The organism is Xanthomonas sp. WCS2018Noco2-27 (assembly GCF_031843525.1).
Taxonomy (GTDB): Bacteria; Pseudomonadota; Gammaproteobacteria; order Xanthomonadales; family Xanthomonadaceae; genus Xanthomonas.
In genome coordinates this window covers 112,578-170,248 of the sequence record NZ_JAVTIK010000007.1, presented here as the reverse complement: position 1 = coordinate 170,248, position 57,671 = coordinate 112,578, and the positions used below count along the sequence as shown (strand labels likewise).

Here is a 57,671-nt window from a genome sequence, read left to right as displayed (position 1 = left end):
GCGCACAGACGCTGCATCAAAATGCCACCGGCAGACTCAGCACTCGATCACGTTCACGGCCAGGCCGCCGCGGCTGGTTTCCTTGTATTTGTCCTGCATGTCGCGGCCGGTGTCGCGCATGGTCTTGATGACCTTGTCCAGCGAGACCTTGTGCTTGCCGTCGCCGCGCATCGCCATACGGCTGGCGTTGATCGCCTTCACCGCGCCCATCGCATTGCGTTCGATGCACGGGATCTGCACCAAGCCACCGATCGGATCGCAGGTCAGGCCGAGGTTGTGTTCCATGCCGATTTCGGCGGCGTTTTCGATCTGGCCCGGGTTGCCGCCAAGTGCGGCAACCAGGCCGCCGGCTGCCATCGAACAGGCCACGCCCACTTCGCCCTGACAACCGACTTCGGCGCCGGAGATCGAGGCGTTTTCCTTGTACAGGATGCCGATGGCCGCGGCCGTGAGCAGGAAATCGAAGATGCGTTGTTCGGACGCGCCGGCACAAAAACGATCGAAATAATGCAACACCGAGGGAATGATGCCGGCCGCGCCATTGGTCGGCGCGGTGACCACGCGGCCGCCGGCTGCGTTCTCTTCGTTGACCGCGAGTGCGTACAGGTTGACCCAATCCAGCGTGGTCAGTGGGTCGCGCATGGCCGCTTCGGGTTTGGATGAGAGCTCGCGATACAGTGCCGGCGCGCGACGCGACACGTTTAATCCACCGGGCAACGTGCCTTCCTGGCGGATACCGCGCTCCACGCAGGACTGCATCGCCACCCACAGTTCGCGCAGGCCGGCGCGGATTTCGTCTTCGCTGCGCCAGCTCTTTTCGTTCTCGAACATCAGTGCGGCGATGCTCAGACCACTGCGTGCGCATTGGGCCAGCAGTTCGTCGCCGCTGAGAAACGGATACGGCAGCGGCGTTTCGTCGGCCACGATGCGGTCGTCGGCGGCGTCGTCCTGATTGACCACAAATCCGCCGCCCACCGAGTAGTAATCGCGGGTAGCGATCACGCCTTCATCGGCATCGTAGGCAGTGAAGCGCATGCCGTTGGTGTGGTACGGCAACTTCTGCCGCTTGTTCATCGGCAGGTCGCGCTTTTCGTCGAAGCCGATCTCGTGCTGCCCCATCAGTGTGATGCGCTTGCTGCTGCGGATACGATCGAGCGTAGCGGGGATGACGTCCGGGTCGATCAGGTTGGGGCGATGGCCTTCCAGCCCGAGCAGCAACGCCTTGTCGGTGCCGTGGCCGCGGCCGGTCAGCGCCAGCGAGCCGAACACCTCGGCGCGGATGCGCACTACATCCTGCAGGCGGCCGGCATCGAGCAACCAGCGATGCACGAAACGCTCGGCGGCGCGCATCGGCCCCACGGTGTGCGAGGAACTCGGACCGATGCCGATCTTGAACAGGTCGAACGTGCTGACAGCCATGCGTGCCGGAGAGGTGAGCGTAAAGGCGGCTATTCTAGTCGTTCGACGATTGCGGCACGGCTGCAGCGCAGCATGAGACCTGTTCGATGGCCCTGACCCTGTACCAGCGCGACGATTGCCACCTCTGCGACCAGGCGGTGGAAGTATTGGCGCAGGCGCGTGCCGGCGAGTTCAGCAGCGTGTTTATCGACGACGATGTGGCGCTTGAGGCCGCTTATGGCGCACGTGTGCCGGTGTTGCGCGACGTGCACGGACGCGAGCTGGACTGGCCGTTCGATGGCGCGCGGTTGCGAGAGTGGTTGAGCGCCGGTACACGCTGATGCGGCGTGTGCGCATGCGATACGCGCCAGCTTAGGGATTTGGAGCGGCTGAAAACGACTTCATGCCGGTCTGGTGCGGAGCTGCGGGTCTGCGACTTGGCTGCAGGGTCCTTGCCCGCCCACCCTCGCGGGACACGCTGCAAGTACGTCCTTGTAAGCTCTTACGCGGCATCCATGCCGCGTAAGGTCCCGCGACGGTGGGCGGGCAAGGACCCGTCGAGAGTGTCGGGGTGCATGGCTTTAAAAAAAGCCACCGACTCACTCTCTGGTGCGGTGTCCTTGCCGATTGCGGGACCGTGTGGCGGCATGGATGCCGCCACCGAGCCTTACACGGACGTACTCGCGGCCTGTCCCGCGAGTGGTGAGGGTACCGCTCGCGCGACCGACTCGGCGTTTGACCTGGGCTTTTGACTGCATCTAGCAAGACGCGGCTAACACACGATTCTTGTCGGCCGACCGTTCAAGGTGTCAGCCGCATTGATTCAGCGGCACCACTGATCCTCGCACGGCACACCATCGTGGTCGCCGTCCATTGCGGTATTCGGGCAATGCTGCAGTACGTAAGTAGCTTCGGCGCAGGAACTCATCTGTGTGCAACGCGTGCGCCCGCCACAGCTGTATTGCGCGGTGGGCGCAGACGCGGGAGCGGTTGCTACCGACGGCGTTGGCGACGACGTTTGCTCCAATGCCGGTGTCGGGGTGAACACATCGATCAAGTAATCGCGCTGCTGATAGGCAAACGCCCCGCAACCGAGCGCCAGCATCATGAGCAAGGCCTTGCCAAGCCCGATCTGCCCTTTTGCCGGCGGCGTGCGTGTCGTATTGCGTCGTGCAGGGGCGTTGTGTTTTGGCGCGTGCGTACCGGCACGCACGACCCGCACCGCGCGCGGACGACCATCCGGACCCGGCTCGGTTTCGAAAGAGACCACTTCGCCGATACGTGGCGCCTCGGCGCTGCGCGCAAACGCAGAAATGTGCGCGAACACGTCATCGCCCGGTTGAGCAGGGGTGATGAACCCGAAGCCGCGGTCGGTATTCCAGCGGGTCAACGTTCCATGTGTGCGCATTGGCGGCGTCCCTGAGTGGACGCCAAGTCTAGCTGCCGTGCGGTGTCATCCGGCATGCGGGCATAAAAAAGCGGCGGACCCGACGAGGTAGTCCGCCGCTCAGTGGCCGCGTCCGGTTGCGGCCTGTGGCCTTACTTCGCCTTCAACACGACCTTGGTGCTGATCGCGGTTTCGTTGGGGATGGTCTTGGTGTCGGCCCAGTCGCCACCGCCCACGCCGAAATCCAGCCGCTTCACCAATGCCTTGCCGGCCAGCACGGGCTGCGCGCCCGGTGTCCAGGTAAAGGTCAGCGTGACCGGCTTGCTGACGCCGCGCAGTTCCAGGGTGCCGTCGGCCGCGTACTGATTGCCGCCGAGCGCACGGAACTTGTCGGCGCGATAGCGCGCGGTGGCGAACTTGGCGACGTTGAAAAAGTCCGGGCCTTGCAGGGTCGAATCGCGATCGTTATTGCCGCTGATCGCGCTGGCCAGCGGGATGCGCACATCGAGCTTGGCGGCGGCCAGATTGGCCGGATCGAAACTCAGCGTGGTGTCGAAACCGGGGAATTTGCCGGTGAATACTTCGCCTTCGTACTTGCTGGCGAACACCAGCGACGAGCCGGGCGCCTGGACGTAGTCGGCGGCCAGCACCGGCGCGGTGGCGAAGGTGGCGACCAGCGACGCGGCGACCAGCAGGGGAGAGGCAAACAACTTGGACGACATGGGAAATCCTTAAGGTTTGGAGGACAGCCAGCCGCGCGGCAACATCCGCGCCAGGGTGGCATCACGCTGGAAAATGTGGTGGTACAGCGCAGCGCCGGCGTGTGCCAGCACCACAGCGATCAACAGCCAGAAGCCCCACTCGTGGATGGCATGGGAGATGGCGCGTAGCTGCTCGTCCGGGCCGCTGAGCTTGGGCACCGCGAACAGGCCGAACCAGCGGAACGGGCGCAAGCCGCTGCTGGAGTCGTACAACCAGCCAGAGAGCGGCATGGCGAAGATCATTGCGTACAGCAGCCAGTGGGTCAGCCCGGCGATCCGTTCCTGCCAGCGCGGGGTGCCCGCCACCGGCGGCGGCGCGCCTGCGTACAGACGCCAACCCAGCCGCGCGATCACCAGCGCCAGCACGGTCAGCCCCACCGATTTGTGCGCGGTATAGACCCAGAAGTATTTCGGTGTCTTGGGCAGCTCGCCCATGGTCAGGCCGACGATGCCCAGCACCAGAATCAGCAAGGCGATCAGCCAATGCAGGGTCTGGCTGACACCGCCCCAGCGCTCGTTGTTTTTCAGGCTCATGTTCCCGATTCCTGGCCGGCGGGCGCGTCAGTGGTGGCAGGTTCGGCTTGCGGTGGCGCTGCGTCGTCGTCGGCACGGCCTTCGCGCACGGCTTCGGCTTCGATGCGCAACTCCACGCTGTCGCCGATCATCGATTTCCACGCATCGATGCCGAACTCAGCCCGACTCAGCGTGGCGGTTGCCGAGAACCCGACAGTGCGGCGAAACGGCGGCAGCGGATGGCGTTTGAGTGCGTTGAGGGTAACGTCCAGGGTCACCGGGCGGGTGACGCCGTGCAGGGTCAGGTTGCCGGTGACCTTGGCGTGGTTCTCGCCGCTGGCCTCCACGCGCGTGGAGACGAAATGCGCGTCGGGAAAGCGCTCGGCGTCGAGTAGGTTACGTGCCAGGGTGGCCTCGTTCCACTTGGCATCGCCCAGGTCGGCGCGGTGCAGCGGCACAGTCACGTCCAGCCGCGCGGCTGCCCAGTCGTCAGGGTCGAACACCAGGGTGCCGCTACTGCCCGACACGGTGCCCAATGCCTTGGAAAAGCCGGCATGTTCGACCGCAAACAACACGCGGGTGTGCACCGGATCCAGCGCATAGCGCACCGGTGCGGCGGAGGCGGCCAGGCTGGTCAATGCCAGAGCGGGAAGGAGCAACAGGCGGGCGAGGGGTGTCATGGGCGGATTCTAGACACATCCCGGCGCTGCGCGCGCGGCTTGCGCTTGCAACGATCCATTGCGAGCATGCCGGCTGGACGTGGAAAGGATTCCCGCATGCGCGGTCTGTTATTGGGGTTGCTCGTTGCGTTGATGGCGTTTCCGGCCCTGGCCGAGGTACCGGCCATCCCGCGCTTTCGCATCGTGGGTGCCGCCGAAGGGCTGCCCTCGACCATGATTACCGCAATCGCACAGGATCGTGCGGGCTATCTGTGGATGACCACCACCGATGGCCTGGTTCGGTATGACGGCGCCGAGTTCAAGGTATGGCGTAACGATCCGACCGATCGCTACTCGCTGCGCAGCAATAACCTGCAGGCGATGTATATCGACGACCAGGATCGCATCTGGCTGGCGCTGGCGGGTGCCGGGTTGACAATGCTGAGCGCCGATCGCAACAAATTCATCGCCTATCTGCCCGACGACGTTCCCGCGCTGTCGTTGGGAGACATCTATGCCATTGCCGGCCGCGGCGATGAGATATGGCTCGGCATGTCGACCGGGAATGTCTTGCGCCTGGATGCAAAGGGAAATTTCAGCTCACTCGATCTGTCCAAGATGGAAGACCCACTAGACCCCAATCCGGTCTATGCCCTGGCCCTGGACGACCGTGAGCGCATGTGGATCGGGACGCTCGGCGGTTTGGCGTACTACGACGGGCTGGCCTTGCACCGCGTGCGACCGGATGGCGACGCCGGCGGCATCAATGCGCTGCAGTGGGTAGGGCAACGGCTGTGGAGCTCCTCGGACACCGGGTTGCGCTATATGGATTCCTCCGGCGGATGGCATACGCCCACCTGGGCCTCGATGTTTGCGACAGGCAATCGGGTCTGGACGGTGGCCGATGCCGGAGATGGCGAATTCTGGCTCGGCACCGAGCAGGGGTTATGGCACACCCGCGCCGGTCATCCACCGACGCCGGTCAACAACGGGGATGAACCGTTGGTCTCCAATCGTCATGTCACCACCATCTGGCGAAGTCCGCATGGAGGGATCTGGGTACCCCTGCATGGTCGTGGGCTTGCCTACCTGCGCGAAGACTGGCATCGGACGGCAGCTTTCAAGCAGGTCAACGATCAGGGCAAAGGCATCTCTTGCAGTCTTGCGTTGGCCAATCGCTCTGGTGGTCTGTGGCAATTCGACAGCAGTGGCAGGTTGCTGCGCTACGACACGTCGTCTGGTGCCTTGGTGCAGACCGGAATCCAGCATCCGGATTTGCGTGAGATGGCAATCACCTCCGCACTGGAAGACAGTCGCGGGCAGCTCTGGCTTGGTAACGGACGGCACGCACTGTCGCGTCTGGATCTGACCACTGGTGGGCTGACCCATTTCACCGGGGATGGACCCGACGAGGCGGTGTTCTGGATCGGGGAGCCGGGCGATGGCACCGTGTGGACAGCGTTCGAGCAAGTGATCCAGCGACGCGACCTCGTCAGCGGGCGCGTCCTGGAGACGATCTCCCCAAACGATCTGCATGGCCTGAAGGAGTTGCCGTACTACCAGATCAGCCTGGGGCCGGATGGGCGTGTGTGGATCAGCGGTACTGGCGGAGTGTATGCCTGGCATGCCGACACCCATCGATTCATGCTGGTGCCGGGGCTGGATGTCAACTTTATCCAGCGCTTTGTCGTCAAGGATCGCAATCGCATCTGGCTTTACCGCCCCGGTAGCATCGAGCACTGGGAGCAACGTAATGGTGTGTGGAAACGGGGAAGCCGCATTCGCGCTGCCGAAGGATTTCCCGCCATGGATGCCTACGGTCTTGAGCTGGATGCGCTTGGGCGTGTGTGGATGTCCGGCCCGCGTGGCCTATGGCGTATCGACCCCCGCACAACCCCTGCCAAAATCCGCAGTTTCAGTGCACGTGACGGGTTGACCAGCCAGGAGTTCAGTCGCCGCTGTCTGCTGATGTCCAACAACGGTGTGTTGGTGGGCGGGACCGCCGACGGATTCACGCTGCTGATCGATACCAATGCGCCAGACGTTCCCTCGTTTACCCCGCAGATGCGGCTGGAAGCGGTGAGTGTCCAGCAGGGCGATCGACGTCGCGCCTTGCCGATTGGCGGTGGTTTTTCGCTGGTACCGAGCGATCGTCAGTTGCGCATCAATATGCGGCTGCTGTCTTTCATCGACCCGATGGCGAACCGTTACCGCACGCGATTGAACGGCTTCGACACCGATTGGGTCGAGCATGGCGCCGCGGGCATGCGCGAATTTTCATCGTTGCCGCCGGGCAATTATGTGCTTGAGATGCAGGGTGTGGATCCGCTTGGCAATGCATCGCAGGTGCAATCGTTGCAGTTCTCGGTGCTGCCACCCTGGTGGCGCAGCGATATCGGTATTGCAGTGATCTGCATGCTCGGCCTGCTGCTCAGTGCACTGCTTGCCGCGGCCTACCGGCATCGCGTGCGCATGCGGGCGCAGTGGCAGCTTGCCCAGCATAAGCGCGAGTTGGCAGAGCAGGCGTCGTTGGCCAAGACACGCTTTCTGGCGACCTTGGGGCATGAGGTGCGCACGCCGATGACCGGTGTGCTGGGGATGAGCGAGCTGTTGTTGCAGACACCGCTGGATGCGCGCCAGCAGGGCTACGCCGGCGCGATCCAGTCGGCCGGCAAGCACTTGCTGCGACTGGTCAACGATGCCCTGGATCTGGCGCGGATCGAAGCCGGCAAGCTGCCGCTGGACAATCGCGATTTCGATCTGCGCCTGTTGATCGGGCAGGTGGTCGAACTGGTTCGTCCCAGTGCCGAGCAGAAGCAACTGGCGTTCGCGTGCGAACTGGATGACGCGCTGCCGCCGGCACTGCATGGCGATGCCAGCCGGGTGCAGCAGATTCTGCTCAATCTGCTGTTCAATGCGGTCAAGTTCACCGAGCGCGGCGGCGTGCAATTGCGCGTCTCGGCGTTGCCGCAGAGCCCGACGCAAGGCATCCGGGTGGAGGTGCGCGACACCGGGCCCGGCATGAGCGTCGAGCAGCGTGGGCGCCTGTTCCAGCGCTTCGAACAGGCCGAAGGCGCACTGACCCTGGCCCGGCATGGCGGCAGTGGGCTGGGCCTGGCGATCTGCCGTGAGCTTGCTGCGGCGATGGGCGGCGTGGTGAGCGTGGACAGCGAATTGGGGCAGGGCGCGTGCTTCATGGTGGAGCTGCCGCTGCGTTGGGTGGCGACGTTGCCTGCGGCGGCACCGGCTCCAGCACGCGCGGTCGCTGCCCGGGATCAGGCACCGCTGCAGTTGCTGCTGGTGGAAGACGACCCGACCGTGGCGCAGGTGATCGTGGGGTTGCTGCAGACGCGCGGGCACCAGGTCACCCATGTCTTGCATGGGTTGGCCGCCTTGGCCGAGGTAAGCACGCGTAGCTTCGACGCCGGATTATGCGATCTGGATCTGCCTGGCCTGGACGGTGCCGCGCTGGTGGCGCAACTGCGCGCGCGCGGGGTGCGCTTCCCGATCGTGGCGGTGACCGCGCGGGCCGACGCCGATGCCGAGCCGCAGGCGATGGCGGCTGGCTGCAATGGTTTCCTGCGCAAGCCGGTCACCGGTGAGCTGCTGGCGAACACGCTGGCAAGGGCGCTTGCTGACGCTGCCGACTCGCCGGACGACAGCGCCGCCGACTAGGGGCAAGTGTGCTGGAGCGGGTAAAGTGCAGTCCGGCCGGGGAGTGCGCGCGATCGCGCAAGTGGCCGCGACAAGGACGACCATGAAGACGCTAGTGCGGTGTTTGCTGGCATCCATGCTGCTGCTATTTGGCATGGATGCGGTTGCAGTCAATCAAATCGAGACGCCGCGGATGCGCCGGTTCGGGCCGGCCGAAGGTCTGCCTTCGCGCATGGTGCTGGCAATGGCGCAGGATCGGCAGGGCTATGTCTGGGCGGCGACCAGCGACGGCCTGGCGCGTCATGACGGTATCGGCCTGGAGGTGTGGCAGCACGACCCGCACAATGCCCGCTCGATTCCCGGCAACGAGGTGGAAACGCTGCTGGTCGACGATCGCGACCGGGTGTGGTTGGGCGTCAACGGCTCGTCACTGAGCATGCTGGATGCGGACCGTGCGGCATTCACGACTTTTCCGGACGTTGCGCAAGCCTGTGTCGGGCAGGTCTGGGCGCTGGCGCAGGCGCAGGGTGCGCTGTGGATCGGCAGCAGCGGCGGTGGCCTGTGCCGCCGTGAGGAAAATGGCCGCATCACCGTCTTCCGTGCCACGCCCGACGCAGTGGACGGGTTGCCCAGCGACACCATCATGAGCATGCTCACCGATGCGCGCGGCCGCTTGTGGATCGGTACCGCGGGCGGGTTGGTGATGCGCGACGGCGAGCGCTTCGTACGCGTCGCACCCGACCGCCTGAGCGCGACTGTCTTCAAGCTCAGCAAGGATCCGGACGGCACGCTGTGGGTGGGAAGCGGCAAAGGCCTGTACCGGGTGACACCGGCCGGCGTGTTCGAACCCGCACCCTGGGAAGGAGCTTCCAGCGTGCGTGCCGGCAGCGTGGTGCACGACGTGCATGGCGGTTACTGGGTGGGTGCGGCCGATGGGTTTTTTCGCGTTGCTCCGGGCGAGACCAAACTGCGCGTCATGGAGGGCGATCGGGGCAGCGGCTTTCTCACCGCCCACAGCGGCGTGCTCGATGTGATGCAGGACCGCCAGGGCGGGCTGTGGTTGGGGCTGATTTCGCAGGGGTTGGCCTATCTGCCGCCGGACTGGCGGCGCTTCTCCACGATCCTGCAGGCGCAGGGCAAGCCGCTGGAAAGTCTGTACCTGATGAACGCGGCCGCTGACGGCGACAGCTTCCTGGTGACGACCGGCGAAGGGGTGTATCGCGTCGGCGATCAAGGCGAGATCGTCCCTGTGCTGCATAGCGATGTCCTGGGAGGCGGCAGCGTGCAGTCGGTGCTGCCGGCCGGCGACGGCAGCCTGTGGGTGGCGCTGCAGAACGGCGTGACCCGCTATCAGCCCAAGACCGGAGAAAAACACCCACTGGCAATGCAGATCGACACCTCCGACGCGCATCGCGTGGAGCTGATGACGCCGGGCATCGATGGCGAGTTCTGGTTGTCGATCGTCGAAGGCGGCGTGCAGCGGCGTGCGGCCGATGGCCGCCTGCTGGCCACCTTTCGCTTCGGTACCGACCTCAGCGAAGTGGGTGACATGGTGCAACAACTGCTGGTCCGTCCGGATGGCTCGGCATGGGTGGCCGCCGGTGACGGGCTGTGGGTCTGGCAGGGCGAGCGCTTTCGCAAGGTGATCGGCGGCGCCGGCGCTGCGTCTGAAGTCTATGCGTTGGCGTTCGTGTCGCCGCGCGAGTTCTGGGCCGGGCGGCCTGGGGCTATGGAGCGCTACCGCTGGGATGGCCGGCAGGCACATCTGCTGGAGCGGGTGGGCCACGCGCAAGGCATGCCTTCCACCGAGATTCGCGGCCTGGCGCTGGGCGGCACCGACACCGTCTGGGCGACCACCTCGCGCGGTCTGTACGCCTACCGGCGCGGGCAGCCGCAGGTGCGCATGTTCGGGCAGCGCGACGGCCTGCCGGACAGCGAATTTTCGATGCGCCCACCGGTGACCGGCCCCAGCGGGCAGGTGTTGGCATTGACCACCAGCGGCATCGTGTTGTTCGACCCTGCGCAGCCATTCGCGCCGGCACCGGTGGCGCGGCTGGTGATCGAATCGGTGCAGGTCCGCCGCAACGATGCCGAGCGTCCGCAGCCGCTGCCGCACAAGGGGACGATCGTGCTGCAGGCACGCGATCGCGATCTGCGCATCAGCGCGCGGTTGTTGTCGTTCGTCGATCCTGCCTCGGCGCGCTATCGCTACCGTGTGGAGGGCTACGACGCGGGGTGGGTGGAGCAGGGCGCTACCGGCGAGCGCGTGATGTCGCGGCTGCCGCCCGGCGACTACCGCATCGACGTGCAGGCGCGTGCCGGCGACGGCGACTGGATCGCCGCACCGTCCCTGCACCTGCAGGTGCGTCCGCCGTGGTGGCTCAGTACGCCAGCGCAATTGGTTGCGGTGCTGCTGGGCGTGCTGCTGCTTTGCCTGGGTGTGTGGGGCTGGCGGCGACGCGTGCGGCGCCAGCAGGAGTGGGTGCTGGCGCAGCAGCGCCAGCAACTTGCCGAGCAGGCCTCGATCGCCAAATCGCACTTTCTGGCCACGCTGGGGCATGAGGTGCGCACGCCGATGACCGGCGTGCTGGGCATGAGCGAGCTGTTGCTGGCCACGCCGCTGGATGCGAAGCAGCGCAGCCATGTCGATGCGATCCGCAAGGCCGGCGCGCATCTGCTGCGGCTGGTCAACGATGCGCTGGATCTGGCACGGATCGAAGCGGGCAAACTGGAATTAGTGCAGCAACCGTTCGATCCATCGCAGCTGACCCAGGACCTGGCCGACTTTATGCAGCCCATCGTCGAGGCGCGCGGGCTGCGGTTTCATTACCGCAATCAGCTGCCCGCCAATCTGTCGGTGATGGGCGACGCCACGCGCGTGCGGCAGATCCTGATCAACCTGCTCGGCAATGCGATCAAGTTCGCCGAGCGCGGTGAAGTGGGGCTCTCCGTCAGCCGGCATGGCGACTGCCTGCGCTTCAAGGTGCGCGATTCCGGCCCGGGCATCGGGCCCGAGCAACAGAAGCATCTGTTTCAACGCTTCGAACAGGGCGAAGGCGCGCGTACCAGCTCGCGCTATGGCGGCAGTGGGTTGGGGCTGGCGATCTGCCAGGAGCTCACGGTGGCGATGAAGGGCCAGATCCGTGTCCGCAGCCGACTCGGCGTCGGGACCCAGTTCACTGTGGATCTGCCGCTGCCCATCGATCGGTCGGCCCCGCGCAGTGCTGCGGGCGAAACACGCACGCTGGCCGGCGCGCCGCTGCGCATCCTGCTGGTGGAAGACGATCCCACCGTGGCCGAAGTGATCAGCGGGCTGTTGATCGGGCGCGGCCATCGCGTGGTGCATGCCGCACACGGTCTGGCGGCATTGTCCGAAGCGGTCGATGGCGGATTCGATGTCGCGTTGCTGGACCTGGATCTGCCGGGCCTGGACGGCTTTGCGCTGGCCTCGCAACTGCGCCGGCTCGGTCACGGCTTCCCGTTGCTGGCGGTCACCGCACGCGCCGATGGCGATGCCGAACGCCAGGCACAGATCGCCGGTTTCGACGGATTCCTGCGCAAACCGGTGACAGCCGACATGTTGATCGAGGCGATTGCGGTGGCATGCGCAACGGCGCGCGCGCGCGATCAGTCCATGTCTATATCAGGCTGAGCTGGCGCACAGCGCTCACCGCGCACGGCCTGCCTCAGTGCCATGACGGAGATGGCACTAAAGCACTGGAGGTGGCCCGCATCGGGATGGGCATGCGGGCAGTGGGCCGCACATCGACGCTGCCTGGCAGCGCGCGCCACGGGTATGCCAACCCGGCCGCGCAAGCCTTGTGATCTGCCGGGCAACGACAGTTCGCCGAAGCTTGAGCCCATGGCCTTGCGGTGCAGTTGCCGCTGGCGATGCTGCAATCTGGCCAAATGACCATGGTGCCAATCCTGCGTGGGCTCGACACCCTATGCCGCTAGCCGCGGCGTTGCGATCGAATTGCTGGCGCTACCGGACTGGCTGCTTGAGGCCGCTTGGGCTTGCCCGCGTACCGCGCGGCCCGCACTATGCGGCGACTTGTCGTGAAACGTATCCAGTGCGCCTTTTTTTGTCTTTTCTCTATCGGTTATCGGTCTTGCTGCCGCTTGGCTTGTGCATCGGTGTGCCAACCGCATTGGCAGTACGCGCACCGGTGACTCCGGTGCCTACCCAGATCACGCTTGCGGATGGGCTACCGTCGGAGACCATCAGCGAACTCGCCGAAGACAAACAGGGCTATCTCTGGCTTGCCAGCGACGATGGTCTGGCCCGATTCGATGGGCGCAACTTCCGCATCTGGCGCATGGAAGAAGGGCTGCCCAGCAATGCGGTCTGGACGGTCTGCGTCAGCGCCGACAATCGGGTGTGGATGGGCTTCGAGAACGGCGGTGCCGGTTTCCTGGAGAACAAGACGCGCATTTTCACGCCGTTTGAGAGCCCGCAGTTTCCGGAGTTGCGCGAAATCACGGTGTGGGCATTGGCGCAGACCCCGAACGGCGACATCTGGCTGGGCACCGCAACCCATGGTCTGTATCGGCGGCGACCCGATGGCAGCGTGCAACGCTTCTCCTCTGTGCCGGGCGATGACACGAGCCTGCCGGCTGACAGCGTCATGGGGTTCGAGGTGGCGCCAGATGGAACGTTGTGGATTGGCACTCCCGGCGGGGTCGCACGCTGGAACGGCACGCGGCTCGAGCGTGTGGCGCTTCCCGGAAACTCCCAGACCGTCAACCGGCTGTACCTGGAGCGTAGCGGCGACACACTGTGGGTGTCGGATGTTACCGGCGATTTTTTCGGGGTGAAGGCCAATGGTCAGGTCCGTCCCCAGCCATGGCGCGACATCTCGCGCAAGCAACGCATCCTGGGCGTGCTGCTGCACGATCGCAGTGGGCGGTACTGGCTGGACGCCAATGGTGGCATCGGCTTGGCGATTACAGAGCAAAACATTCGTAACGTGCCGATCTACAGCTTTTCGGCACACGGCCTGGTCGAGCGGAACTGGATGTCCGCCTACGAAGACCGCGAAGGTGGACTGTGGTTTGCGGCGCTCGAAGGAGGGCTGTGGCACCTGCCTCCCCACTGGGACATGTTTGCCGTGCTGTCTCACCATAGCAACGCTCTGCAGTCGCCGGCCAATCCGTCCATCACGGCAACGACGCCGGCGGCCTCTGGCGGCATCTGGTTGACGGGCACAAAAGGCGTGCTGGAGTACCTCGACCCGGCAACCGGGAACCTGCGGCAAGAGCGGCCCAAGATCGGCAAATACGTTGCCGCGGACTACATGCTCGAAAGCCGGGCCGGCTACGTCTGGATTGGGGTCCACGACGAATTGGTGCGGTATGACCCGCGCTCGCGTCAGGTCAAACGCTGGCAGTTGGGTAGCAATGTCGATGCCGATGCGTCCCTGGAGCGGGCAGGCCGGATGGCCGAGGATGCGCAGGGGCGACTGTGGGTCACCGTTGTGCAGCAGGGGCTGCAGATCAGAAGCGAGGAAGGGCAATTGCTTCGGACCATCGTCGAAGGCAGTCATGGGCTGGAGGCGTTGACCATTCTCGACATCCGCGCGGGTCCGGATGGACAGATCTGGCTTGCCAACAATGCCGGGTTGCGGCGCTGGGATCCGGCTGCCGACCGTTTTGTGCCGGTGCGCGGCGCGCCAACGCTGCCAACGCAGGTCTTTCGTCTTGCTGAAGGCAACATCGTCTGGATCGGCTTGACGGGGCAGATACGGCGCTACCTCTGGGATGGTCGGCAGCTCAAGCATCTGGACACGGTGGGGAAAGATCAGGAATTCCCGATGGTGGCGCCGAACGGCTTGGTGGTCGATGCCAAAGGTGTGGCCTGGGTGTCGAGTCAGCGCGGCTTGATCCGTATCGATCCCGGCAGCAAGCTGGTGCGGGTGTATGGGGTACACGACGGGCTTCCAAGCCCGCAATTGCAGCCCAACACCCTGGTGCAGGCGACGGGCGGACAGATCGTTGCAGGTTCTCCCGACGGCCTGGTGGTCTTCGATCCCACTGCCATGCGCCCCAACACCCGCAGGCCGCCCTTGCTGATCGAGCGGGTTGGCTTGCGACGTGGCGAACGTGGGTTGGATGTCACCGGGCAGGAGCCGTTGAGGATGCAGGACGACGACCGCGACCTGCACATCGTGGCGCGTATGCCCACCTTTACCCACCCGGAATCGTCCAGCTACCGCTTCCGTCTGAGCGGCTACGACCCGGACTGGATCGACGTCGGTCCCAGCGGTGAACGTCTGTTCTCGCGGCTGCCGTCGGGGGACTACACCCTGGACGTGCAGGGGCGTACCGCCGATGGCATCTGGTCGGCGACCCAGACATTGAAGTTTCAGGTCCTGCCGCCGTGGTGGCGTAGCCCGTGGGGGCTGCTGCTGCTGGTCACCTTGGCGGTGTGCGTGGTGGTGGCAGCGGTGCTGTTGTATCGCCGGCGATTGCGCCGGTTGAATGCCTGGCAGTTGGCGGTGCACAAGCAGGAGTTGGCCGAGCAGGCGTCGCTGGCCAAGACCCGCTTTCTGGCCACGCTGGGGCATGAAGTGCGTACGCCGATGACCGGTGTGATGGGCATGAGCGAGCTGCTGCTCAAGACGCAACTGGATCACCGGCAACGCAGCTATACCGAATCCATCCGTCGTGCCGGTGCGCACCTGTTGCGGTTGGTCAACGATGCGCTGGACTTGGCGCGCATCGAATCCGGGCGCCTAGAGCTGGATCAGCAGCCGTTCTCGTTGCGTCAGCTGGTGGCCGAGGTCGAAGCGTTGATGGCGCCGCTCGCACAGGAGCGTGGGCTGCGTTTCAGCCTGGAAGTGGGCCTGCTCGGGGACATCACCGCCAGCGGCGACCCTACCCGGATTCGGCAGATTCTGCTCAATCTGCTCAGCAACGCGATCAAGTTCACCGAGCGCGGTGTGGTCGGTTTGAAGTTGACCACGCTGGGGTCGTATCAGGGCCTGCGGTTCGAAGTCGCCGATACCGGCCCGGGCATCAATGCCGACCAGAAAGCGCGGTTGTTCCAGCGGTTCGAGCAGGGCGATGGCGCAAAGACCACCTCGCGCTACGGCGGTAGCGGTCTGGGTCTTGCGATTTGCCAGGAGCTGGCCCTTGCGATGGGCGGGCATATCGAGGTGATCAGCCGGCTTGGCTCCGGTACGCGATTTGTCGTGGACCTGCCGCTGCGTTGGGTCACCTCCAACGCAGCGCTGAGCGGTGAGGTGACGCGTGCCAGCGCGGTGATCGCGCCGCAGCGCATCCTGCTGGTGGAAGACGACCCGACCATCGCCGAGGTCATCATCGGCCTGCTGCGCTCGCAGGGGCATTCAATGGTGCATGCACCGCACGGCCTGGCCGCATTGACCGAGGCCGCCGACAACACGTTCGACCTGGCGCTGCTGGACCTGGATCTGCCCGGCCTGGACGGGTTCGCACTCGCGCGGCAATTGCGCGTATTCGGTTACGAGATGCCGCTGATTGCGGTGACCGCACGTTCCGATGAAGCCGCCGAACCAACCGCCAAGGAAGCAGGCTTCGACAGTTTCCTGCGCAAGCCGCTGACCGGCGACATGCTGGCCGACACCATTGCCGATGCGTTGCGACGGGTCCGTCCGCGCGAAGACATCTAAAAAAACCGCCGCATCATTGGCGGCACCTGTGCCATGCGCGGCCCGCACGCCCCGCGTTTCAACGCGTCCGCGCGAAGCCGTTGCGCCGATTACTCGGCCACCGCTTCCACGTCCTTGGGATGCGGCCGTGTGTCGGCCAGCTGCCAGAAGATCAGCGTCGACGTCAGCGTGATGCCGCCCACGCACAGGAAGGTGGCATGCAGTGCCGCAGTGGCGCCGTGCGTATCGCCCAGGTGGGTGTTGAAGGCGGCCAACAGGCTGCCGGCGGCCGCCGCGCCGAAGCCGGTGGCCAACATCATCACCATCGACAACAGGCTATTGCCCGGGCTGGCCTGATCGCGATCCAGGTCGCGCAAGGTGACGGTATTCATGACGGTAAATTGCAGCGAATTGACGCCGCCGAAGCAGGCAAGTTGCAGCAGTCGCAACCACAGCGGTTGGCCCACATCGATCAGTGCGAAGCTGGCCATCGCCAGCCCCACCAGTACGGTATTGATCATTAAGGTGTTGCGATAGCCGAAGCGTCCGACCAGCTTTACCGCCGCGCGTTTTGCGGCCATGCCGGCCAGCGCCACCGGCACCATCATCAGCCCGGCGTTCATCGGGCTCATCTCCAGGCCCACCTGCAGCAGCAACGGAATCAAGAACGGCATCGAGCCACTGCCGACCCGCGCAAACAGGTTGCCCAGAATGCCGATGCGATAACTCGCCACCTTGAACAGCGCCAACGGAAACAGCGCGTTGCCGGTATTGCCGGCATGCAGCCAATAGCCGGCCAATGCCGCCAGCCCGCCGATCGCCAGCAACATCACAAACGCATGCCGCAGCCCGAGTTCGGAAATGCCATCCAGCGCCAGCGACAACGCCACCATGCCGACCGCGAGCATCAGATAGCCGACCAGATCGAAGCGCCTGCGTGCATCGCCGTAGTGGTCCGGCATGATCTTCAGTGCGGCGATAAAACCGATGACGCCGATCGGCAGGTTGATCAAAAACACCCAGTGCCAGGCCGCCACTTCCACCAGCCAACCGCCCAGTGTCGGGCCGATCAGCGGGCCGATCAGCGCGGGAATGGCGATAAAACTCATGGCGCGCAGGAAGTCCTCTCGCGCCACCGTCTTGAGCACCGCCAGCCGGCCCACCGGCAACAACATCGCACCGCCGATGCCTTGCACGATGCGCGCGCCCACCAGCTGCGGCAGCTGTTGCGCTGCCGCGCACAGCAACGAGCCCAGCGTGAACACGATGATTGCGGCCAGAAAGGTGCGCCGTGTTCCGATGCGATCCGCGATCCAGCCCGATGCCGGGATGAACATCGCCACCGCCAGCGCGTAGCTGAAAACCACCGACTGCATCTGTAGCGGACTCTCGTGCAGGCTGCGCGCCATCGACGGCAATGCCGTATTGACGATGGTCGCATCCAGCATCTGCATGAAGATCGCCAGCGATACCAGCCACAACAGCGGCTTGATGGTGGCGTAGCCACGCAGGATGGGGGCGGGCTGGGACATGGGGATCGCCATCGGAAGGACAGCGCATTCTCTCAGCGCCGTTGTGCAGAAAGTCGCAACGGTGTGCGCATCTGATCAGAACGTGCATGTCCTGCGGACTGCAGTGAAGCGTCGCCAGAGGTGTTGCCGGGCTGCTTGCAGGGGCGCGGTCGATTCCGATACCCCAGTCTGCACCGCGGCGAGCGCCTTGCGACCCCGGCGCTGCGTCACTGCTTCCGATGCCTTGCATGGCGGACTGCATCGCAGTGTCTTGGCATCAGCGCATCCGCCAGCGTCGCCCGCTTGCTCGGCGCAATGCGGGCTCGTTTGCACGGGTGGTTGCTGGAGATCTTCGCAGCACGCCATCGCCATGCCGGCAACGAATGAGACGAGCCTCACCCAATGGACGATAGGGGCAGCCACATGCCACGAATGGTCGGGACAGGCACCAGGCAGCGTGTTAATGCCCAATATGGCTTTGCAACAAGCGTCTGATTCGCTGGCGACTACTTGGTGCCTCCAACGGGTCCAGCCAACGCAAGCGAGGTTCATCCCACAGTGCGATGGATCGATCGAGCGGGACACGCGGGGAGCATTGGATTGTCGCGAAAAGCCGAGTCGTTTCTTGGAGCGTTGCCGACGGTCTGGTCAGGGATGGCGCGACTTGGGTATGGCCGCCTTCTGAGCGCGCCAGTATCGAGTCGGACTATCAATGAAAAAGCAGGTCTTCGATGTATTACGGCGCGCCTATCTTCCGGGCGATCCCCTGGCAACAATGCTCGGAAAGATCGCCGCGGAACTGGCGCAGAGCGAACTCTTGAACGATGCGACATGCGCGTTTTTCGGGGTGGAGGGCAGCGATGCGCCGGCTCCGGATCTGGCGAACAGGCAGACGACGATCACCCGTGATTTTCCTGTCCAGCATGCCCATCACGTTCTCGGCACACTGAGAGTGACGCCGGCCCAGGGCGGTATGACCACGCAGGCGATGACGTTGTGCCAGCGGATCGCCACCTGTTGTGCCTATCTGATCAAGCGTGATGCCGCGCGGGCCTGGGCGGAAGATCGATTCGATCGGCCGTTGTTTGTGGCAGGCGTGTGCGAACAGGTCTGGATGGTCGATGCGTTCGTCGAGCGTGCCGCAGGCAGTCGCTTGCCGGCCATCGTGCGTGGCGGATTCGGCACCGAGAAAGAGGACGTGGCCGTCTTGCTGCATGCAACGGGGCCCTGGCGGGATGGGCCGTTTGTCGCGGTGGACTGCGACGATGCGGATGGCGACCCGTCGACCTGGTTCGAGCGCGCGGCCGGCGGAACGCTGTTCTTGCAAGGGGTGGATGAGCTCGACGCAGCGCTGCAGCGCCAGTTGTCGCGGTGTCTTCGGGGGCGGCACGGCAGCTGGTCCGCCTCGGGTGCCGATATTTTCACCCGGGTGATCGCGTCCACCACTGCCGATCTGTCGCAGCGCGTGCGCGCGGGACAATTCTCGCGTGCGCTGTTGTCGCAACTCGATGTGCTGTCGATCGAGCTTGCCGCGTTGTGTGAGCGGTTGCCGGACATCGCGTTTCATCTCGAGCGCGTGCTGGAACGGCACGGCTTCGATTCCCGGCAATGGGTGACTGACACGCTGATGGATGCCCTGACGCAGTATCCATGGCCCGAAAACCTGCTGGAACTGGAGCGGGTGGTGCTGCGCCTGGCGGTCATGACCGCAGGCAGGTCGATCCAGCTCGCCGATCTCCAGCAACATGCACCTCGCCTGGCCGCAAGCCTGCTGCAAGGACAGCAGCGTGTCGCGAGCTCAGTGCCATCGCAGCCGGACGATGGTCCGCTCGCGCCCACGCTACCGGCAGCGCCTGTCGATTGGATCGACGGTCTTCCGCATCGTCCAGGTCAACGCCTCGCCACCTTGCATGACGCCCTGCGGCGAGCTCTGGTCTATCTCGGCGCGCATTACGCCGAGCCGCTGACCCTGGGTGATCTGGCCCGGCAGGCGCACGTCAGCCAGTCGCATCTGGGCTTTCTGTTCCGCGAGGAGCTGGGCACCACGTTCAAGCCGCTGCTGCAGCAGCTTCGTATTGAGAAGGCCAAGGATCTGCTGCAGCGCGAGCAGAAACTGCGTGTGACCGAAGTGGCGCTGAAGGTCGGCTTCGGCGACTTGAGTCATTTCGAAAAGAGTTTTCGACGGCTGGTGGGTGTCAGTCCACGCGCGTTTCGCAACGCGCGTGGACAAGGAGATGTGTCTCCGGTTTAAGCCTGAGGTAATAGGGTTTTGATGGCATCGTGCTGTTTGGACAGCCGTTCACGCAGCACGAACTCGTCGACCAGCGCCGCAGCCGCCTTGCGCTGGCCGTCGATATCCAGCAGCGCTGCATAAGCGCTGCCTTGACCGGCTGGGCCAGAATGGAACGGCGCCTGCGCGTCCGTGGCAGTAGTGAGCGTCAAGAACGCCAGGACGATTTTTTCGAACGGTGGCTGCTTGGCATTGACGAACACCACCAGTGTGCATTCGTAGCTGATGCCTCCCACGCGCGGCGTGTTGTGCGGTTGGGCCAGAACCTGGACGTCCTCGCCAAGCCACTGTCCTACGGCGTGCTCGAATGCAGCAATGTCCAGTGCCTGCAGCTGTTTGTAGCTGACCCGTGCCACCGCTGCCATGTCCACGCCGGAAAAGCGCAGCTGATCGACGGCCAGATAGGGGCTTTGTGCGAGGGTGTTCATCAACAGCAGATCGTCGCTGAAGGCGGCCGAGAGCAGGACCGGCGCGGTAAACGCATCCGACAGCAACGTGAGCAGGGTGCCGGTGCCGTGGCGTGCGGCAAGAATGCGCGCGCGCGTGACGTCGGTCGGCTGTCCATTGGCATAGTCCGGCGCCGCCTGCGTGGTGCGTGTGCGCACCGACGCCATCAACGCGTTGACCAGCGTGGCGGCATCGTCGCCTAACGCGCCTACGTGTCTGCCAGCCATCCCGGCGAGCACGCTCTGAAAATGCGGCAGCTGAGCGATGGATGCGTACCAGGCGTGAATTGCGGCGACACGCTCGCGGCGCTTTGCTTCCTTGTGCGCACCGAGTGCCAACGGATCGCTGGCGATCTCGCACAACATCAGCAGATTCTCGCGCAGATGGTAGTCCAGATCCGGCAGCGGCAATTGCCAGCGTTCCTGTTGGCCAGCAGCGGTGGCGATGGTCAGGTGCCCATTGCCTATTTCCGACCAGATCGCGATTGCCTCGATCGTATCGCGGCGTGGCACGCTGACATCGATCAGTTCCATCAGAATGCCGCGTGGACTGGCCGGCTGCGAAACGATGTGGTCGGGGTAGCCTTCGATCAGCGTGGCGTGCCACGTGTAGCCCAGTCGATAGAGAACAAAGGGCTTGATCCCATCGTTCAGCACGATACCCGGTGGGGAGGGCATATCGCGCTCGCCGAGTGTGGCGATTTCCACACCGGTGTAGGCAGACAAGCCGGTGCGGTCGCGGTCGAAGACACGGCGAAAGGTTTGCGGCTCGTCGCACTTGAGCAAACACCCCACGTCGGTCGTATGCGGAGGCCATTGGGCACGTGGAATGGGGTAAACCTGCTGTGCCAACGGCGACGCGTTAGGCGCAAGCAGGCTGAGCTCGAACGCGATGAGCACGCCGGCCTTTTTCATTTCATCGACGACGATGTCTTCGATCTCTGCATGCAGCGCATCCTGCACGGAGCCGGGAAGCCAGGGGTCGATCGCTACCTGCGTGTCCCAGTCCGAGCTTCCCGAGTCGAACAGGTGCTGGTCTTGTCCCTGCAGCAGATCCATGCAGGCGGTGAACGCATTGCCGCCCTTGATGTAAAAACGGGCCAGCGGTTGGTCGGCGCGCAGCATGAAACGGTCGCGTAACTCGATGCACAGACTCGCGATCCGATCCTGGATGGTGCCCAACGCCTGGATCACCGTCGAGCGCACGTTGGGATAGCGTGCCGCGTCGTTGATCCGCTTGGTCAGCTCGCCGCTGATCGCACGGCGCAGGTCTTCTTGTTCGGGAGATTCCTTCATGGCTTGGCCTTGTCTGCGAACCTGTGGAAAAGATCTGTGCTCACGGCGTGCTCGGATCCGCGACGGCCGAATGACTCAGGTCGATTTCCAGGTCATCGCAGGGCGTGCCGGGCAGCGACAGCACCGCGTCCTGCTCGAACTGCCAGAGCGCAGCGTGCGCATAGCCGCAGCCGGCCGGATCTGATGCCGTCAGCGTGCGAATGTCGCCGGCATAGGCATGGCTGCCGACGCTCGCGACACGCCATGCCCAGATCTGCGGACTCGGCCCCGGCGCCAGATCGGCCACCAGATCCGCTGCCAGCGCATGCGAGCAATACAGCCCCGGCGCATAACCGGCGTCAGCCAGTGCGACGATCCAGGCGCGGATGTAGGCGATCGCAGCGGCGCCGGGGCGGCTGCCGTCCTCCCAGTCCAGGTAGACGGTGGCGCCAGTTGGAAATCCTTCGCTGGCGGCCAACGCGGCAGCCTGCGCGCCGTCGATGCCGCCCTGCTCGGCGGTGACGACGTGCGCGCCTGGGCCAGCGGTCTGCTGGCCCAGATAGACCGGTGCCAATCCCCAGCCATTGGCGACCAGCGTCGGCCGCCATCCCATCCAGCCGGTATCGGCATGGCTGGGCGCCGGTGCGAGGTAATAGCCGCACCAGGCAAGGCTGGTGTTTGTCTTCAGCCAGGCCAACGCAGGCAGGCCCGGAAAGCGGTCGGTGTCGAAGCCGGTGTGGAAGGTCATGGTGAAACTCCGCGTCGAGGGGAGGAAACGTCGAGATCGGAATCAGGGGGATGTCTGCAGATACGTGGCCATTTGTCCGTACCAACCAATTGCCTGGCTTTCTCTTCGCGGCCAAGTGTCGTCACGAGTGGTTGGATAAGGCGGGCCTGGCTTGGGTGGATAAGCGAGTTTTGCGCTGACGTAAGCGCCTTCCTCGATAGTCTGCGGCGCCAACGGCTGGTGGACACCGAGGTAGTGGGTCAGTTGCGATCGATCGATGCGTTGCACCGAGGCGATCTCCCAGTCGCACACCGCACTTGCGTTCGGTCGATTGGCGCCGACTCGCGACCTGATCGCCCGATTGATGACATCCACGATGCCATCGAGTGCAGCCGTGCTCTTGAAACGCACCAGCTGGAAAGCGTTCCCACCTGGATCCTTCAGTTCGATGTCGAGATCCCGCAAAAAGTCGGCGGGATTTTCAATAGCGAAGCCGGTTTCCTCGCTAAATTCGCGCCGTGCCGCGTGTTCGGGAGATTCCCCGGGATTGAGGCGGCCGCCAGGCAGTGCCCACTGGCCAGCCTGGTTCACGATTGCCAACGGTTTTTGCCGTGCCCATTCCCGCATGTCGCGTGCGAGCGTGTCGGCCTCCACGCATGCAGCGTTCCATTGCAGAGGATCGCTGCCGGCGCCTCTGATTTTCAATTCCAGCGATTCGCCTGTCTTTGTACGAGACGAGCTCGGTCCGAATTTCACCCTGAGCAAGTGGCCGGCGCCCTCCATGGCCTTGTCGGTGACTGCATCGCAACTTGGACTGTCGGTGCAGGCATTCTGGTATGCAAGACCGAGTGCCTGCGCTGCGCCGATGTAGGCTGCATCTTTCTCCCGCAGGCCGTTGGCGGCTAGCCACGCCCCTCGCAGGCAGTTTCGAGCACTGTCCCAGTCGACATCTGGAAAGGGTGGGCTGACACCGGCTGCATTCGCAGTGATCTTGCACAACAGCGCAACCGCTTCCACCGCCAACACCGGTGCGGACTGATCCCCCCACCAGTTGTTGAAATAGCGTTTGCGTGCGATCAGATAGGTGCCCGCTTCATCCCACAACGCGGCATAGACCTGCATGGCCTCAGCCTCCGTTCGATGGCGATCCTGCGGCCGGCTGCGATGCCGCTACTGTCGCCGCCATCGCCTGCTCGGCCTGCTGCTGCGCGGCGGCAACGGCAGCTGTTGCGGCTTCATCGGCCTGCTGCAATGCCTGACGGGATGCATAAACCGCCTGCTCGTTGTCGGTGACGGCGGCGGTTGCGGCCTGCATCGCCGCCTGTACGGCCCTCTCGCTGGCGGCTATTGCCTGTTCGACCTGAGCTTGTGCGGCCTGCAACGCGGCATCGATTGCCGATGGCTCAGGCGGTTGCGCAGTACTCGCGGTTGGCGCTGCAGCGGTCGTGGCTGCTGGGGTCGGAAGGGTGTCGTCGGACATGTCGGTGTCTCCTGAAGTGGAAGCGGGTTGGAGCGGGGCAACGGCATCGCTTCGCGGGTGCTGTATCGGTACCGGCAGCGATGCAGTATCGGGCGGGCGCTGCGCTGCAGGTGCGCGCAGCATCTCGCCCAGTGCGTGTTCGGCCTGCGTCATGCCCTGGCGTGCGGCAGCCAGGGCCGCGGCGCGTCCTGCGTGCACCGCGTTGCGGACTGCGTCGGCGGCGCTGATCGTCGGCGGGGCCTGGTCTGTTGCCGCGGGAAGCGACGTTGGTGCGTTCACTCCGGCTCCTCTGCATCCTGGGGCACGCTCGCACTCATACTCGCACCCGCACTCGCCGGTGCCGCCCCGAAATCGCGGAGCGAGATGATGCCGTTGTTGACCTGTAGCAACGCAGCCAGAGTGTCGTTCTGCATGGCGAACACGCAGCTGTTGCCATCCTGGCCCAGCACGCCATGGCTGGGCCGGTTGGCCGCCAGGAATGCCTGTGCAGACTGCAGATAGAGGCGGATTGCATCGCTCGCTGCCTGGTTGTCGCCTTCGCCTTGGTAGCGGGTGTGTTGGACGATCTGCTGGGCGGCCAGCGATAACCGCGCGAAACCGATCTGGCGACCGCGCGCCAGCCATTCGGCAACACTCATTGCGACCTCGTTGGGCGAGGGCAGCCCCTGCACTTGTGGGCAATCCAGGGCAGCGAACAGCAGCGGCAGCAGTGTCTGCAGTGCCGAGGACGCCGCAAGCGCGCGCTCGTCCTCAGTGGCGAGCGTAGCGGTGCAGGCCAGATAGAAGCGGTAGTAATCGCAAAATTCCAGCGGTGTGCGCGCCTGCTCGATGGCGAATGCGGCGGCCTCCTGTTGCAGCGCAGGCGTCACGTTGGCTGGCGGCGCTTCGGCGGCCAGTTGGCGCAGCGCCAGGCTTTCCTGCAGGTCCAGCGACTGGAACACTCCGGCGCCATCGACCTTCAACTGCGTCAGAAGGCTACGGCCTGCGGCCAGGTCGCTTGCGGTAAACAAGGCGTTGTCGTGAAAAATACGCTGCAGCTGCGCCTTGACCACCGAACCGGTATCGCCGGATTCTGCCTGTGCGAGCGTGCCCAGGTCGGCCGAACTCAAGGTCATCAGCTTGACCGGGCTGACCTTCAGCGCCAGCTGCGGAAGCAAGGTCAGGCGCGAGCCATGCAGACCTTGCTGCACCTCGTCGAGCAAGCTGGTCTCGTCGGGGAAGTCATAGCGCGCCCCAGGCGACTGGATCGCCCAGTCCAGCCATTGCGTGCCTCCATCAATAAAGGCCATGGCCTGCCTGCCCAGTGACGACAACATTCTTGGCATCGAGATCAGGCGGCCTGCGATCGAAACGGACATTGCATGACTCCTTGTGGATTCAACCAGCGGGGAAATTCTTCAGCACCAGCCCTGCCGCCGAACCGATCCTGGCGAAGTCGTCGGTGGCGCCTTGCATCAGTGCCTGCGCCTGGACGAGCGCGACAACATATTTGTCGTCGCCGGTAGCCAGGTACTGCGCCATCGCCACGCCGACCGCGGTAGTCGCGATGGTCGAGACATTGCGCAGCGCATCGGTGGCGTCCTGTACTGCGATGGCAGTCGATTGCGCCACCGATTGATAGGCTTTGCCGGCTCCGCTTGTCAGTACGACCTGCGGGCTCATGGTCGCAAGCTGCACCTGGTTGATGACGTCGATGACCTGCGCATTGACCTTTGTCGGTTCCATCTTGGTTCCCATGGAAGGATCGGCCGCCTTTCAATGAGGCCTGGTGATAGGGGGGCAACACGCCATGTCCGTAGACGGTCTACGACTGAGGAGGTGGCGCAGGTGCAGGTGCAGAGCTAGATGTAGATGAAGGTGCAACAGGAGCAACAGGTGCAGATGCACGAACAGCTGCGGGAGTGACAACAACTGCAGTTGCGGGTGCAGCAGCAGAAGCATCAGAAGTGGCAGCATGATCTGAGCCGGCGCCGGGGGCGGGAGGACTGGTGGGCAGAGGGGGCGGCACGCTCAGTGCATGCACTTGCATCAGGTCGGCGGTTGCGGTCGCCGCGTTTGCCGACGCACCCTGCGCCTGCGTTTTCAGCACATCGACAGCCACCTTGGCTTCTGCAGCGGCGGCGGCGATCAGCGCTGCCGGTGGAGGCGGCATCGGCGGCGGCCCAGGCAAGGGCGCGACTGTCGGTGCAGGGCCGGGTGGTGCGGGTGGCAACGGCGCTGGAACCGGGAACGGTGCCGAAATCATCTTGGCGCAGGCCGCGGTGATCGCTGCGGCATTGATCATGCCGGCGCCCTGCTGTCGGTTGACCGCGTTGTGCATCGCCATGCCCAGCGTCTCCAGCATCACGGCATCGAGCATGCCGAGCGCCTGCGCAGGTGCCTGACCGGTGGTCAGCGTCACGATGCTGCTGACGGCGTCGACGATCTGGCTGTTCACGGTACTGTCGTCGATCATGACGAAGTCGCTCCCTTCTGGATGATTAAGGCAAGAATCTGGGTGAGGGCGGCATCGGCAAGCACCTGTCCGCGTTGCTGGTTGGCGACGGCGTTTTCCATCGCCAGTGCGATCGAATCCGCTAGCGCCAGATACGTCGCGCCCATTGCAAAAGCCGGGGCCTGCCCGATGGTCAGCGCCGCGCCCGTGGCGGCAGTGCCGACCAGGCTGGCCACGCTTGCGGCACGTGCGCTGGGCTGCATGACCGTGCGCTGGCGTTTGCGTGCTAGGCCAACAACGGCCTGCGCTGGGCAACGCTGACCGATGCCGTGAACAGGACGCTGGTCTGTGGCTCGTGTTTGCACGCGTACTGCAAGGCCACGCCGTTGTGTACGCGTTCGAGGAGTGCGAAATTGCCGTACGGCACGTCGATCACGCTGTCGGACTGCTGGCGGTACACCAAGGGCTCAACGCCGGGAATCACCGGCAGGATGCCGTCGAACTCGACGTTCATTACCGCTTTTTGGTGCGGTGCGAACGTCGCCACGATGGTGCGGCCTCTGATCAGTCTCACGACCACGTCCAGTGTGTTGGACGTGGGGACATGATGTAGTTGCAACATGATGCGTCCTTTCTCGATGCGTCCAGGGGGTAGGTCAGAGCGGCAATGGCGGTGCAGACCGGGCGCCGCTCTTGTGGCAGCAGCGGCGCCCGGTTGCCGCTTACCGAAGCCCGGCGCTCAGGATTTCCCGGGTGGCGACGCCATCGGACGCGGTGTCGATCGCATACAGGGTGGACACACCCTGGGTCGTCGATGCCTGCATCGTCACGTAGGACTGCTGCTGGTTGTTGGTGGCGTTGTGGGCGGCGTTGGACAGCGCCTGGCTGGTGGCGACGAACAGATTACCCATTGCGATCGCCGGCGCATCGCCGAGGACCTTGGTGTTGACCTGGGAAACCGAATCGGTGATCTGGCTGTTGACGGCAGTCGGAAAGGCCATGGTGATAGCTCCTTGAGGTAGTGAAAGAATGAAGACGTTGCGGCGTTAGCGGTTAGCCGAGCATCTTCTTGGTGGCGGCACCCGTGGCGCCGGTATCGAGCGAATACAACAGCGAAACGCCCATCGTGGTGGCTGCTTGTGCGGTGATGTACATCTGCTGTTGCGCGAGCGTTGCGTTGTGGGCTGCGTTTGCCAGCGCCTGCGCGGTGGCCTGGTACAGATTGCCCATGGCTGCGGCAGGGGAACTTCCCAGTACCTGCAGGTTGGCCTGGGTGACCGAGTCGGTAATCTGGTCGTTGACGGCGGTGGGAAATGCCATGCGCGGATGTCCTTGGCGTCAGCCTGGCGATTAAACGCTCAGGATCTGCTTGGTGGTCACACCGGTGGTGGCGGTGTCGATGGAGTACAGCGTCGCCACACCCATCGTGGTGGCCGACTGCGCGGTGACATAGCTCTGCTGCTGCGCATTGGTCGCGTTATGGGCGGCATTGGCCAGCGCTTGCGCAGTTGCCTGATAGAGATTGCCCATGGCGATTGCGGGCGCGTCGCCCAGGACCTTGGTATTGACCTGGGTAACGGAATCGGTGATCTGGTTATTGACTGCGGTCGGAAATGCCATTTCGTGCTCCTTATGTGCCAGAGATCAATGCGATTAACTCAGCCCAGGCCCTTCACGCCGGTGCTCAGGATCTGCTTGGTCGCCATCCCGGTGGTGGCGGTATCGATGGAGTAGAGCGTGGCGACCCCCATCGTGGTGGCCGACTGCGCCGTGACGTAGCTTTGCTGCTGCGCGTTGGTCGCGTTGTGCGCGGCGTTTGCCAACGCTTGTGCGGTGGCCTGATACAGATTGCCCATGGCGATGGCCGGGGCATCGCCCAGCACCTTGGTGTTGGCTTGTGTGACGGAGTCGGTGATCTGGTCGTTGACGGCGGTTGGAAATGCCATGTGTCTCTCCTTGGAATGTGACGACGGTTGGAATGCTTGAAAAGCGCGACGGTGTCGAGGTTTGCCAGGTCGTTGGCCTGTCGAGAGAATGTGCAGTTCCACCGCATCACCGTGTCGCCACAATAGAGCGCCATCGATCGAAGAAATTGGGGTTAACGATGGCAATATCGGGGTTAACGACGTGAATGCTGTTCTGCTTTAGCGTTGTATCCGACTTAATACCGGTTTTATCGAATCTTGCAGCGCGTTCAGCGGTAAACCGCGATGCGGTTTGCACTAATTCCCTGTAGAACCGACGGGAGCGCCGCAGTTGGCAATCGCGGTGATCTTTGAATGTTTTCCGCTTGACGGCTCTGCGTGTGCCAAGCGCCAAAGGTTGTGCGCGCGATCGCGTTTCCGATGTGTGCCGGACGATCAGATGCGTATCGATCGATGGCTGCGGCTGAGTCTGCTGACGAGCGCGCTGCCTGATCGCCACGCCATGATTTGGGTTGGGACATCGACGCATCGAATGTGGGCGGTGCGACGCTACTGACGCGCAGGGTGTGCGTCGGTGGGCGTTGCCAGGCGCAAGCGCATGAGCCTGTAATCGGCCCGGTTTGCGGGGACGATTGCAGATAGCCGTCCGTCGGTGCGGTGCGCGCGTTGTACGCGGACGCTGGCCTGGGTGGCGCGGTCTTACGCGGTGCGCTGCGTCGCGTGGATGACATCAACGCAGACGGTGTGCGCGAGCACAGATCGCTGCCATCAGTTGGCTGTAGGAGATGGACGGGAGCGCACTGCAGTAGGTGGCGATTGCTGCGCGTAGCAAGCGTGTCTCGCGGTGCGCGGTACGCTGCGTCGCGTGGATGACATCAACGCAGGTGGCGTGCGCGAGCACAGAGCGCTGCCATCAGTTGGCTGTAGGAGATGGACGGGAGCGCACTGCAGTAGGTGGCGGCTCCTGCGAGCAGCATGCGTGTCTCGCCGTCGGCGCAAAGAGCGGTGATCACGCTCTGCCTCAGTGTGTGGCTTGGTAAATCAAGGGATTTTCGGCTTTTCTGTGCAGCAAGGTATGTGTGCTGGTAAGCGCCATCAGTCGCTGCGCGGACCAGATGCTTGCGTACAACCGAGCGGTGATCGACAGCGAATATCGGCGCTGTCGATCACAGATAGCATCAGCGCTTGCTCAGGCTCTGCACCGCTTCCACCAGCACGCCGACGTGATCCGGATTCATGTCCGGCGACATGCCGTGACCGAGGTTGAACACGTGGCCCTCGCGCGAGCCGCCATTGCCTTGGGCGTAGCTATCCAGGGTCTTGCCGACTTCGCTGCGGATCGCCTCGGGCGAGCCGTACAGCGTGGCCGGGTCCAGGTTGCCTTGCAGGGCGACGCGGCCGCCGGCGCGCTGGGCGGCGTCGGCCAGCGAGATGGTCCAGTCCACACCCACCGCTTCGGCACCGCTGGCGGCCAGGTCGGCCACGTAGGCGCCGTTGCCTTTGCCGAACAGCACCAGCGGAGTGCGCTCGGCGCCGTCGCCGCGTTCGAGTTCGCGCGCGATGCGGGTGAGGTAGGGCAGCGAAAATTCGCGGTACATCGCCGGCGACAGCACGCCACCCCAGGTGTCGAACACCTGCAGCGCCTGCGCACCGGCCGCACGTTGTGCAGACAGGTACGCAATCACCGCATCGGTCACCGTGCTGAGCAGGTGGTGCAGCACGTCCGGGGCATTGAAGGCCATTGCCTTGATGCGCGCATATTCCTTGCTGCCGCCGCCTTCGATCATGTAGCAGGCCAGCGTCCACGGGCTGCCGGAAAAGCCGATCAGCGGTACCGCGCCATCCAGTTCGCGGCGGATCAGGCGCACCGCGTCCATCACGTAGCGCAGCTCGGTTTCCATGTCTGGCACACCCAGGCGATGGATGGCGGCGGCATCGCGCACCGGGTGACGGAACTTGGGGCCTTCGCCTTCGACGAAGTACAGCTCCAGGCCCATCGCATCGGGGATGGTCAGGATGTCGGAGAACAGGATCGCCGCGTCCAGCGGAAACCGCTGCAGCGGCTGCAAGGTCACTTCGCAGGCGATGTCCGGGTTCTTGGCCATGCCCAGGAAGCTGCCGGCGCGCGCGCGGGTGGCGCGGTATTCCGGTAAGTAGCGGCCGGCCTGGCGCATCAACCACACGGGGGTGCGGTCCACGGGCTGACGGTTGAGGGCGCGCAGCAGGCGATCGTTCTTGAGCATGGGAGATGTGTCCTCAGCGCGGCGCGTCGGCGCCGCCGGTGATGAGTTGGAAGCCGCGTTTGAGTTGGGTATCGCGGGCCTTTTCGAACGCCCGGTCGGCCTCGTCCTGCAGCAGGTACTGGTCGCGTCGCAGTTGCGTGCGCCCACCGATCTGGCCGCTCTCGCGCAGCAGTTCCCAGCCACCGAACAGGTCCGGTTGCAGGGTCAGCTGGACGTAGCGGAGCGGCTCGTTGCCGCCGGAATCGTGTTGCAGGAGGATGCGCATGCGGCCGATTGTAGCCGGGCAGTGCTGAAGGCTGGGGGGCAGTGGGCGCGCCGTGCTGCTCCGCTTGCGAACGTCCAACGCGGGCAGTGGGGCGGAAATCGGTGCCGTGGATGCCTGACCGCGCGCAGTGGCCGCCGCAATCACCTTGGTGGCTGATGCGCTGTGCTGCGGTTGTCTGTACCTAGAAGCGCCCCCGGGCGCGACGGGGATTTATCGGTGAGGCCCATCGCGCCCAAGGGCGCTCCTACAAGGCAACGGTATCCAAGCGCAGCAGTGGCGCGCTGTCAGATGCGTCCGCCTCGTGGCCGGCGATCAGTTACGTGGTTGAAAAAGGCGTCAGGCCGGACGGTGCGCGGTTGATCAGTGCACCGGCGTTTCGCAGGAGTGCCGCTGGGGTTTTATCGAGAAGACCCATCGCGCGCAGGCACGCTCCTACCAATGCAGTGTCTTCGCGCTGTCAGATCAGTGGGCGTCGGGGCCGGCGTTCGACGGCGGTATTGCGTGGCCGTCTAGCAGTCCGTGCTTGTCTTTGCTGGCAAACCTCGATCTCAATCCAGCCAACCCCAGCTTCAATTAGCCGACGCAACCTCAACCTGCCAACGCCACCCCAACCAGCCAACGCAACCTCAACCAGCCAACGCACCCTCAACCAGCCAACGCAACCTCAACCAGCCAACGCAACCTCAATCGGCCAACGCAACCTCAACCGGCAAGACAACCTCACCCCGCCAGAATCCGCAGCACCGCCGCCTCGTCCACATCGGGCACCACTTCGGCCTTGCCGATGCCGCGCCACAGCACCAGGCGCAGCCGGCCGGCGACATTCTTTTTGTCCAGGCGCATGCGCCCCAGCAGGGCCTCGGGCGACAGGCCGGGCGGGATCTCGGTGGGCAGGTCGAACTCCTGCAGCAGGGTGCGCAGCGCCTCGGTGTCCTGTGCGTCGCTCATGCCCAGCGCAGCCGACAGGCGCGCGGCCAGCACCATGCCGACCGCGACCGCTTCGCCATGATTGAGGTTGTCGTTGCCGGGCGCGCCGTAGCCTTGCTCGGTTTCGATGGCGTGGCCAAAGGTGTGGCCCAGGTTGAGCAGGGCCCGCTCGCCCTTTTCCAGCGGGTCGCGCGCCACGATCTCGGCCTTGTGTTCGCAGCTGCGGGCGATGGCCTGTGCCAGCGCTGCCGCATCGCTGTCGAGCAAGGCGCGGCGTTCGGCGTGCAGCCACTGGAAAAACAGCGGGTCGCGGATGGCGCCGTATTTGATCACTTCGGCCAGGCCGGCGCGCAGTTCGCGGGCGGGCAGGGTGTGCAGGGTGTCGGTGTCGGCGATCACCGCGCGTGGCGGATGGAAGGCGCCGACCAGGTTCTTGCCCTGCGGGATATCCACCGCGGTCTTGCCGCCGACCGACGAATCCACCATCGCCAGCAGGCTGGTGGGCAGCTGCACGCAGTCCACGCCGCGCATCCAGCAGGCGGCGGCGAAGCCGGCCAGGTCGCCGACCACGCCGCCGCCGAGCGCGAACACGCAGGCATCGCGAGTGGCGCCCAGTTCGGCCAGCGCGGTGATGGCGGCGCCGAAGTTGTCCAGCGTCTTGGAGGCTTCGCCGGCGGCGATCACCAGCTCGCCCAGTTGCAGGTCCGGGCGCGCCTGCAGCAGCGCGCTGCGCACGCCGGCCGCGTAGTGCGGCGCCACCTGCGTGTCGCTGAGCAACAGCACGTGGCGGCCGCGCACATGGCTGGCCAGGCGCGCGCCGTCGGCCAGCAGGCCGGGAGCAATGGTGATGGTGTACGGCTGCGCACCGTCGACATCGACGCTGCGCGAGGAACGGGGAAGTGTCATGCGGGGGTACTCGACATGCGCCATTGCGCAGCCAGGCGCAGCACCAGCTGCGCGGTGGCCTCGGCGGGGGAGAAGTGATCGGTTTCCAGGGTGAGGTCGGCGACCTCCTGATACAGCGGGGTGCGATGTGCGGCCATCGCGTGCAGCACCTGCTCGCGGTCGGCGCGCTGCAGCAGCGGGCGATTGCGGTCGCGCGCCAGCCGGGTGAGTTGCGCCGGCACGCTCACGTGCAGATAGACCACAAACCCGCGCTCACGAATCCGCGCGCGGTTGAGCGGATCCAGCACCGCGCCACCACCGGTGGAAATGAGTTTGTTGTCCTGTTGCAACAGCGCCTGCAAGGTCTCGGTTTCATGCTGCCGAAAGCGCGCTTCGCCATGCTGTTCGAAGATGGCGGGGATGCTGCTGCCCACGTGTTCGACAATGGCCTGATCCACATCCACAAACTCCAGCCCGAAGCGCTCGGCCAGGCGGCGGCCGATGCAGCTTTTTCCGGCGCCCATCGGGCCGATCATCACGAGATTGGGTGCGGGGTTCATGCGCAGGGATCGTAGCATTCTGCACGCGCGGACCGGGCCGCCCGATGCGCGCTAATACCAGTGCGTCCTGCGCACGCCGATACCAGTGCGTCCTGCGCACGGCCGGTGCCTGCCGCAGCAACCGCGTGCCGATGGCAATGCCAACTGCGCAGGCGGCGACAGCCAGCCCATGCGACAAGCGCGTGCGATGCGCCCACAATGGGCGCTTCTCCTGCTGCCACCTACCGTCATGCCCGATCTGTACGCAGAAGCGCTTGCCACCTTTACCGCGCTGTATGCCGAGGCGCAGAACAGCGCCGAGCTGGAAGCCAGCGCAATGACCGTGGCCACCGCCAACGTGGATGGGCGGCCGAGCGCGCGCACCGTGCTGCTCAAGGCCTTCGACACGCGCGGATTCGTGTTCTACACGCATCTGGACAGCGCAAAAGGCCGCGATTTGCAGACCCATCCGCAGGCGGCGCTGCTGTTCTTGTGGCGCAGCTTGCGCGAGGCTGGCATCCAGGTGCGTATCGAAGGCGGCGTGCAGCTGGTGAGCGCGGACGAATCGGACGCGTATTTCGCCTCGCGCCCGCGCATGAGCCAGATCGGCGCGTGGGCCTCGTTGCAATCGCAAACGCTGGGCTCGCGCGAGGAGTTCGATGCGGCGATCGCCAAGGTCGAAGCCACCTTCGAAGGCCGTGAGGTGCCACGTCCGGACGGCTGGGGCGGCTTCCGGGTGGTGCCGCAGGCGTTCGAGTTCTGGTACGGCGCCAAGTTCCGCTTGCATGAGCGCTGGCGCTATGAGGCCGATGCGGCCAGCCGGTGGACCAAGCGGATGCTGTACCCGTAAGTCCGGCCATCTGCGGCGCGCTCGCGGGCGAGCCGCTGGCGCACGGTGCGGCATTGGCGCTGCGACGCCTGCCAAAGAGAGGGCGCATCCGGTCGGTGCCACGCACAGCGGCCTTGGCATGCAGGCGCGCGACGCCTGGCGCCCGGCCTCTGCCGCCCTGTCCGGACGCCTCGCTGCCCTGGGCAGACCGGGACCCGGCCGTGCTGCGCATCCGCCCAAGCCGCGGCACTGGATGCGGCATAACCGGTGCCAAACGGCACGTTCTGCCGGTCGCGAACAGTCTGTAGTATGTCCGCCCATCGCTTGACCATCGTTTCCAAAGGACAGGACATCGTATGACGCAGTACACCACTGTCGAATTGCACGGCCTGCTGGCCGAGCGCTACCGCGACCAGCCGATCGAGGTCGAGTTGATCGACGGGCTGGAACCGGCCATCAACCTCATCCTGGCCGACCACGGCGACATGCAGATCCAGGTTGCCGCCTCCGGCTCGCAGGTGTTCGTTTCCACATTGCTGGCCAATGCCGACCAGGTCAGCGACCGCGTAGCCTTCAACGACGCCTGCCTGCGGCTCAATCCGCTCAATCCCTTGTCCAACCTGGGCCTGGTCCAGGTCGATGGCAAGGATGCCTATGTGGTCTTCGGCGAGCTGTCGGCGTCGTCCACGCTCGACCAGATCGACGAGGAAATCCAGACCCTGGCGGCCAATACGCTGGATGCCGCCGAATCTCTCAAGCCGTTCTTTTCCTAAAGGCGTGTTGTCATGAGTATTTTTTCCAAACTGATCACGCTGCTGCGTGGCACCGCACATGAAACCGGCCAGAAAGCGGTCGACGCCAATGCGTTGCGCATCCTGGACCAGGAAATGCGCGATGCCGGCGCCCAGCTCACGCGCTCGCGTGAAGAGCTGACCAAGCTGATGGCGCAGAGCAAGCTGGCGCAGCAGAAGATCGACGCGCGTGGCGGCAAGATGGCCGAGTACACGCGTTACATCGAAGGCGCGCTGGCCAAGAACGACGAAGCACTGGCGCATGACGTGGCGGTCAAACTGGCCGCGCTGGAAAGCGAAGACGCTGGCGACAAGGCGTCCAAGACATCGCTGGACCAATCGGTGGTGACGCTCAAGGCCACCATCCAGAAGACCGAAAACCAGCTGCGCGGCATGCGCCAGCAGATCGACACCGTCAAGGCCACCGATGCGGTGCAGAAGGCGCAGGCCGCCATCGCTGCGCGGCATTCCGGTGCCAGCAGCAAGATGGGCTCGGCACTGGAATCGCTTGAACGCATCAAGGCGCGCCAGGCCGAAACCTCCGCACGCATCGAATCGGCCGAAGAGCTCGAATCGTCCACCGGCGATGGCGATCTGAATCGGCGTCTGGCCGCAGCTGGCCTGATGGAAGGCGAATCCAATGCGGCCGCGGTGCTGGCACGCTTCAAGAAGCCGGCCGCCCAGCTCGGCCACGACACCGCCAGCGGGACCGCGCCGTTGATCGGTCAGGTGCGCGACGTGCAGCAGGTTCCCCGCAGCGACAGCTGACTTAGAACAGCTAATAAAACGACTGTGCTCACCGCCAGGCGGGCGCGGCCGGTGCTCGGAATCGGCATGTACCACGCGTACACTCCGGTTCCTGCGCGCCGTCCACACCCACCTGACGACTGCTCGCTACGTTTTGTCAGCCGCTCTTACAGCGGCACGGCACAGGACGCGCCATGATCATCGTTGGAAAGCTGTTCCGGGTCTTGCGGCGCCACGTGCGCCGCGTCAGTTGGGGCATGGTGGCGCTGGCGTTGCTGGCTCACATGGGCCTGAGCTGGGCGTTGCTGTGGCTGGCTGGCGAGCACAAGCTGGTCGGTCTGGATGCGTTTCCGTATTACTACATGACCACCGCCACCACCATCGGCTATGGCGACCTGTCGCCGGGTTCGGTGGCCGGGCGCTATATCGCCGCGCTCGTGTTGATGCCGGGCGCGGTGGCGTTGTTCGCCACGGTGCTGGCCAAGACCAGCGGCGTCCTCATCACGTTTTGGAGGCGTCATTCCATGGGCAAGATGGCCTACGCCGATTTGAGCGGGCACACCATTTTGATCGGCTGGCAGGGCGCGGCTTCGGCACGCTTGCTGGAGCTGTTGCTGTCCGACACCGCCACCGACGACGAAGGCGTGGTGCTGATCGCCGAAGGGGTCGCTGAAAACCCGATGCCCGACCATATGCGCTTTGTCGCCGCCGAGTCGTACACGCATACCGAGGTGTACCTGCGCGCCGGCATCGCGGGCGCGGCGCGGGTGATCGTCAATCCGCCGTCCGACGACCAGACCCTGGCGGCGGTGTTCGCGTTGATGGCGCATGCGCCGCGCGCGCATGTGGTGGCGCATTTCGACTCGGCCAGCGCCGCGCGTCTGGTCAACCACCATTACCCGGCCATCGAGTGCACGCGCCCGATGACCGCCGAAATCCTGGCCCGCGCCGCGCAGGACCCGGGCAGTGCCGCCATCACCGCCGAGTTGTTGTCGGTGGACGATGGCCCCACCCAGTTCAGTCTTGCCGTGCCTGCGGAGGTGGACGCGCTGGATTACAGCCGGCTCGCCGCCGATTTCAGCCAGCGCGGCGCCTTGCTGCTGGGGCTGCGTGCGCCCGATGGCGCATTGCGCTTGAACCCGCCAGCACGCACCGCTGTCGCCGGCGGTGCCATGCTGTATTACCTGGCCGAACAGCGGGTGCCAGCGCAGGCGATTGCGTGGCAGGCACTGCGCGCCGCCGACCCCATTCCTGCATCGCCACAAGGTGTCTGACGATGAGTTTTTTCAGCAAGTTGTTCGGCCAACCGCAACCGCCACCGTTGCCCAGCTCCGGCACCGGCGCCATCGGGCATGCACTGCCGCTGGGCCTGCGCGTGGGGGGGCAGGTGGCCATCGATACCACGCTGTACCGCATGGCGCCGGATGCCATGACCGCCGAGTTGCCGGGCGGCAATCAGGGCATCCCGTGCTATGGCCACGTCAATCTGGGCGATGGTTATTCGCTGCACCGGTTCTATCTGGACGACGATGCGTTTTTGCAGGTCACCACCGTGGGCGGCGATCTGGAGGCGATGAAGGCGTTCGTGTATTGCGAGACGGTGAACCCACCGAGCAAGCAGGCGTTTCAGGAGTTCGTGATGCAGCACCCGCACCTGGGCGCGGCGCAGATCGAGTACGCCGGCAAACGCTGGGAGCGCGCCACCCAATCCACCGATGATGCCGCGCGCATTCCGCCGATCGCCTACGACGAGGTGCTGTACCGCTATCAGCCGCCGCGCCGCGATGGCGACCTGACCCATTACGCCATGCTCTACAGCCGCGATGTGCCCGAGCTGCAGCGCGAAGAATTTTTGCTGGTGACCGGCGAGGATTCCGGCCCCAACGAATTTTGCGTGACCTACGCAGTCGGTATCGACGTCACCGTCGCCGATCTGGACATCACCTGAGCGCGCGCTCGCCCTTCACTCAACCGGTCCTGTCATGAATCCGATCAATCTGCAGAGTTTTCTCGCGTTTCTTTCCTACTTCGGTACCGGCCTGGGCGTGTTGATCGTCGCGGTGGTGCTGGTGACCCTGGTCACCCCGCACAAGGATTTCACCTTGCTGCGGCAAGGCAATGTAGCCGCTGCCACCGCGTTGGCCGGCAACCTGATCGGGGTGGCGCTGCCGCTGCATTCGGCCATCACCCATTCGGTGAGTCTGATCGATGCCTTGATCTGGGGCGTAGTCGCCTGCGGCATCCAGGTGGTGGCGTATCTGCTGGCCAACCTGGTGGCCGGACGCATCTCGCGGCAGATCACCGACAACGTCGCCGCCGCCGGTATTTTTTCTGCCGGCGTGTCGATTGCGGTTGGCCTGATCAACGCCGCTGCGATCACGCCGTAACGGAGCCTGCGCCATGAAGCGATCACGCAATCTCAAGCTCACCCTGATGGCGGCATTGCCGGCCGCGCTGGTCACCGGCTGCGGCTCGGAGCCGGAAACCGGCGTGGTGCTGCAGTCGGCCTCCGACTGCTACCAGGTCAAGCAGGAACAGAACGACATCCAGCAATGCCTCAAGGCCTACGACGAGGCGGTGGCCAAGCACCAGCAGGCCGCGCCGCGTTTCAACACCCGCTACGAGTGCGACGAACAGTTCGGTAGCTGCACCGCGGTGCAGAATCAGGGCCAGCAGAGCTGGATTCCGCCGATGGGCGGATTTTTGCTGGGCTACGCGCTGGGCAACATGACCGGCGGTGGCGGCTATCGCTATGGCGGTTCGATTCCGTTGTATCGCGATTACCGTAGCGGCGGCTATTACAAGCCCAATGGCGATCTGGCCAGCAATCGCATCGGCAGCGTGCGCGGACGTAGTGGTGCGATCGATATGCCGACGCGCGCGATCACCGTGTCGCGCTCGGGCTTTGGCTCCAGTGCGGCGGCACGCAGCTCGTTCGGCAGCGGCGGGCGCAGTTCCGGGTTCGGCGGCTGACATGCAGCGCATCGCAATTGCCGAACGTCCGGATTGGCGTGCGCAGGCCGAGTCGCTCGGTTTCCATTTCCACACCATCGACGGCGAGCCGTATTGGGACGAACGCGCGTACTACGCCTTTTCGTTGCGGCAGATCGAAGACGACATCGAGGCGCCCACCCAAGACCTGCACGACATGGCGATGCAGTTGGTGGACGAAGTGGTCGGCTCCGAGGCGCTGCTGACCAAACTGGCCATCCCGCCGTTTTACTGGGACTGGATCGCCAACTCCTGGAAGAACCGCGACCCGCATCTGTATGGCCGCATGGACCTGGCGTACTCCGGCAACGGCCCGGCCAAGTTGTACGAGCTCAATTACGACACGCCTACCTCGTTGTATGAGGCTGCGTATTTCCAGTGGTTGTGGCTGGAGCAGCAGATCGCCGCCGGCGTGCTGCCAGCGGGTACCGATCAGTACAACCTGATCCAGGATCTGTTGTGCGAAACGCTGGGCGCGCTGGCGGTGGATGGCGCGTTGGGTGCGCAGATGCATTTTTCAGCGGTGCGCGACTCGCTGGAAGACCGCGCCACCGTGCGTTATCTGCGCGATTGCGCGCATCAGGTCGGCATTGCGACCGAAGAAGTCGCCATCGAAGACATCGGCCTGAGCGCCGAAGGCTGGTTCACCGATGACCAGGACCGCGTGATCCAGACCTTGTTCAAGCTGTATCCGCTGGAATTCATGATGGAAGAGCGCTTCGGCCCGGCGTTGATCGCCAACCGCGTGCGTCTGATCGAACCGGCATGGAAATCGGTATTGAGCAACAAGGGCATCCTGCCGCTGCTGTGGGAACGCCATGAAGGGCATCCCAATCTGCTGGCAGCGCGCTTTGCGCAGGCCGGCGAAGCACCCGCTGCCGGTTGGGTACGCAAGCCGCTGCTCTCGCGCGAAGGCGCCAACATCGCGCTGGTCACCGCGCAAGGCGAGGCCGCACACACCGATGGCCCGTATGTGGACGGCCCGGCGATCCTGCAGTCGCACCACCCGCTGCCGGTCTTCGATGGCCGCCATGCGCTGGTGGGCAGTTGGGTGGTGGCCGATCGCCCCGCCGGTTTGGGCATGCGCGACGACGATGGCCCGATCACCCGCGACACCTCGCGCTTCGTGCCGCATGTGATCGTGGACTGATCTCAACGCGTCAGCGCGTTGCAGATAGGCGATGTGGTCGTAGTGACGATGCGCGTCACGCGTGTCCAAGTAACTGCGGCGTTTGCTTTGCATACGCCGCAGTTGCGCGCAAGCCCTGCGGGCTGTGCGACGCAGCGCAGGTTTTCCACACCCCCTGTGGATGGAACTTGCACAAGGCTGTGGACAACTGCGTGCAGGCCCCGGCCCGCAACGCTGTCAAGATGGGTGGCGAAAAAATGACCAATCGCTCGCGGTGAGCGAGCCGGTGCAGCTTTTGTAGCGATCTGGACAGAATCGGCAAACTTCTGGAAGCGCTCTGCGTCGCGATGTCACTGCGGATGCAGTCGGCCAACCAGGCATGATCGTTTGCGCAAGGCCTGCACGATGCACGACGTATCCGCATCGATCCGATGTGCATGCGGCATCGGCCTATCTCGGCACCACCACTCACCGCGCCAACCACGCAGCTCTCGTCACACCCGCCGCGCCACAAAAAAGCCCGCCATCGCCAGCAACCAGGCCAGCGCGAAGACGCTCAGGTAGGCCGCCCATGGTGCCGACGCCAACAGCGCGGCGAAGAGCGCGCCGGCCAGTGCCAGCATGCCGGCAACGGCAATCGCTTCGCTCAGCTGCATCGCAGAGCTGTTGGCGCCTTGTTGCGCCGGTGGCGACAAGGCCAGCGTCAGCACCGACAGGCTGGGATACACCAGGCCCATGCCCAGGCCGGTCAGCGCCCAGCCGGCGACTGCCAGCGGCACCGGAATCGCCGGCCACACCGCGCCTGCGCCGATCACGATGCCGAGCGTCATCAGCAGCGCGCCGGTCTTGAGCAGGCGCGGACGCGACCAGCCAGCCCGGCTGTGGCCCTGGTACCACGAGCCGCTGAACCAGCCGAGCGCACCCACGCTCAGTGCCACGCCCGCCAGCAGTGGCGTGAGCCCGCGTTCGCGCGACAGCAGCAACGGCAAAAACGCCTCGAACCCGAAGAACGCCGCTGCAGCAATGCCACGCAGCGCGATCACGCTGGGCAATCCGCGCGCCAGCCGCAGCGTGCCGTCCGGCAACAGTTGCCACGCGCAATACACCGTGAGCAACAGCGGCGGCAGCATCGCGCCCAGCGCAGTCATGCCGTGCAACTGACCGCCCAGATACACGCCCAGTACGCCCAATGCCGCGCCGATGGCCCAGCCCAGCGACGCAGTTGGCGCGGCGGGATCCGCATTGGTCCAGCTCCGCCCGCGCAGTGCCGGCCACAGCATCAACCCGGCAGGAATCGCCAGCAGCGGCACCGATAGAAACACCCAACGCCAGCCCACGTGCTGCACGATCAACCCGCTGATGCTCGGCCCGATCAACGACGGCACTACCCAGCCGGCGGAGAACGCGGCAAACACGCGTGGCCGCAACGCTTCCGGATACAGCCGCCCGACAATTACGTACAACGCCACCGAATACGCGCCGGCGCCCAGCCCCTGCAACAGGCGCCCGGCGATCAGCGACGGCATGCTCGGCGCCAGCCCGGCGATCAATAGCCCGATCACAAAACACAGCAGCCCGATGCCCAGCGCGCCGCCGGGGCCGCGACGGTCGCTCCAGCGCCCGGCGGCGGTCATGCCCACCACGCTGGTGGCCAGTGTGCCGCCAAAGGCCAGCGCATACAGCGGCAAGCCGTTCAACTCGCGCGCCACGGTGGGCATGGCGGCGGCCACCGCCAGCGATTCGAAGGCATTGAGCGATACCAGCGCGACCATGCCGAGCGTGGCGGCGCGATACGGCGCTGCCAGGATCGAGGTGGGGTGCGTGGCGTGGGGCGGTGTGGCGGGCAGGGCGGTATCGGTGGGCATCGAACATCCAGAGCGAGGGAGCAGGGGCGTGACCGTGGCGCTTGCGTCGGTCATGGCCGCGCAGCATCCTGCCTCAACCAAGGTTGAGGTCAAGGCAATGCAGCGTGAGTTGTCGGTGGGCGAAGTGGCCAAGCGCAGTGGCGTGGCGGTATCGGCATTGCATTTCTATGAGCGCAAAGGCTTGATCCGCAGCCTGCGCACTGCAGGAAATCAGCGGCGTTACGCGCGCGATGTGTTGCGGCGCATCGCGGTGATTCGTGTCGCGCAACGGCTTGGGGTGCCTTTGCAGCAGGTGCTGGATGCGTTCTCGGTATTGCCGGATCAGCGCACGCCCACGCGCGCGGAATGGGCGCGCATGTCCGCGCGCTGGCGCGGGCAGCTGGATGCGCGCATCAGCGAACTGCAGGCCTTGCGCGACCAGCTCACCGATTGCATCGGCTGCGGCTGCCTGTCGTTGCGGCGCTGCCGCTTGAGCAACCCGGACGACGCACTCGGCGCGGACGGCGATGGTGCGTTGCGACTGGGCAGCTTGATTCCGGAATAAGAGTGGCTAACAAAACGTAGCGAGCGGGCGCCTGGCGGTGAGTCTGGTTTTGTCGGCCGTATCTTGGTGGATGCGGTCAGAAGTCCAGGTCAAACGCTGAGTGGATCGAGTGCGCGGTGCCCTTGCCGCTCGCGGGACACGCCGTGAACCCGTCCATGCGGACTCGGTGGCGGCATCCATGCCGCCACACGGTCCCGCAATCGGCGAGCACACCGCACCAGAGAGTTTGCTGGCTGCTTTACTCAAAGCATGCATACCGACCATCCCGACTGGTGCTTGCCTGGCTACCGTCGCGGGACCTTACGCGGCATGGATGCCGAGTAAGCGCTGACAAGGACGTACTTGCAGCGTGTCCCGCGATGGTAGGTGGGCAAGGGCCCTGCAACCAAGAGCAGCTAATAAAACTACTGTGCAGCCGCCAGGGGGCGCGGCCGGTGCTCGGAATCCTCATGTCCCACTCGTAACACTCCGGTTCCTCCGCGCCGTCCGCACCCACCTGACGACTGCTCGCTACGTTTTGTTAGCCACTCTAAGCCGCAGATCAGCCGCTCTGCGGTAGGCAGGCGTGGGTTAGTTTTGGTAGCCGCTCTCAGCATCACCGGCATGGCCGTCGCGCAGATCGTCGAGCGGAGTGCTGCTGCCGCGGAATCGTGCAGCGCCATCCGGGACCAATGGCATTCCCGCGCGCGGCGAGGCGCGCCGTAGGATGGAAGTCCCCCACGCCGCAGGATTTCGCATGACCCCCACCGTGCGCCGATCGCTTACCGTTGCATTGTCACTTGCATGCGTTGCCGTGCCCGCACTTGCCGCTCCCGCACCAGCCAGTTCCGCAACCGCAGCACCCGCACTGGCCAGCCCTTTCGATCCACTGGCCTTGTTCGCCCCATTGCACTTGCCCGATGCGCCCAATGCGTATCGCAGCGGCAGTGGCGTGCCCGGGCCGTTGTTTTGGCAGAACCGTGCCGATTACCAGCTCGACGCGCGCATCGATCCGGCCAGTCACACGCTCACCGGCACCGCCGCCATCCATTACACCAACCACAGCCCGGACACGTTGGACGTGCTGTGGCTGCAGCTGGACCAGAACATGTACCGCGCCGACGCGCGTGCGGCGGCCAGCCGTCCATCGCGGCGCACCGAGTTCACCGAGGGCATGCAGATCGCCAGCGTGGAGATCGAGCGCGATGGCCGCCGCCAGCCCGCGCATTTCGTGGTGGACGACACCCGCATGCGGGTGGACCTGCCGCAGCCGTTGGTCGGGCAGGGCAAGGCGCTGACACTGCAGATCCGTTACCGCTACCGCATTCCCGGCACCTGGGGCGGGCGCACCGCCTACAGCGCCAGCAAGCAGGGCGAGATCTACGAGATTGCGCAGTGGTATCCGCGCATGGCCGTCTACGACGATCTGCGTGGCTGGGACACGCAACCGTATCTGGGCTCGGAGTTCTATCTGGAGTACGGCGACTTCGATTACGCGGTGACCGTGCCGGATGGATTTCTGGTGGCCGGTTCCGGTGCGTTGACCAACCCGGCCGAGGTGCTCAGCCGCTCCGAGCAGCAACGTCTGCAACAGGCGCGCGACAGCGACCGCACGGTACTGATCCGCACGCCCGCAGAGGTCGCCGCACGCGCAGCGGCGCCGGCAGCCAGCGGCACGCGTACCTGGCGCTTCCATATGGAGCACACGCGCGATGTCGCGTTTGCCGCATCGCCTGCGTTCGTCTGGGATGCCGCACGCATCAACCTGCCGGGCGGCAAGCAGTCGCTGGCGATGTCGGTGTACCCGGTGGAGGGGGTGGGCGCGGATAAATGGAACCGCTCCACCGAATACGTCAAAGGTGCGATCGAACATTTTTCGCAGTGGTATGCGTACCCGTGGCCCGCTGCGATCAACCTGGGCGGCTACGGCGCGGGCATGGAATACCCCGGCATCGTGTTCGACGGCTTCGAAGACGGCGGTAAGGACCTGTTCTGGATCACCGCACACGAGATCGGCCACACCTGGTTCCCGATGATCGTCGGCTCCAACGAACGCCGCCATGCCTTCATGGACGAAGGCTTCAACACCTTTATCGATGTGTACGCATCGGATGCCTTCAACAAGGGCGAATACGCGCCCAAGCGCGACTCGGAATATGCGCCCAAGGGCGGAAACCCGGTCGATGAAATCCTGCCGTTGCTGGCAGATCGCACGGCGCCCACCTTGATGGATATCGCCGATGCCACCAGCGAAACCTACCGTCATCCGCTGACCTATTTTAAAGGCGCATTAGGGTTGGTGTTGCTGCGCGAGCAGATTTTGGGACCGGAGCGCTTCGATCCGGCGTTTCGCAAATACATCGCCACCTGGGCTTACAAACATCCCACGCCTTCGGATTTTTTCCGGTTGATGGAAAGCGAAAGCGGTGAAGACCTAAGCTGGTGGTGGCGCGGCTGGTATCTCAATAACTGGCAGCTGGACATGGGCATCGCCCGCGCGCAATACGTCGATCACGACCCGGCCAAGGGGCTGCAGCTCACCTTGCGTAGCCGGCAGAAACTGGTGATGCCGGTCACCGTGCGGGTGGATCTGGCCGACGGCAGCCATCTGGACCGTCGCGTGCCGGTGGAGACCTGGCTGCAGAACACCGCCCCGACGTTGACCCTGCCCACCACGCAGAAAGTGCTGCATGTGACCCTGGACCCGGATCATGCGCTGCCGGATGCCGACCGCAGCGACGATCGCGTGGACGTGATCGGCTGACCGTTGCCAGCGCGAGCGGGCTGACGACCCCGCTCGCCAATGCGCGCAATCGCCGCGCGCTGCAACCGCGCTACACGGCGCAATCGATTGCGAAGATTGCGCCGTTTTTTCTTTGTGTATCCGTCCGCGCTGCACTGGTTTCCAACGCCACGACCTCAGCCAGCATCAGTGCATGGCCATCATGTGCGTGGCGCGTCTGAGTCAACCACGTTGTTGTCGATGCGACGTTTGCGCAATCGCCTTGCGCGACCCTGCTGCGCCGATTTCATTGTGCGAATTTCACCGTGGCTACCGCCGGTTTTCGCGCAATCGGATGATAACGCTTACAGCCGCGCTGCCATTGAGTACCGCATGCGGGCTCAAGCGAGTGCCGTATCGGCTGTAACAGTGCGTGCCCATCACTATGCTGCAACGCACGGTGACAAGCGCTTTATCGCCTGACTAGGCTGCGCAGCGTGTTAGCGCTATCACTGGCAGACACACCGTGCAGGGCACGCGTTGCGCAGCTGTCGCCGACATCACCTCTGTTGGCGATGTCTGCTGCAGGCATGCAATGCACAACGCAGTCGACGATCGTAGGGGCGATCGGCGGCATGCGCGTTAGGGGACCGTTAGAGCAACCAACAAAACGTAGCGAGCAGTGGTCAGGCGAGTGCGGACGGCGCGCTTAAGAACCGGAATGTACGAGCGGTACATGCCGATTCCGAGCACCGGCCCCGTCCGCCTGGCGGCTGCACAACAGGTTTGTCAGCTGCTCGTATTCACAGCAGTGCTGTTCCATCGCCTACCGGGCGGTGGTCATGACTTCGCCGTGTCGCATGCCGCGACATCGGCCGTAGGCGGTTGGACTCCACTCCCGAGGACACATCGATGCGTCGTACGTTGAACAGCTTCAAGTCGAAGGCCATGTTCACCTTCGTTGGCGGCCTGTTGGTCATCAATCCCGCGTTTGCGCAGGACGTCGCGCCGCCGCCACCCGCGCCGCAGTCCAGCAGCGACTCCGCCACCACGCTCGATACCGTCAACGTCACCGGTATCCGCAGCAGCCTGGACCAGTCGATGGGCATCAAGCGCGATGCCGCCGGCGTGGTGGATGCGATCAGCGCCGAAGATATCGGCAAGTTTCCGGACACCAACCTGGCCGAATCGCTGCAACGCATCACCGGCATCTCGATCGAACGCCGCGATGGCGAAGGCGCGCAGGTCACCGCTCGCGGCTTCGGCCCGCAATTCAATACGGTCACCCTCAATGGCCGCCTGATTCCCGGTGCCGACGCCTTCGGTGCGCCCGGGCAGACGCCGATCGGTGGCGTGGATGTGGGCACGCGCGCGTTCAATTTCGCGCAGCTTGCCTCCGAAGCCATTACCGGCATCGAAGTGTTCAAGACCAGCCGCGCCACTGCACCCAGCGGCGGTATCGGCGCCACGATCAACATCCAGACCGACAAGCCGTTCAATCACGAGGGCGTGGTGGCCAATGCCGGCGCCAAGATGGTGTCCGACCGCTCGCAGCCGTTCGGCGATTCGCTCACCCCGGAAGTGTCGGGCATCTTCAGCTACACCAACCCCGACAAGACCTTCGGTATCGGCCTGAGCGCCAGTTACCAGAAGCGCCATGGCGGTTCGGTGCAGGCCACCGAAAATCGCTGGAACATCCAGCGCTGGACCGGCACCGACCCGGCACTGCGTCCGGACACCGTGGTGACCAACGCGCCGGCCATCGGCCAGCTGTATGGCCTGCCCAACGATATCCGTTACGCATTCGCCGATTTCCAGCGCGAGCGCATGAACGGCCAGGCGGTGATGCAGTTCGCACCGACCGACAGCCTCACGCTGACCCTGGATTACACCTATTCGTCTAACGAGATCCGCGAAGAACGCGGCGAGCAGGGCATCTGGTTGCAACGCGCCAATAGCTTCACCGATCTGACCTTCGATACCGGTCAGACCGTGGCCACGCCGGTGTATCTGCGCGATGTGCCCAACGGCGCCAAGGACTTCGGTATGGAGCAGCAGCGCAACGAGCAGAAGTACACGCTCGGTTCGCTCGGCTTCAACGCGGACTGGCAGGTGAGCGACCGCTTCCAGCTGACCTTCGATGCGCACAACTCCAAGACCCAGAGCCTGCCCAATGATCCGGTCACCGGCGGCAGCGCGACTTATTTCAGCTTTGCCGGCACCAACAACTGCACCGGTGGTCCGTCCTGCGGCGGCCAGTGGGGGCAGGAGTTGTGGTTCAACAACTCGCTGCCGATCGGCGCACGCACGTGGTATCCCACGGTCGCCGATTCGCTGGCCGGTACCAATGGCGTGGTCAACCCGGACTTCACCAAGAACAATCTGGGTTCGCAGGTGCAGCGCATCTACTATCAAAAGCAGGTGACCGAGACCAAGGAAGGCCGCCTGGATGGCAAGTTCGATTTCGACGACGGGCGTTTCCAGTTCGGCGTCAGCTCATCCAACACCACCATGCACCGCCTGACCAGCGACAATTATTCCACGCTGGGCGACTGGGGCGTGGCCAACGCCGGCAGGGAGCCGGGCATGACCGACCTGCTGCGGCCGGTGAGCATCGTCGGCATGTTCGATGACTTCAACGCCAATGGCGCCGCGCGTAATGCATGGCGCGGCGATGCCAGCCAGCTGGCGCTATGGGGTGGAAGCCAGTACGGCGCTGCGACGCGCTACAACCCGTTGTACAGCGCGGACAATCAGGTCGAAGAAAAGACCCGAGCGGCGTATGTGCAACTGGAATTGACCGGCGACATCGCCGGCATGACCACCAACACGCGCCTGGGCCTGCGTTACGAGCGCACCGATGTGGAATCCACCTCGCAGGTGGCCACGCCCGTCGCGCTGCAATGGCAGGCCAACAACGACTTCCAGTTGCTGCGCTCCGCCGAGCAGCAACCCTTCAGCGAAAAGACCAGCTACAACTACATCCTGCCGAATCTGGATTTCAGCATCGATATCACCGATCAGCTGAAAGGCCGTGCCTCGTTCGGCCAGACCATCGCGCGGGCGCCGTACAACAACCTCATCGCCGGACCCACGCCGAACACGCCGTCCGGCTCGGTCCTGATCAACCCGTCCAACCGCGCCAGCGGCGATTCGCAGACGCCGACCCTGGACCCGCTGGAATCGGACAACCTCGACCTGGCGCTGGAATGGTATTTCGCCGATGCCAGCTATGTGTCGGCCACGTTCTGGAACAAGCGTGTCAGCAACTTCATCGGCACCACAGTCTCGCGCGAAACCCTGTACGGCTTGACCGACCCGACCTCGGGGCCGGACGCGCAGGCTGCACTGGCGTTCCTGCAAAGCGGCGCTTGCACCGCGCAGGTGGGCGCCGCCGGCAACGACGTGGCGGCGGCCTGCTCGGCCAACGATACCTCGCTGTTTGCGGCAATGGCCTTGCTGCGTAACGCCGCTGCTACCGGTGGCCTGGGTGCGTATAACGGTGGCTCGGCGCAAAGCCTGGCGTTGGAAAATGCGTACGACATCGTGGGCAATGCATCCGACCCGCTGTATCAGTTCGATGTGTCGCGACCGGTCAACCAGAACAAGGCCAACATCCACGGCTGGGAGCTGGGCGGTCAGTACTTCTTCGGCAGTACCGGCTTCGGCATTTACGCCAACTACACCATCGTCGAAGGCGATGTGGCGTTCGACAACAACGTCATCGATCGCGATCAATTCGCGTTGCTTGGCTTGAGCGATACCGCCAACGTGATGCTGATGTTCGAGAAGTACGGTTGGAGCGCGCGTCTAGCCTGGAACTGGCGCGACGAGTACCTGATCGCGGCCAATCAGGACGCTTCCAATCGCAACCCATACTACGTCGAGGCTTATCAGCAGATCGATCTCAGCCTCAGCTACGCGGTCAACAAGCAGCTGTCGGTGGGTTTTGAGGCGATCAACCTCACCGGCGAAGACGTGCGTTGGCACGGGCGCTCGGAGAAGCAGATCGTCCGCCTGATCGACCAGCAGCCGCGCTATACGTTGGGTGTGCGCTACGCGTTCTGAGTGCATCGCAGACGTCGTGATGCTTTGACGCCAGTGCGGCCTGTCTGCGCAGCCGGTGTGTGCCTTGGTGCACGCCGGCTGCCGCGCAGGCTGTCTCTGCGCGATACGCGCATGCGATGGTGCCAGTCGAGATCTGTGTGGGCGAAGCTGCCGCACCAGCCACACCAGCCACACAGGCTGCATGCGTCATCCGGCAGCGATATCGGAGACGAGCGCAACAGGCGGCACAGTTGCGCTGCGTCATCGAAGTGAAACCGGCCCACGGATGACGTGTCCGCCAATCGACAGCCCATCATCTGCAGTCCGGCGGCACATGCTGCCCTGCCGCTTGCCGGCTTCGCACTTTTTGGCAATGCTCGCGGGCAGCAGGCGCGGCATGTCGTCGCGTGATCGATCCCCCACCGGTGCAGTGCCCATCGCAGGCCACTGCTGGAGCTTTAGATGACGCGATATGCAGTGCTGAACAATGTGGCGCACCACGATCTGCGCGTGATTCTGCGCTTTGGTGCCGAATTCGGCGATGCGGTGGGCTTTGTGCCGGCGTTCGTCACCGAGTACGCCGAGCTGCAACGCGAATACCCGCTGTTCTTTCGCAAGGATGCGGCCACCGGCGCTTATCATTCGGTGGCCTTGCTGGGCTTTGCGCCCGACGAAAACCTGTTTCTGCAAGACGGCCGCTGGAATGCCGGTTACCTGCCGGGCATCGTCGCCAAGGGGCCGTTTCTGATCGGGTTTCAGGAGCAGCGTATCGATGGCGCGCTGGTGCAGGAGCCGGTGATTCATGTCGACCTGGAGCACCCGCGCATCAGTCGCGCCGACGGCGAGCCGGTGTTTTTGCCGCAGGGCGGGCATAGCGCATATCTGGAACACATCATCAGCGTATTGCGCGGCATCCGTGACGGCATGGATGCGGGGCAGGCGATGTGCGCCGCCTTCGATGCGCTGGGCCTGATTCAACCGGTGAAGCTGGATGTAGTGCTCGACGACAGCCACGGCGTGCACCTGGAAGGTCTGTACAGCATCGACCGTGAGCGATTGGCCGCGCTGGATGGCGCAGGCTTGCAGCAGCTGCATCACGCCGGGTATCTGGAAGGCGCCTTTTTGATGCTGGCCTCGCACCACAACCTGCGCCGGCTGATGGGCGAGAAGCAGCGCCGGCTACAGCACGTGCAGGCCGCTGTTGCAGCCGCGGCACACGCTTGATCGCATGAGCGCATTGTCATCGATCGCCCCGTTGCCCGAGCGCAGCGACTGCCGGCCGGATGCGGCGTTGCTGGCGCAGTTGTGCGCGGCCGCGCAGCCGCTGGTGCTGCGCGGGGTGGCGCGCGACTGGGCGCTGGTGCAGGCCGCACAGCGTGGTACATCGCCGGCCATGGCGCAGTTGCGCAGCATGGATACCGGCCGCGCACTACAGTATTCGTATGGCGCTCCGGACATCGGTGGGCGGCCGTTTTATCGCGACGATTGCAGCGATCTTAATTTCGAGGTGCAGCGCGGCAGCTTGAGCGCGCTGCTGGATGCAATCGACGCGCATCTGGACGATCCGCAGCCGCCTACGTATTACCTGGCCTCGTTGCCGATCGATGCGCATCTGCCGGGTTTTGCGGCAGGTAATGCATTGGATGTCAGCGCAGACGGCAACGCCGTGCCGCCCAGCATCTGGATCGGCAACCGGGTCATCGCCTCCTGCCACTTCGATGCGCCCAATAATCTGGCGGTGTGTGCGGTAGGCCAGCGGCGCTTCATGCTGTTTGCGCCCGATCAGGTGGCCAATTTGTATCCGGGCCCGCTGGAACCCACGCCGGGCGGGCAGGTGGTGAGCATGGTGGATGTGATCAATCCGGATCTTGCGCGCTATCCGCGCATGGCCGATGCGTTGTCGCAGGCGCGTACGGCGGTGCTGGAACCGGGCGATGCGATTTTCATCCCCAGCATGTGGTGGCACCACGTGCAATCGCTGCAGCCGTTCAATGTGCTGGTCAATTATTGGTGGAGCACCGCTCCGGCGCAGCTGCCTGCACCGATGCAGGCGCTGTATCACTCGCTGTGGGCCATCCGCGACCGACCGGCGTCGGAAAAGGCCGCCTGGCGTGCGTTGTTCGACTACTACGTGTTCGGCCCTGCCGAGCGTGCCGGCGAACATCTGCCCGAGCACGCGCGCCAGGTGCTGGGCCCGATCGACCCCACACTGGCGCGCCAGCTGCGCGCCATGCTGATCGGCAAGCTCAATCGCTGATCGCCTCTATCGTGTTGTGCTCCCACTGACAGGAAAACGCCGTGAACCAGGCCAGGATTCGCAAGGTTGTCATCGCCGGGGGCGGCACCGCCGGCTGGATCGCCGCCTGCGCGTTGTCGCATCAATTTCGCGACTTGTTGGACATCACCCTGGTCGAGTCCGATCAGATCGCCACCGTGGGGGTGGGCGAGTCCACGGTGCCGCCCATCCGCACCTTTCATCGGTTTTTGCAGATCGACGAACAGGAGTTTCTGCGCGCGGTCGCCGGCACGTTCAAGCTGTCGATCTCGTTCGAGCATTGGCGCCGGCAGGGCGAGCGCTATATCCACCCCTTCGGCATTACCGGCCAGAGCACGCTGGTGTGCGCGTTCCATCATCTGTGGCTGGAAAGTCAGCGCCGCGGCATGCCCGGCGCGTTCGGCGATTACTGCCTGGAAACCGTGGCCTCGCGGGTGGATCGCTTCGCGTTGCCACGCGAACCGGCCGTCAACTATGCCTACCACCTGGACGCGGCGTTGTACGCGCGGTTTCTGCGCACGCGCAGCGAAGCGCACGGGATCACGCGTGTCGAGGGCAAGATCCAGCAGGTGACGCTGCAGCCGGATAGCGGCGATGTGGCCGCGCTGGTGCTGGAGGACGGGCAGGTGATCGAAGGCGACCTGTTTATCGATTGCACCGGCTTCCGCGGTCTGTTGATCGAGCAGACACTGCACACCGGCTACGAAGACTGGAGCCACTGGCTGCCGTGCGACCGCGCGGTGGCGGTGCAGACCGAAGCAGTGGGCCCACCGGTGCCGTATACGCGCGCCATTGCGCATGAGGCGGGCTGGCGCTGGCATATTCCGTTGCAGCATCGCGTTGGCAACGGGCTGGTGTTTTCCAGCCAGCACATGTCCGATGACGAGGCGCACGCCAAGCTGCTGCGCGACACGGCCGCAACCCCGGTCAAGGAGCCGTGGCTGGTGCCGTTCCGCACCGGGCGACGGCTCAAGGCCTGGAACAAGAATGTGGTCTCGCTCGGCCTGGCCAGCGGTTTTATCGAGCCGTTGGAATCCACCAGCATCCATCTCACCATTGCCGCGGTGGTGCGGTTGATTACGCTGTTCCCGGCCGATGGCATCGCGCCGTCGCAGGTCGATGTGTTCAACGACATCAGCCGCACCGAGATGGAACACGTACGCGATTTCGTCACCTTGCACTACCACGCCACGCAGCGCGACGAGCCGCTGTGGCAGCAGTGTCGCGACATGGAACTGCCCGACTCGCTGCGCCTGCGTCTGCGTGCCTGGCGCGAGCGAGCGCACGCCTGGCAAGGCACCGACGAACTGTTCCGCGTGGATTCCTGGACGCACGTACTGCTGGGGCAGGGCATCGTGCCGCAGCAGCATCATCCGCTGGCGGCGGCGTTGTCCGACACCGATCTGCGCCGCCTGCTGGATGGCATTGCGCAGCCGATCCAACGCGTGGTGGAGCAGATGCCGTCGCAGCAGGACTTCATCGAGCGCTATTGCAAGGCTGACGAGCGGCTATGGGGTGGGCGCAGGCGGGTGGCTATGTAAGGATGTTTAGTTGCGCGTTGCCCACACCTTAAGATGCCTGTGTGCTCCAACTAAAGATCACGACATGAAGGCGATTAGGTGCACTGCGCTTCAGGAGTAACGGGAAACGTGTTGATTGATCTGGAAGCCACAATGCCTGCAAGGTGCTGGCTGCTCCGCCGAGCGTAGCAATGCTGCCGGACCATGATAGGAACGCTTGCATTTTGGGCAGGGGCTGCGCAGAAATGGTAGCGCTGTCAATACGATAATGATGGCGCTCGCCGCCGACAGTGGTACGCCAGCCATCAGTAACGCGTTGTCCTTGAATAGATCTCGGACTTGGAAAAACGCCATGGCGGCGAACATCGCGATCAGTACACCGCTGCGCGCAAGCCGCTGGTTAGAGCGCATGCGCTCCATCGACGCGCGCAGACGGCGATTTTCCTGCATTGGATCAACGTGTGGTTCCATATCTTGCGGCATTATTTTTGGCCTGCGAAATGCCCCGCAACGGGCAGCTAAAATGATGAATTTTGATTTTTTCGATCTTTCAAATTCTGGATTTATTCTAAAGCCTGCGCAACATTATGTTGATCCATAGTGTAGTTCCGCCGGCTACAGCCGCATCAAATCGGCGCCGACCACGATCGGCCCGGCGTAGTGCTTGCGCGCGCCCTCGCTCCACATCGCCTCAGTGATGCTGGGGTCGCCGCCAGGTACGAAGTGATTGAGTACCAGCATCTTGGCATTGGCCGCGGCGGCGATCCGTCCCACCTCTTCGCTGGTGGAATGGCTCTTGAGCAGGTGGTCCAGCAAGGTGGGAGCGTTGTCGTTGGTCTTGAGCATCTTTTCCAGTGCCGGCAGATACATCACCTCATGCACCAGGATGTCGGTGTCCTTGGCAAATGCAGCCAGCGCCGGCAGGTAGCGCGTATCGCCGGAGAACACCACCGTGCGGTCGCGGGCCTGGAAGCGGTAGGCGAACGCCGGTTTGAGCGTGTAGTGGTCCACCAGCGTGGCGGTCACCGTGACCTGATCGTTCTGCAACACGGTGCCGGCCTGGTCGAACTCGTGCACATGGATGAGCGGTTTGAACGGCGGGCGGCCTTCCTCGCGGATGCGCGCTTCGATGTCGATGGCATGCATTTCGACGAACGCATCCACCATCTTGCCGATGCCCGGTGGCCCATACAGATGCACCGGCTTCTGCAAGCCACTGGCCCAGGCCAGCCACACCACAGTGAGCAGGTCGGCGTTGTGATCGGAATGATGATGGGTCAGGAAGATATCGCGCAACGCGGGGAGCCGGATGCCGGCCTTGGCCAGCTGTTGGGCAACACCGTTGCCGCAATCGATCAGGTACGGCTGCCCGTCGATCACCAGCGCATTGGCTGCCGCCGCACGCAGCGGCGAGGGCGTTGGCCCGCCCTTGGTGCCGAGGAGTACCAGCACGCTGCCCTTGGCCGGGAACGGCGCAGGCGCGCTGCCGTTTGTTGCAGCCGCTTTGCGGGGAGCGGCAGCGAGTTGGCTTGCCGCCAGCAACGCGCCGGCACTGAGTGCGGTCTTGAGCACACCGCGGCGGCTGCGGAGAGTGGTGAAACTGGTCATCGCGGTTCCGGGATCATCGGGGGGCAGGATGTCGGCAGCGATCGAAACACGCCGCGCCGGCACGGCTCAGCGTTGTTCCGCCACAAAGTCGCGCAGCGCGGGTGAGCGATAGAACGCCATGCATTGCGCAAAGATGGTGGTGAACGGCCCGCGGCGTGCTTCGTCCTTCATCGGCACCTCGCCACGGTGATAGTCCGCCGTCTGTTGCGCGACAAAGGTCTGCAACAGCCCGGTGGCGCCAGGCCTGGCATTGTCCAGCGCGTAGGTGGTGAGCAGATACGAGCGGTCGCGCAGTTGGTCGGGTTCCAGCCTGCCGCTACGTTCGTAGTTCTGCTGCAGACACAGCTGCAACGCATAGGCCTTGACGTCTTCCGCGGCGGCCGGCGTCGCGGCCATCGCGGCAGTGGAGATGGCGGACACTGCGGCAAGCAGCGCGGCGGTAACGGCATGGCGACAGCGATGGGAAAACGGCATGCCGATCCTGGCGATGGGAGTACTGGCAGTCTGCAGGATTACCATGCGCTTTGCTCGCTTGAACATGCGATGCGCTTGGCGTGGCAGGAGCGTGCGTCGCATCGCCGTAGCGATGGCTGCGCAGGCACCACAGCATGCAACCACATGGATTGCCGGGGATTGCGCTTGGTGGCGTCTCCGCGAGGCCAGTCGGTCTCCGAAGCAGGTCGGCCCAACGTCCTGCGACGCAGCACAATCCTGCCTGGCACCCGCACTGCCTTGGCAGCGCCGCACACGCTTGCCGCCATGCAGGCGAGTCCGCATAGTGCGGCACCATCGAACCAAGAGCGTCGCAGCCATGGATGTGCGCAACAACACGAGACGGCGCGAGCGCCGTCGCTACGCATGCCAGCTCGCAGTGCTGACGTTGCTGTTGTCGTCGCAGGCGCAGGCCTGGCATCCGCAGTACCCTCCCTGGTCGCGGCCGCCCGTTGGCTCCGAGTGCAAAGTGGACTCACTACCCGCAGTAGAAGGCAGCGTGCAGTGGGAGGGCGTGACCCATTTTCGCGATGCAAACACTGTGCTCGCCATGGACAATCGCGGCGCTGCGCCGATGTTGCAGGTACGCGACGCAGCCGGACGCGTGCTGCTGCCACCGGTCGAATTGGGCGGTGGGCTGCTTGGTTTTCATGACGTGGAGCGCGTGGATCTCAATGGCGACCGTCGTCCGGATTATGTGGTGACCCTGGGCAGTGGCGGCGTTGGTCTGGCCGGCGGCAATGCGTGGCGCACCGTGGTGTTGTCGCAGGGCGATCGCTACCGCGCGCTGCGTGTGCCCACGCATGAACCCACCGCCGACGATTACCGGCGCGTGCCACGCCGTCGCGGTTGCGCGTTGCTGCAGCTGTCGGTGATCACCGCCAACCCGGCTGCGACCCGCGACCATCGCTGGCATACGTTCTGGGTGTACCGGTTGAGGCGTTTTCAGGGTGCTCGCGCGATCGAAGCGAACCCCGCGTTCCCGGGCCTGCCGAACTGGATTCTGTACACGCATCGCACCGGCAACAGCACCGCGACCACGCTGTTGAACGATGCCAGCAAGAGACAGTTGTGGAACGACCCATCGCGGGAGCGCATTACCGCGTTGCCATAACTGCGCCAGGCAAGACTCCGCATACATCGATCATGCAGATGGCTGTGCGGAGCATCGCTCTGCTTCTAAGAGCGGCTAACAATAACGTGGCGATCAGTCGTCCGGCGCGTGTGGACGACGCACAGGGAACGGAGTCTAGGAGTAGTGGTCCATGAGAATGTTGGGCACCGTCCACGCCCGCCTGACGGTTGCGCAGTAGTTCTGTAAGTAGCTCTAGATCGGCACGGCCCAGCACGTGGCATGCAAACGCGTGGCAGGCGATCTACCGCCTGCCACGCATTGCTCGACAACGCTTGTGCGATTACTGCCCGAAGAACGTGGAGATCGACGAATACACGTCGGAGAAGCGCGAGTAGTAATCCGGATCGGTCTGCGCGGTGCAGTACGAATACCCGCCATACAGGCCGCCGCGCAGCTGATACGCACCGCCACTGGCAATGGTGAACAGCCCCGAGCCGGACGAGCCGCCTTCGGTCACGCCGTCGTTCCAGACCACGCGGTACAGCGGCGTCTTGCCGTCGATGGAGGTGTTGAGCCCATTGACCGCACCCAGCGAGTATTTCTTGACGTCACCCGCGGGGTGATGGATGCCCACGATCGACGTGCTGGTGGCACCGATCGCCGCGCTGTTCCATGCGGCATAGAACGCGCCGCTCGGTGGTGCGGTCTTCAGTTCCAGCAGCGCGGTGTCGCGCGTGGTGTTGGCATGGCGCAGGAACGCGCCGCCGGTGAGCGTGGTCGCCTGCGAACTGGCGGTGTTGCCATTGCAGCTGGCCGCATCGTAGAACCAGTATGTCTGCAGGCTGTTGGCCACCGTCTGCGTGCTGATGCAGTGCGCCGCAGTCCAGAACAGATTGCGCTTGGGCGTGTTGGTGTTGTTGAGCAGGGTGCCAGTGCACAGGAACGAGCCCTGGCTGGTGGTGTACAACATGCGCGCCACCGCCTTCGCGGCGCTGGTAAAGCCGGCGGTGGGATTGGCGCGGCACACGATGTCGTTCTGGCAGGAATCGCTCTCGCCGATGGCAATGGTCATCATGTCGCGCGGGCTGGCGGTGGGGCTGATATCCAGATGCGACAGCTGCGGAATGCTGAGGCTGAAGTTCTCCGGGTACAGGCCTGCCGGCAGCGATAGCTCGACCAGCAGGTTTTCGCCGCTCACCGTCGGCGACCAGCCGATGGCATCGCCGGTGCCGACGAAGCTGGCACCGGATTGTTCGAACACGCGGCCGTCGTCGCCTGCAAAGCGCAGTGTCACCTTGGACGGGTCGCCCGGTTTTGCGCCGGCACCACGCAGCAGCAACGCCGCACGCAACGATGCTGCCTGCGCGGAGCCCAGCTTCAAGGTCGCAACGCGCGAACCGTCGCCGGCCATCTGCCAATCGAGCTTGGCCAGGTTGACCAACGGCTGCGCCACCGCGCGCGTAAAGCCGATCTGCAGCGGCTGCCCATGCTTGACCTGCGCAATACGGCGCTCACGCACGGCGCCGAGTTCCTTGCTGCTCGGTGCAGCCAGTTGCGCCACGCGCGTGGGCATGATGCCGCCGCGCAGGCTGGCCGACTGCAACGTCGCCGCGCCGAGCTTGGTCGCCTGCGGCGCGCTACTCACCGGTGCGGCATCCATCTCGGTGGGCGGCGCAGCCAGCGCAACGCCGGACACAGCAGAGAGCAGCGCGAGGTACAACGCATTCTTGCGATTCATGGGTAGTCCTTTCTCGTCAGGGAACGGCAGGCTGCGGCGGGGGCCACACCCTTCGGCGCCATCGTTGGCGCCGAACGAGACTAGCGAATGTTTACAGCTGAATATGTGCTGAAAATCTCGTTCAGAGACGGGCGATCAAGAAAAATACAATCGCTTTTGCACACATCGACGCGTTAAGTCGTATGTGCGATGGACATGGGAACCTCGCGCGTGCGTGTACTTAAGCGCACGTGCACGCGTGCGTGCACGGCACTGTTGGAACAGCACGTTAGGGAGACTGGCTGCGCGACTCAGCAGGTCGACGAAAGATGCGCGTGCGGCTAATGCATCGCGGTATGTCGCGTTCGAGCGGGCGGGTGATGGCCAAAG

Annotated in this window: 48 protein-coding genes and 3 other RNA genes; 22 read left to right on the top strand and 29 right to left on the bottom strand. The window is 64.5% G+C overall.

From position 1 onward, the window contains the following. Positions 1-36: 36 nt before the first annotated feature. Positions 37-1,419: an L-serine ammonia-lyase gene (locus tag RQH86_RS13730; protein ID WP_055849375.1), complete on the bottom strand. Its 1,383-nt coding sequence runs from the start codon at positions 1,417-1,419 to the stop codon at positions 37-39. Between the two features lie 86 nt (positions 1,420-1,505). Between RQH86_RS13730 and RQH86_RS13725 the strand changes: the two genes are divergently transcribed. After that, entirely contained in the window at positions 1,506-1,739 is a 234-nt protein-coding gene (locus RQH86_RS13725) for a glutaredoxin family protein (RefSeq protein WP_311238695.1), read from the top strand. A gap of 482 nt (positions 1,740-2,221) precedes the next feature. On the opposite strand, the gene RQH86_RS13720 is transcribed toward RQH86_RS13725, so the two are convergent. From RQH86_RS13720 to RQH86_RS13705, 4 genes are all read right to left on the bottom strand, one after another. Beyond that, positions 2,222-2,806: a cold shock domain-containing protein gene (locus RQH86_RS13720; protein WP_311238696.1), complete on the bottom strand. Its 585-nt coding sequence runs from the start codon at positions 2,804-2,806 to the stop codon at positions 2,222-2,224. A gap of 131 nt (positions 2,807-2,937) precedes the next feature. After that, the gene (locus tag RQH86_RS13715; RefSeq protein ID WP_311238697.1) at positions 2,938-3,507 is read right to left on the bottom strand and encodes a YceI family protein; all 570 of its coding nucleotides are present in this window, start codon (positions 3,505-3,507) and stop codon (positions 2,938-2,940) included. A gap of 9 nt (positions 3,508-3,516) precedes the next feature. After that, positions 3,517-4,080 (bottom strand): cytochrome b, encoded by a 564-nt coding sequence (locus tag RQH86_RS13710; protein WP_311238698.1) that lies wholly within the window; start codon positions 4,078-4,080, stop codon positions 3,517-3,519. Further along, positions 4,077-4,739: a YceI family protein gene (locus RQH86_RS13705; RefSeq protein WP_055849386.1), complete on the bottom strand. Its 663-nt coding sequence runs from the start codon at positions 4,737-4,739 to the stop codon at positions 4,077-4,079. The genes RQH86_RS13710 and RQH86_RS13705 overlap by 4 nt, the downstream gene beginning before the upstream one ends. A gap of 96 nt (positions 4,740-4,835) precedes the next feature. Here RQH86_RS13705 and RQH86_RS13700 point away from each other — a divergent pair, with 96 nt between their 5' ends. The 3 genes from RQH86_RS13700 (at position 4,836) to RQH86_RS13690 (ending at position 16,024) form a co-directional block, all read left to right on the top strand. Further along, positions 4,836-8,393, top strand: coding sequence for an ATP-binding protein (locus RQH86_RS13700; RefSeq protein ID WP_311238699.1), 3,558 nt, complete (start codon positions 4,836-4,838; stop codon positions 8,391-8,393). 82 nt (positions 8,394-8,475) lie between these two features. Further along, positions 8,476-12,024 carry an ATP-binding protein gene (locus RQH86_RS13695; protein ID WP_311238700.1) on the top strand — a complete coding sequence of 1,183 codons (3,549 nt, stop codon included), beginning with the start codon at positions 8,476-8,478 and terminating at the stop codon, positions 12,022-12,024. 460 nt (positions 12,025-12,484) lie between these two features. Then, positions 12,485-16,024, top strand: coding sequence for an ATP-binding protein (locus RQH86_RS13690; protein WP_311238718.1), 3,540 nt, complete (start codon positions 12,485-12,487; stop codon positions 16,022-16,024). An 89-nt stretch (positions 16,025-16,113) separates the two neighbouring features. On the opposite strand, the gene mdtD is transcribed toward RQH86_RS13690, so the two are convergent. Further along, positions 16,114-17,535, bottom strand: coding sequence for a multidrug transporter subunit MdtD (gene mdtD / locus RQH86_RS13685; protein ID WP_311238701.1), 1,422 nt, complete (start codon positions 17,533-17,535; stop codon positions 16,114-16,116). Between the two features lie 691 nt (positions 17,536-18,226). Here mdtD and RQH86_RS13680 point away from each other — a divergent pair. Then, a complete protein-coding gene (locus tag RQH86_RS13680) occupies positions 18,227-19,765 on the top strand; it encodes a helix-turn-helix domain-containing protein (RefSeq protein WP_311238702.1) in 1,539 nt (512 codons plus the stop codon). On the opposite strand, the gene RQH86_RS13675 is transcribed toward RQH86_RS13680, so the two are convergent. The 17 genes from RQH86_RS13675 to RQH86_RS13595 form a co-directional block, all read right to left on the bottom strand. After that, positions 19,762-21,546, bottom strand: a complete 1,785-nt coding sequence (locus RQH86_RS13675) for a hypothetical protein (protein ID WP_311238703.1) — start codon at positions 21,544-21,546, stop codon at positions 19,762-19,764. The genes RQH86_RS13680 and RQH86_RS13675 overlap by 4 nt on opposite strands. A gap of 40 nt (positions 21,547-21,586) precedes the next feature. Next, complete coding sequence (locus RQH86_RS13670) at positions 21,587-22,273, bottom strand: glycoside hydrolase domain-containing protein (RefSeq protein ID WP_311238704.1); 687 nt, start codon at positions 22,271-22,273, stop codon at positions 21,587-21,589. Positions 22,274-22,315: 42 nt separating this feature from the next. Beyond that, positions 22,316-23,374: an NUDIX domain-containing protein gene (locus RQH86_RS13665; RefSeq protein ID WP_311238705.1), complete on the bottom strand. Its 1,059-nt coding sequence runs from the start codon at positions 23,372-23,374 to the stop codon at positions 22,316-22,318. A gap of 4 nt (positions 23,375-23,378) precedes the next feature. Next, the gene (locus tag RQH86_RS13660; protein WP_311238706.1) at positions 23,379-23,732 is read right to left on the bottom strand and encodes a hypothetical protein; all 354 of its coding nucleotides are present in this window, start codon (positions 23,730-23,732) and stop codon (positions 23,379-23,381) included. A gap of 275 nt (positions 23,733-24,007) precedes the next feature. Next, positions 24,008-25,090, bottom strand: a complete 1,083-nt coding sequence (locus RQH86_RS13655) for a hypothetical protein (protein ID WP_311238707.1) — start codon at positions 25,088-25,090, stop codon at positions 24,008-24,010. Positions 25,091-25,109: 19 nt separating this feature from the next. Beyond that, positions 25,110-25,457, bottom strand: a complete 348-nt coding sequence (locus tag RQH86_RS13650; RefSeq protein WP_055850379.1) for a hypothetical protein — start codon at positions 25,455-25,457, stop codon at positions 25,110-25,112. A gap of 79 nt (positions 25,458-25,536) precedes the next feature. Then, positions 25,537-26,187 (bottom strand): RebB family R body protein, encoded by a 651-nt coding sequence (locus RQH86_RS13645; RefSeq protein WP_311238708.1) that lies wholly within the window; start codon positions 26,185-26,187, stop codon positions 25,537-25,539. Next, complete coding sequence (locus tag RQH86_RS13640; protein ID WP_228324248.1) at positions 26,184-26,402, bottom strand: RebB family R body protein; 219 nt, start codon at positions 26,400-26,402, stop codon at positions 26,184-26,186. The genes RQH86_RS13645 and RQH86_RS13640 overlap by 4 nt, the downstream gene beginning before the upstream one ends. Before the next feature lie 50 nt (positions 26,403-26,452). After that, complete coding sequence (locus RQH86_RS13635) at positions 26,453-26,740, bottom strand: hypothetical protein (protein ID WP_238155975.1); 288 nt, start codon at positions 26,738-26,740, stop codon at positions 26,453-26,455. Positions 26,741-26,888: 148 nt separating this feature from the next. Further along, positions 26,889-27,167: a RebB family R body protein gene (locus RQH86_RS13630; RefSeq protein WP_104614476.1), complete on the bottom strand. Its 279-nt coding sequence runs from the start codon at positions 27,165-27,167 to the stop codon at positions 26,889-26,891. A gap of 52 nt (positions 27,168-27,219) precedes the next feature. Next, positions 27,220-27,486: a RebB family R body protein gene (locus tag RQH86_RS13625; protein WP_055849430.1), complete on the bottom strand. Its 267-nt coding sequence runs from the start codon at positions 27,484-27,486 to the stop codon at positions 27,220-27,222. Positions 27,487-27,516: 30 nt separating this feature from the next. After that, the gene (locus RQH86_RS13620; protein ID WP_115528595.1) at positions 27,517-27,786 is read right to left on the bottom strand and encodes a RebB family R body protein; all 270 of its coding nucleotides are present in this window, start codon (positions 27,784-27,786) and stop codon (positions 27,517-27,519) included. 38 nt (positions 27,787-27,824) lie between these two features. Then, positions 27,825-28,112 carry a RebB family R body protein gene (locus RQH86_RS13615; protein WP_055849437.1) on the bottom strand — a complete coding sequence of 96 codons (288 nt, stop codon included), beginning with the start codon at positions 28,110-28,112 and terminating at the stop codon, positions 27,825-27,827. A 1,157-nt stretch (positions 28,113-29,269) separates the two neighbouring features. Next, positions 29,270-30,334 (bottom strand): uroporphyrinogen decarboxylase, encoded by a 1,065-nt coding sequence (gene hemE / locus RQH86_RS13610; RefSeq protein ID WP_055849442.1) that lies wholly within the window; start codon positions 30,332-30,334, stop codon positions 29,270-29,272. Between the two features lie 13 nt (positions 30,335-30,347). Then, the gene (locus tag RQH86_RS13605; RefSeq protein ID WP_039414382.1) at positions 30,348-30,599 is read right to left on the bottom strand and encodes a WGR domain-containing protein; all 252 of its coding nucleotides are present in this window, start codon (positions 30,597-30,599) and stop codon (positions 30,348-30,350) included. 720 nt (positions 30,600-31,319) lie between these two features. Next, on the bottom strand, positions 31,320-32,432 hold the full coding sequence (gene aroB, locus RQH86_RS13600) for a 3-dehydroquinate synthase (RefSeq protein WP_115554298.1): 1,113 nt from the start codon (positions 32,430-32,432) through the stop codon (positions 31,320-31,322). After that, positions 32,429-32,971, bottom strand: coding sequence for a shikimate kinase (locus RQH86_RS13595; protein WP_055850381.1), 543 nt, complete (start codon positions 32,969-32,971; stop codon positions 32,429-32,431). Before RQH86_RS13595 ends, aroB begins: the two co-directional genes overlap by 4 nt. A gap of 229 nt (positions 32,972-33,200) precedes the next feature. Here RQH86_RS13595 and pdxH point away from each other — a divergent pair, with 229 nt between their 5' ends. From pdxH to RQH86_RS13550, 9 genes are all read left to right on the top strand, one after another. Beyond that, entirely contained in the window at positions 33,201-33,800 is a 600-nt protein-coding gene (pdxH, locus tag RQH86_RS13590) for a pyridoxamine 5'-phosphate oxidase (RefSeq protein ID WP_055849447.1), read from the top strand. A gap of 335 nt (positions 33,801-34,135) precedes the next feature. Further along, positions 34,136-34,552 (top strand): YjfI family protein, encoded by a 417-nt coding sequence (locus tag RQH86_RS13585; protein WP_311240641.1) that lies wholly within the window; start codon positions 34,136-34,138, stop codon positions 34,550-34,552. Between the two features lie 12 nt (positions 34,553-34,564). Continuing rightward, the gene (locus RQH86_RS13580; protein ID WP_115513536.1) at positions 34,565-35,338 is read left to right on the top strand and encodes a PspA/IM30 family protein; all 774 of its coding nucleotides are present in this window, start codon (positions 34,565-34,567) and stop codon (positions 35,336-35,338) included. A 66-nt stretch (positions 35,339-35,404) separates the two neighbouring features. After that, a non-coding RNA gene (locus tag RQH86_RS13575) (sX9 sRNA) lies at positions 35,405-35,480 on the top strand. A 31-nt stretch (positions 35,481-35,511) separates the two neighbouring features. Next, positions 35,512-36,591, top strand: coding sequence for an ion channel (locus RQH86_RS13570; protein ID WP_311240640.1), 1,080 nt, complete (start codon positions 35,512-35,514; stop codon positions 36,589-36,591). After that, on the top strand, positions 36,588-37,265 hold the full coding sequence (locus tag RQH86_RS13565) for a YjfK family protein (protein WP_193589327.1): 678 nt from the start codon (positions 36,588-36,590) through the stop codon (positions 37,263-37,265). The genes RQH86_RS13570 and RQH86_RS13565 overlap by 4 nt, the downstream gene beginning before the upstream one ends. Before the next feature lie 34 nt (positions 37,266-37,299). Continuing rightward, positions 37,300-37,704 carry a DUF350 domain-containing protein gene (locus tag RQH86_RS13560; protein ID WP_115513533.1) on the top strand — a complete coding sequence of 135 codons (405 nt, stop codon included), beginning with the start codon at positions 37,300-37,302 and terminating at the stop codon, positions 37,702-37,704. A 13-nt stretch (positions 37,705-37,717) separates the two neighbouring features. Beyond that, positions 37,718-38,290 (top strand): DUF1190 domain-containing protein, encoded by a 573-nt coding sequence (locus tag RQH86_RS13555; protein WP_115513532.1) that lies wholly within the window; start codon positions 37,718-37,720, stop codon positions 38,288-38,290. Position 38,291: 1 nt separating this feature from the next. Continuing rightward, positions 38,292-39,458, top strand: a complete 1,167-nt coding sequence (locus tag RQH86_RS13550; RefSeq protein ID WP_311240639.1) for a glutathionylspermidine synthase family protein — start codon at positions 38,292-38,294, stop codon at positions 39,456-39,458. Between the two features lie 473 nt (positions 39,459-39,931). Here the strand turns inward: RQH86_RS13550 and RQH86_RS13545 are convergent, their stop codons facing one another. Continuing rightward, entirely contained in the window at positions 39,932-41,302 is a 1,371-nt protein-coding gene (locus RQH86_RS13545; RefSeq protein ID WP_311240638.1) for an MFS transporter, read from the bottom strand. Between the two features lie 97 nt (positions 41,303-41,399). Here RQH86_RS13545 and soxR point away from each other — a divergent pair, with 97 nt between their 5' ends. From soxR to RQH86_RS13530, 3 genes are all read left to right on the top strand, one after another. Continuing rightward, on the top strand, positions 41,400-41,846 hold the full coding sequence (soxR, locus tag RQH86_RS13540) for a redox-sensitive transcriptional activator SoxR (protein WP_055850382.1): 447 nt from the start codon (positions 41,400-41,402) through the stop codon (positions 41,844-41,846). 449 nt (positions 41,847-42,295) lie between these two features. Then, positions 42,296-42,372: non-coding RNA, sX9 sRNA (locus tag RQH86_RS13535), on the top strand. Positions 42,373-42,582: 210 nt separating this feature from the next. Beyond that, entirely contained in the window at positions 42,583-44,589 is a 2,007-nt protein-coding gene (locus RQH86_RS13530) for a M1 family metallopeptidase (protein WP_311239977.1), read from the top strand. A gap of 618 nt (positions 44,590-45,207) precedes the next feature. On the opposite strand, the gene RQH86_RS13525 is transcribed toward RQH86_RS13530, so the two are convergent. Then, a non-coding RNA gene (locus RQH86_RS13525) (sX9 sRNA) lies at positions 45,208-45,285 on the bottom strand. A gap of 174 nt (positions 45,286-45,459) precedes the next feature. Between RQH86_RS13525 and RQH86_RS13520 the strand changes: the two genes are divergently transcribed. The 4 genes from RQH86_RS13520 to RQH86_RS13505 all read left to right on the top strand — a co-directional run bounded on the left by RQH86_RS13520 (position 45,460) and on the right by RQH86_RS13505 (position 52,410). Continuing rightward, positions 45,460-48,615, top strand: a complete 3,156-nt coding sequence (locus RQH86_RS13520; RefSeq protein ID WP_161961665.1) for a TonB-dependent receptor — start codon at positions 45,460-45,462, stop codon at positions 48,613-48,615. Positions 48,616-49,056: 441 nt separating this feature from the next. Further along, a complete protein-coding gene (locus RQH86_RS13515; protein ID WP_311239978.1) occupies positions 49,057-49,818 on the top strand; it encodes a SapC family protein in 762 nt (253 codons plus the stop codon). A 4-nt stretch (positions 49,819-49,822) separates the two neighbouring features. Then, positions 49,823-50,851 carry a cupin-like domain-containing protein gene (locus tag RQH86_RS13510; RefSeq protein ID WP_311239979.1) on the top strand — a complete coding sequence of 343 codons (1,029 nt, stop codon included), beginning with the start codon at positions 49,823-49,825 and terminating at the stop codon, positions 50,849-50,851. A 41-nt stretch (positions 50,852-50,892) separates the two neighbouring features. Continuing rightward, the gene (locus RQH86_RS13505) at positions 50,893-52,410 is read left to right on the top strand and encodes a tryptophan halogenase family protein (protein WP_311239980.1); all 1,518 of its coding nucleotides are present in this window, start codon (positions 50,893-50,895) and stop codon (positions 52,408-52,410) included. Between the two features lie 90 nt (positions 52,411-52,500). Here RQH86_RS13505 and RQH86_RS13500 read toward each other — a convergent pair whose 3' ends face one another. The 3 genes from RQH86_RS13500 to RQH86_RS13490 form a co-directional block, all read right to left on the bottom strand. Continuing rightward, entirely contained in the window at positions 52,501-52,872 is a 372-nt protein-coding gene (locus tag RQH86_RS13500) for a hypothetical protein (protein ID WP_311239981.1), read from the bottom strand. Between the two features lie 132 nt (positions 52,873-53,004). Then, complete coding sequence (locus RQH86_RS13495) at positions 53,005-53,997, bottom strand: MBL fold metallo-hydrolase (protein ID WP_311239982.1); 993 nt, start codon at positions 53,995-53,997, stop codon at positions 53,005-53,007. Between the two features lie 66 nt (positions 53,998-54,063). Further along, positions 54,064-54,471, bottom strand: a complete 408-nt coding sequence (locus RQH86_RS13490) for a hypothetical protein (protein ID WP_311239983.1) — start codon at positions 54,469-54,471, stop codon at positions 54,064-54,066. Between the two features lie 487 nt (positions 54,472-54,958). Here RQH86_RS13490 and RQH86_RS13485 point away from each other — a divergent pair, with 487 nt between their 5' ends. Next, positions 54,959-55,603 (top strand): hypothetical protein, encoded by a 645-nt coding sequence (locus tag RQH86_RS13485; RefSeq protein ID WP_311239984.1) that lies wholly within the window; start codon positions 54,959-54,961, stop codon positions 55,601-55,603. A 301-nt stretch (positions 55,604-55,904) separates the two neighbouring features. Here the strand turns inward: RQH86_RS13485 and RQH86_RS13480 are convergent, their stop codons facing one another. Then, positions 55,905-57,302 (bottom strand): trypsin-like peptidase domain-containing protein, encoded by a 1,398-nt coding sequence (locus RQH86_RS13480; protein ID WP_311239985.1) that lies wholly within the window; start codon positions 57,300-57,302, stop codon positions 55,905-55,907. Between the last annotated feature and the right edge of the window lie 369 nt (positions 57,303-57,671).

Excerpts from the sequence above, each read along its gene's own strand:
- RQH86_RS13730 (WP_055849375.1), bottom strand. The coding sequence starts at position 1,419 with ATGGCTGTCAGCACGTTCGACCTGTTCAAGATCGGCATCGGTCCGAGT.
- RQH86_RS13725 (WP_311238695.1), top strand. The coding sequence starts at position 1,506 with ATGGCCCTGACCCTGTACCAGCGCGACGATTGCCACCTCTGCGACCAG.
- RQH86_RS13720 (WP_311238696.1), bottom strand. The coding sequence starts at position 2,806 with ATGCGCACACATGGAACGTTGACCCGCTGGAATACCGACCGCGGCTTC.
- RQH86_RS13715 (WP_311238697.1), bottom strand. The coding sequence starts at position 3,507 with ATGTCGTCCAAGTTGTTTGCCTCTCCCCTGCTGGTCGCCGCGTCGCTG.
- RQH86_RS13710 (WP_311238698.1), bottom strand. The coding sequence starts at position 4,080 with ATGAGCCTGAAAAACAACGAGCGCTGGGGCGGTGTCAGCCAGACCCTG.
- RQH86_RS13705 (WP_055849386.1), bottom strand. The coding sequence starts at position 4,739 with ATGACACCCCTCGCCCGCCTGTTGCTCCTTCCCGCTCTGGCATTGACC.
- RQH86_RS13700 (WP_311238699.1), top strand. The coding sequence starts at position 4,836 with ATGCGCGGTCTGTTATTGGGGTTGCTCGTTGCGTTGATGGCGTTTCCG.
- RQH86_RS13695 (WP_311238700.1), top strand. The coding sequence starts at position 8,476 with ATGAAGACGCTAGTGCGGTGTTTGCTGGCATCCATGCTGCTGCTATTT.
- mdtD (WP_311238701.1), bottom strand. The coding sequence starts at position 17,535 with ATGTCCCAGCCCGCCCCCATCCTGCGTGGCTACGCCACCATCAAGCCG.
- RQH86_RS13680 (WP_311238702.1), top strand. The coding sequence starts at position 18,227 with ATGAAAAAGCAGGTCTTCGATGTATTACGGCGCGCCTATCTTCCGGGC.
- RQH86_RS13675 (WP_311238703.1), bottom strand. The coding sequence starts at position 21,546 with ATGAAGGAATCTCCCGAACAAGAAGACCTGCGCCGTGCGATCAGCGGC.
- RQH86_RS13670 (WP_311238704.1), bottom strand. The coding sequence starts at position 22,273 with ATGACCTTCCACACCGGCTTCGACACCGACCGCTTTCCGGGCCTGCCT.
- RQH86_RS13665 (WP_311238705.1), bottom strand. The coding sequence starts at position 23,374 with ATGCAGGTCTATGCCGCGTTGTGGGATGAAGCGGGCACCTATCTGATC.
- RQH86_RS13660 (WP_311238706.1), bottom strand. The coding sequence starts at position 23,732 with ATGTCCGACGACACCCTTCCGACCCCAGCAGCCACGACCGCTGCAGCG.
- RQH86_RS13655 (WP_311238707.1), bottom strand. The coding sequence starts at position 25,090 with ATGTCCGTTTCGATCGCAGGCCGCCTGATCTCGATGCCAAGAATGTTG.
- RQH86_RS13650 (WP_055850379.1), bottom strand. The coding sequence starts at position 25,457 with ATGGAACCGACAAAGGTCAATGCGCAGGTCATCGACGTCATCAACCAG.
- RQH86_RS13645 (WP_311238708.1), bottom strand. The coding sequence starts at position 26,187 with ATGATCGACGACAGTACCGTGAACAGCCAGATCGTCGACGCCGTCAGC.
- RQH86_RS13630 (WP_104614476.1), bottom strand. The coding sequence starts at position 27,167 with ATGGCCTTTCCGACTGCCGTCAACAGCCAGATCACCGATTCGGTTTCC.
- RQH86_RS13625 (WP_055849430.1), bottom strand. The coding sequence starts at position 27,486 with ATGGCATTTCCCACCGCCGTCAACGACCAGATTACCGACTCGGTCACC.
- RQH86_RS13620 (WP_115528595.1), bottom strand. The coding sequence starts at position 27,786 with ATGGCATTTCCGACCGCAGTCAATAACCAGATCACCGATTCCGTTACC.
- RQH86_RS13615 (WP_055849437.1), bottom strand. The coding sequence starts at position 28,112 with ATGGCATTTCCAACCGCCGTCAACGACCAGATCACCGACTCCGTCACA.
- hemE (WP_055849442.1), bottom strand. The coding sequence starts at position 30,334 with ATGCTCAAGAACGATCGCCTGCTGCGCGCCCTCAACCGTCAGCCCGTG.
- RQH86_RS13605 (WP_039414382.1), bottom strand. The coding sequence starts at position 30,599 with ATGCGCATCCTCCTGCAACACGATTCCGGCGGCAACGAGCCGCTCCGC.
- aroB (WP_115554298.1), bottom strand. The coding sequence starts at position 32,432 with ATGACACTTCCCCGTTCCTCGCGCAGCGTCGATGTCGACGGTGCGCAG.
- RQH86_RS13595 (WP_055850381.1), bottom strand. The coding sequence starts at position 32,971 with ATGAACCCCGCACCCAATCTCGTGATGATCGGCCCGATGGGCGCCGGA.
- pdxH (WP_055849447.1), top strand. The coding sequence starts at position 33,201 with ATGCCCGATCTGTACGCAGAAGCGCTTGCCACCTTTACCGCGCTGTAT.
- RQH86_RS13585 (WP_311240641.1), top strand. The coding sequence starts at position 34,136 with ATGACGCAGTACACCACTGTCGAATTGCACGGCCTGCTGGCCGAGCGC.
- RQH86_RS13580 (WP_115513536.1), top strand. The coding sequence starts at position 34,565 with ATGAGTATTTTTTCCAAACTGATCACGCTGCTGCGTGGCACCGCACAT.
- RQH86_RS13570 (WP_311240640.1), top strand. The coding sequence starts at position 35,512 with ATGATCATCGTTGGAAAGCTGTTCCGGGTCTTGCGGCGCCACGTGCGC.
- RQH86_RS13560 (WP_115513533.1), top strand. The coding sequence starts at position 37,300 with ATGAATCCGATCAATCTGCAGAGTTTTCTCGCGTTTCTTTCCTACTTC.
- RQH86_RS13555 (WP_115513532.1), top strand. The coding sequence starts at position 37,718 with ATGAAGCGATCACGCAATCTCAAGCTCACCCTGATGGCGGCATTGCCG.
- RQH86_RS13550 (WP_311240639.1), top strand. The coding sequence starts at position 38,292 with ATGCAGCGCATCGCAATTGCCGAACGTCCGGATTGGCGTGCGCAGGCC.
- RQH86_RS13545 (WP_311240638.1), bottom strand. The coding sequence starts at position 41,302 with ATGCCCACCGATACCGCCCTGCCCGCCACACCGCCCCACGCCACGCAC.
- soxR (WP_055850382.1), top strand. The coding sequence starts at position 41,400 with ATGCAGCGTGAGTTGTCGGTGGGCGAAGTGGCCAAGCGCAGTGGCGTG.
- RQH86_RS13530 (WP_311239977.1), top strand. The coding sequence starts at position 42,583 with ATGACCCCCACCGTGCGCCGATCGCTTACCGTTGCATTGTCACTTGCA.
- RQH86_RS13520 (WP_161961665.1), top strand. The coding sequence starts at position 45,460 with ATGCGTCGTACGTTGAACAGCTTCAAGTCGAAGGCCATGTTCACCTTC.
- RQH86_RS13515 (WP_311239978.1), top strand. The coding sequence starts at position 49,057 with ATGACGCGATATGCAGTGCTGAACAATGTGGCGCACCACGATCTGCGC.
- RQH86_RS13510 (WP_311239979.1), top strand. The coding sequence starts at position 49,823 with ATGAGCGCATTGTCATCGATCGCCCCGTTGCCCGAGCGCAGCGACTGC.
- RQH86_RS13500 (WP_311239981.1), bottom strand. The coding sequence starts at position 52,872 with ATGCCGCAAGATATGGAACCACACGTTGATCCAATGCAGGAAAATCGC.
- RQH86_RS13495 (WP_311239982.1), bottom strand. The coding sequence starts at position 53,997 with ATGACCAGTTTCACCACTCTCCGCAGCCGCCGCGGTGTGCTCAAGACC.
- RQH86_RS13490 (WP_311239983.1), bottom strand. The coding sequence starts at position 54,471 with ATGCCGTTTTCCCATCGCTGTCGCCATGCCGTTACCGCCGCGCTGCTT.
- RQH86_RS13480 (WP_311239985.1), bottom strand. The coding sequence starts at position 57,302 with ATGAATCGCAAGAATGCGTTGTACCTCGCGCTGCTCTCTGCTGTGTCC.